The organism is Pseudomonas sp. (genome assembly GCF_040514055.1).
Taxonomy (GTDB): Bacteria; Pseudomonadota; Gammaproteobacteria; order Pseudomonadales; family Pseudomonadaceae; genus Aquipseudomonas.
This window is the reverse complement of record NZ_JBEVDL010000017.1, coordinates 1-53,220: the sequence shown is the minus strand read 5'-3', so window position 1 is coordinate 53,220 and position 53,220 is coordinate 1. Positions and strand designations below refer to the sequence as shown.

At 63.1% G+C, this 53,220-nt stretch carries 44 protein-coding genes and 2 tRNA genes; 25 read left to right on the top strand and 21 right to left on the bottom strand.

The features are described from left to right. Positions 1–44 precede the first annotated feature (44 nt). The 4 genes from minD to ABWY06_RS05515 all read left to right on the top strand — a co-directional run bounded on the left by minD (position 45) and on the right by ABWY06_RS05515 (position 3,245). On the top strand, positions 45–860 hold the full coding sequence (minD, locus tag ABWY06_RS05530) for a septum site-determining protein MinD (RefSeq protein WP_353924569.1): 816 nt from the start codon (positions 45–47) through the stop codon (positions 858–860). Further along, on the top strand, positions 857–1,111 hold the full coding sequence (gene minE, locus ABWY06_RS05525; protein WP_353924568.1) for a cell division topological specificity factor MinE: 255 nt from the start codon (positions 857–859) through the stop codon (positions 1,109–1,111). The genes minD and minE overlap by 4 nt, the downstream gene beginning before the upstream one ends. Positions 1,112–1,196: 85 nt before the next feature. Further along, entirely contained in the window at positions 1,197–1,832 is a 636-nt protein-coding gene (locus ABWY06_RS05520) for an RluA family pseudouridine synthase (RefSeq protein ID WP_353924567.1), read from the top strand. A 123-nt stretch (positions 1,833–1,955) separates the two neighbouring features. Further along, the gene (locus ABWY06_RS05515; RefSeq protein WP_353924566.1) at positions 1,956–3,245 is read left to right on the top strand and encodes a M18 family aminopeptidase; all 1,290 of its coding nucleotides are present in this window, start codon (positions 1,956–1,958) and stop codon (positions 3,243–3,245) included. A 276-nt stretch (positions 3,246–3,521) separates the two neighbouring features. Here the strand turns inward: ABWY06_RS05515 and ABWY06_RS05510 are convergent, their stop codons facing one another. Then, entirely contained in the window at positions 3,522–4,238 is a 717-nt protein-coding gene (locus ABWY06_RS05510; RefSeq protein ID WP_353924565.1) for a UTRA domain-containing protein, read from the bottom strand. A gap of 343 nt (positions 4,239–4,581) precedes the next feature. Here ABWY06_RS05510 and ABWY06_RS05505 point away from each other — a divergent pair, with 343 nt between their 5' ends. The 7 genes from ABWY06_RS05505 to ABWY06_RS05475 all read left to right on the top strand — a co-directional run bounded on the left by ABWY06_RS05505 (position 4,582) and on the right by ABWY06_RS05475 (position 10,372). After that, positions 4,582–5,640 carry an ABC transporter substrate-binding protein gene (locus ABWY06_RS05505; RefSeq protein ID WP_353924564.1) on the top strand — a complete coding sequence of 353 codons (1,059 nt, stop codon included), beginning with the start codon at positions 4,582–4,584 and terminating at the stop codon, positions 5,638–5,640. Positions 5,641–5,815: 175 nt separating this feature from the next. Then, positions 5,816–6,622 (top strand): alkaline phosphatase family protein, encoded by an 807-nt coding sequence (locus tag ABWY06_RS05500; RefSeq protein ID WP_353924563.1) that lies wholly within the window; start codon positions 5,816–5,818, stop codon positions 6,620–6,622. Further along, positions 6,619–7,461 carry an ABC transporter permease gene (locus ABWY06_RS05495; protein ID WP_353924562.1) on the top strand — a complete coding sequence of 281 codons (843 nt, stop codon included), beginning with the start codon at positions 6,619–6,621 and terminating at the stop codon, positions 7,459–7,461. The genes ABWY06_RS05500 and ABWY06_RS05495 overlap by 4 nt, the downstream gene beginning before the upstream one ends. Continuing rightward, on the top strand, positions 7,448–8,245 hold the full coding sequence (locus ABWY06_RS05490; protein ID WP_353924561.1) for an ABC transporter permease: 798 nt from the start codon (positions 7,448–7,450) through the stop codon (positions 8,243–8,245). Before ABWY06_RS05495 ends, ABWY06_RS05490 begins: the two co-directional genes overlap by 14 nt. Continuing rightward, positions 8,242–9,231 (top strand): ABC transporter ATP-binding protein, encoded by a 990-nt coding sequence (locus tag ABWY06_RS05485; protein ID WP_353924560.1) that lies wholly within the window; start codon positions 8,242–8,244, stop codon positions 9,229–9,231. Before ABWY06_RS05490 ends, ABWY06_RS05485 begins: the two co-directional genes overlap by 4 nt. After that, positions 9,231–9,884 (top strand): HAD family hydrolase, encoded by a 654-nt coding sequence (locus ABWY06_RS05480; protein ID WP_353924559.1) that lies wholly within the window; start codon positions 9,231–9,233, stop codon positions 9,882–9,884. Before ABWY06_RS05485 ends, ABWY06_RS05480 begins: the two co-directional genes overlap by 1 nt. A gap of 155 nt (positions 9,885–10,039) precedes the next feature. Beyond that, complete coding sequence (locus ABWY06_RS05475; RefSeq protein WP_353924558.1) at positions 10,040–10,372, top strand: YegP family protein; 333 nt, start codon at positions 10,040–10,042, stop codon at positions 10,370–10,372. Between the two features lie 296 nt (positions 10,373–10,668). Here the strand turns inward: ABWY06_RS05475 and ABWY06_RS05470 are convergent, their stop codons facing one another. After that, positions 10,669–19,722, bottom strand: coding sequence for a putative Ig domain-containing protein (locus ABWY06_RS05470; RefSeq protein WP_353924557.1), 9,054 nt, complete (start codon positions 19,720–19,722; stop codon positions 10,669–10,671). 570 nt (positions 19,723–20,292) lie between these two features. Between ABWY06_RS05470 and ABWY06_RS05465 the strand changes: the two genes are divergently transcribed. Further along, a complete protein-coding gene (locus tag ABWY06_RS05465) occupies positions 20,293–20,889 on the top strand; it encodes a DUF6151 family protein (protein ID WP_353924556.1) in 597 nt (198 codons plus the stop codon). A gap of 126 nt (positions 20,890–21,015) precedes the next feature. Next, complete coding sequence (locus tag ABWY06_RS05460; protein WP_353924555.1) at positions 21,016–21,213, top strand: hypothetical protein; 198 nt, start codon at positions 21,016–21,018, stop codon at positions 21,211–21,213. 105 nt (positions 21,214–21,318) lie between these two features. Here the strand turns inward: ABWY06_RS05460 and ahpF are convergent, their stop codons facing one another. From ahpF to ABWY06_RS05445, 3 genes are all read right to left on the bottom strand, one after another. Beyond that, the gene (ahpF, locus tag ABWY06_RS05455; RefSeq protein WP_353924554.1) at positions 21,319–22,875 is read right to left on the bottom strand and encodes an alkyl hydroperoxide reductase subunit F; all 1,557 of its coding nucleotides are present in this window, start codon (positions 22,873–22,875) and stop codon (positions 21,319–21,321) included. A gap of 254 nt (positions 22,876–23,129) precedes the next feature. Beyond that, positions 23,130–23,693: an alkyl hydroperoxide reductase subunit C gene (gene ahpC, locus ABWY06_RS05450; protein WP_353924553.1), complete on the bottom strand. Its 564-nt coding sequence runs from the start codon at positions 23,691–23,693 to the stop codon at positions 23,130–23,132. Positions 23,694–23,954: 261 nt separating this feature from the next. Next, the gene (locus ABWY06_RS05445) at positions 23,955–24,917 is read right to left on the bottom strand and encodes a zinc-binding dehydrogenase (protein WP_353924552.1); all 963 of its coding nucleotides are present in this window, start codon (positions 24,915–24,917) and stop codon (positions 23,955–23,957) included. Positions 24,918–25,054: 137 nt separating this feature from the next. Here ABWY06_RS05445 and ABWY06_RS05440 point away from each other — a divergent pair, with 137 nt between their 5' ends. Then, positions 25,055–27,133: a carboxy terminal-processing peptidase gene (locus ABWY06_RS05440; protein WP_353924571.1), complete on the top strand. Its 2,079-nt coding sequence runs from the start codon at positions 25,055–25,057 to the stop codon at positions 27,131–27,133. Between the two features lie 89 nt (positions 27,134–27,222). Further along, positions 27,223–28,998: a bifunctional diguanylate cyclase/phosphodiesterase gene (locus ABWY06_RS05435; protein WP_353924551.1), complete on the top strand. Its 1,776-nt coding sequence runs from the start codon at positions 27,223–27,225 to the stop codon at positions 28,996–28,998. 23 nt (positions 28,999–29,021) lie between these two features. On the opposite strand, the gene ABWY06_RS05430 is transcribed toward ABWY06_RS05435, so the two are convergent. From ABWY06_RS05430 to ABWY06_RS05400, 7 genes are all read right to left on the bottom strand, one after another. Next, on the bottom strand, positions 29,022–29,438 hold the full coding sequence (locus ABWY06_RS05430) for an SEL1-like repeat protein (RefSeq protein ID WP_353924550.1): 417 nt from the start codon (positions 29,436–29,438) through the stop codon (positions 29,022–29,024). A gap of 51 nt (positions 29,439–29,489) precedes the next feature. Next, the gene (locus ABWY06_RS05425) at positions 29,490–29,855 is read right to left on the bottom strand and encodes a hypothetical protein (RefSeq protein ID WP_353924549.1); all 366 of its coding nucleotides are present in this window, start codon (positions 29,853–29,855) and stop codon (positions 29,490–29,492) included. Then, on the bottom strand, positions 29,852–30,181 hold the full coding sequence (locus tag ABWY06_RS05420) for a helix-turn-helix domain-containing protein (protein ID WP_353924548.1): 330 nt from the start codon (positions 30,179–30,181) through the stop codon (positions 29,852–29,854). The genes ABWY06_RS05425 and ABWY06_RS05420 overlap by 4 nt, the downstream gene beginning before the upstream one ends. A 312-nt stretch (positions 30,182–30,493) precedes the next feature. Beyond that, positions 30,494–30,943 (bottom strand): YkvA family protein, encoded by a 450-nt coding sequence (locus ABWY06_RS05415; RefSeq protein WP_353924547.1) that lies wholly within the window; start codon positions 30,941–30,943, stop codon positions 30,494–30,496. Between the two features lie 368 nt (positions 30,944–31,311). Further along, complete coding sequence (gene bamJ / locus ABWY06_RS05410; RefSeq protein ID WP_353924546.1) at positions 31,312–32,058, bottom strand: BamJ family beta-barrel-assembly machinery protein; 747 nt, start codon at positions 32,056–32,058, stop codon at positions 31,312–31,314. Positions 32,059–32,280: 222 nt separating this feature from the next. Continuing rightward, positions 32,281–32,357 (bottom strand) — tRNA-Asp (locus tag ABWY06_RS05405). A 19-nt stretch (positions 32,358–32,376) separates the two neighbouring features. After that, positions 32,377–32,452: transfer RNA gene (locus ABWY06_RS05400), tRNA-Val, on the bottom strand. A 160-nt stretch (positions 32,453–32,612) separates the two neighbouring features. Between ABWY06_RS05400 and rdgC the strand changes: the two genes are divergently transcribed. Both rdgC and sugE read left to right on the top strand, forming a co-directional pair. After that, on the top strand, positions 32,613–33,533 hold the full coding sequence (gene rdgC, locus ABWY06_RS05395; protein WP_353924545.1) for a recombination-associated protein RdgC: 921 nt from the start codon (positions 32,613–32,615) through the stop codon (positions 33,531–33,533). Positions 33,534–33,713: 180 nt separating this feature from the next. Then, entirely contained in the window at positions 33,714–34,028 is a 315-nt protein-coding gene (gene sugE, locus ABWY06_RS05390; protein WP_353924544.1) for a quaternary ammonium compound efflux SMR transporter SugE, read from the top strand. A gap of 58 nt (positions 34,029–34,086) precedes the next feature. Here the strand turns inward: sugE and ABWY06_RS05385 are convergent, their stop codons facing one another. The 4 genes from ABWY06_RS05385 to ABWY06_RS05370 all read right to left on the bottom strand — a co-directional run bounded on the left by ABWY06_RS05385 (position 34,087) and on the right by ABWY06_RS05370 (position 37,926). Further along, positions 34,087–35,955, bottom strand: a complete 1,869-nt coding sequence (locus tag ABWY06_RS05385; protein WP_353924543.1) for an MFS transporter — start codon at positions 35,953–35,955, stop codon at positions 34,087–34,089. Positions 35,956–36,200: 245 nt separating this feature from the next. After that, positions 36,201–36,530, bottom strand: a complete 330-nt coding sequence (locus tag ABWY06_RS05380) for an AzlD domain-containing protein (RefSeq protein WP_353924542.1) — start codon at positions 36,528–36,530, stop codon at positions 36,201–36,203. Then, complete coding sequence (locus tag ABWY06_RS05375) at positions 36,530–37,240, bottom strand: AzlC family ABC transporter permease (protein WP_353924541.1); 711 nt, start codon at positions 37,238–37,240, stop codon at positions 36,530–36,532. The genes ABWY06_RS05380 and ABWY06_RS05375 overlap by 1 nt, the downstream gene beginning before the upstream one ends. Before the next feature lie 116 nt (positions 37,241–37,356). Next, a complete protein-coding gene (locus tag ABWY06_RS05370; RefSeq protein WP_353924540.1) occupies positions 37,357–37,926 on the bottom strand; it encodes a GNAT family N-acetyltransferase in 570 nt (189 codons plus the stop codon). Between the two features lie 185 nt (positions 37,927–38,111). Here ABWY06_RS05370 and ABWY06_RS05365 point away from each other — a divergent pair, with 185 nt between their 5' ends. Further along, the gene (locus ABWY06_RS05365; protein ID WP_353924539.1) at positions 38,112–41,588 is read left to right on the top strand and encodes a hybrid sensor histidine kinase/response regulator; all 3,477 of its coding nucleotides are present in this window, start codon (positions 38,112–38,114) and stop codon (positions 41,586–41,588) included. Between the two features lie 6 nt (positions 41,589–41,594). Here ABWY06_RS05365 and ABWY06_RS05360 read toward each other — a convergent pair whose 3' ends face one another. Further along, positions 41,595–42,419 carry a MerR family transcriptional regulator gene (locus ABWY06_RS05360; protein WP_353924538.1) on the bottom strand — a complete coding sequence of 275 codons (825 nt, stop codon included), beginning with the start codon at positions 42,417–42,419 and terminating at the stop codon, positions 41,595–41,597. Between the two features lie 242 nt (positions 42,420–42,661). Here ABWY06_RS05360 and ABWY06_RS05355 point away from each other — a divergent pair, with 242 nt between their 5' ends. After that, positions 42,662–43,579, top strand: coding sequence for an alpha/beta fold hydrolase (locus ABWY06_RS05355; RefSeq protein ID WP_353924537.1), 918 nt, complete (start codon positions 42,662–42,664; stop codon positions 43,577–43,579). Positions 43,580–43,601: 22 nt separating this feature from the next. On the opposite strand, the gene ABWY06_RS05350 is transcribed toward ABWY06_RS05355, so the two are convergent. Together ABWY06_RS05350 and ABWY06_RS05345 are read right to left on the bottom strand one after the other, a co-directional pair. Next, positions 43,602–44,966, bottom strand: a complete 1,365-nt coding sequence (locus ABWY06_RS05350; RefSeq protein ID WP_353924570.1) for a DNA recombination protein RmuC — start codon at positions 44,964–44,966, stop codon at positions 43,602–43,604. Positions 44,967–45,127: 161 nt separating this feature from the next. Beyond that, entirely contained in the window at positions 45,128–45,550 is a 423-nt protein-coding gene (locus tag ABWY06_RS05345) for a tetratricopeptide repeat protein (protein ID WP_353924536.1), read from the bottom strand. Positions 45,551–46,291: 741 nt separating this feature from the next. Here ABWY06_RS05345 and ABWY06_RS05340 point away from each other — a divergent pair. The 6 genes from ABWY06_RS05340 to ABWY06_RS05315 all read left to right on the top strand — a co-directional run bounded on the left by ABWY06_RS05340 (position 46,292) and on the right by ABWY06_RS05315 (position 51,206). After that, a complete protein-coding gene (locus ABWY06_RS05340) occupies positions 46,292–48,859 on the top strand; it encodes an intermembrane phospholipid transport YdbH family protein (protein WP_353924535.1) in 2,568 nt (855 codons plus the stop codon). Positions 48,860–48,957: 98 nt separating this feature from the next. Further along, a complete protein-coding gene (locus tag ABWY06_RS05335; RefSeq protein WP_353924534.1) occupies positions 48,958–49,149 on the top strand; it encodes a YnbE family lipoprotein in 192 nt (63 codons plus the stop codon). Positions 49,150–49,160: 11 nt separating this feature from the next. Further along, positions 49,161–49,505 (top strand): YdbL family probable chaperone protein, encoded by a 345-nt coding sequence (locus tag ABWY06_RS05330; RefSeq protein ID WP_353924533.1) that lies wholly within the window; start codon positions 49,161–49,163, stop codon positions 49,503–49,505. A 470-nt stretch (positions 49,506–49,975) separates the two neighbouring features. Further along, positions 49,976–50,197, top strand: a complete 222-nt coding sequence (locus tag ABWY06_RS05325) for a hypothetical protein (protein ID WP_353924532.1) — start codon at positions 49,976–49,978, stop codon at positions 50,195–50,197. Between the two features lie 50 nt (positions 50,198–50,247). Continuing rightward, entirely contained in the window at positions 50,248–50,535 is a 288-nt protein-coding gene (locus ABWY06_RS05320) for a DUF3509 domain-containing protein (protein WP_353924531.1), read from the top strand. A 458-nt stretch (positions 50,536–50,993) separates the two neighbouring features. After that, positions 50,994–51,206 carry a cold-shock protein gene (locus tag ABWY06_RS05315; RefSeq protein ID WP_353924530.1) on the top strand — a complete coding sequence of 71 codons (213 nt, stop codon included), beginning with the start codon at positions 50,994–50,996 and terminating at the stop codon, positions 51,204–51,206. An 88-nt stretch (positions 51,207–51,294) separates the two neighbouring features. Here the strand turns inward: ABWY06_RS05315 and ABWY06_RS05310 are convergent, their stop codons facing one another. Both ABWY06_RS05310 and ABWY06_RS05305 read right to left on the bottom strand, forming a co-directional pair. Beyond that, positions 51,295–52,470: a glycoside hydrolase 5 family protein gene (locus ABWY06_RS05310; RefSeq protein ID WP_353924529.1), complete on the bottom strand. Its 1,176-nt coding sequence runs from the start codon at positions 52,468–52,470 to the stop codon at positions 51,295–51,297. Positions 52,471–52,753: 283 nt separating this feature from the next. Further along, a partial coding sequence (locus tag ABWY06_RS05305; RefSeq protein ID WP_353924528.1) for a calcium-binding protein occupies positions 52,754–53,220 on the bottom strand: 467 nt, incomplete at its 5' end.

The window sequence follows — 53,220 nt, the reverse complement described above, 5'->3', positions numbered from 1 at the left end:
TTTTTCAGGGGCTAAAAGTCCTTTTTCCTTAGGGGTGAAACACCTTGGCCAAGATTCTCGTGGTTACATCCGGCAAGGGTGGTGTGGGTAAGACCACCACCAGCGCCGCTATCGGTACCGGCCTCGCTCTGCGCGGTCACAAAACAGTTATCGTCGACTTCGACGTCGGTTTGCGTAACCTCGACCTGATCATGGGTTGCGAGCGTCGCGTGGTGTATGACTTCGTCAACGTGGTAAACGGCGAAGCCAACCTGCAACAAGCCCTGATCAAAGACAAACGCCTGGAAAACCTCTACGTACTGGCCGCCAGTCAGACTCGCGATAAAGACGCGCTGACCGTGGAAGGCGTGGAAAAAGTGTTGATGGCGCTGAAAGAAGACTTCGAATACGTCGTCTGCGACTCGCCGGCCGGTATCGAAAAAGGCGCGCACCTGGCCATGTATTTCGCCGACGAGGCGATAGTCGTGACCAATCCCGAAGTCTCCTCGGTGCGTGACTCGGACCGCATGCTCGGCCTGCTGGCGAGCAAGTCGCGCCGCGCCGAAAAAGGCGAAGAGCCGATCAAGGAACACCTGCTGCTGACCCGCTACAACCCGGAGCGCGTGACCCGCGGCGAAATGCTCGGCGTCGAGGACGTCGAGGAGATCCTCGCCATCCGCCTGCTTGGCGTGATCCCCGAATCCCAGGCGGTGCTCAAAGCCTCCAACCAGGGTGTGCCGGTCATTCTCGATGAACAGAGCGACGCGGGCCAGGCCTACAGCGACGCGGTCGATCGCCTGCTGGGCAAGGAAGTGGCCCATCGTTTCCTCGATGTGAAAAAGCAGGGCTTCCTGCAACGCCTGTTCGGAGGCCGTGAATGAACATCTTCGACTTCTTCCGCGAGCGTAAAAAGGAATCCACCGCCTCCATCGCCAAGGAACGCTTGCAGATCATCGTCGCCCACGAGCGCGGTCAACGCAGCAAGCCCGATTACCTGCCCGCCCTGCAGCAGGAATTGGTAGAAGTCATCCGCAAATATGTGAATATCGACTCGGACCAGGTGCACGTCGCCCTGGAAAGCCAGGGCAGCTGTTCGATCCTGGAACTGAATATCACCCTGCCCGATCGTTGAAAACGACTGCGCTCGCTGCGTTTTCACTGCACGGATGTTAAACAATGGCGGCCTCGATGGCCGCCATTTCATTTTGGGTAGTCCCATGCCGCTGTCGAATATCGAAATCGTCCACCAGGACGACGCCCTGCTGGTGATCAACAAACCGACCCTGTTGCTCTCGGTGCCGGGCCGCGCCGACGATAACAAGGACTGCCTGGTGACTCGCCTGCAGGACAACGGCTTCCCCGAGGCACGCATCGTCCATCGCCTGGACTGGGAAACCTCGGGCCTGATCGTGCTGGCGCGCGATGCCGACAGCCACCGCGAGCTGTCGCGGCAGTTCCATGATCGGGAGACGGAAAAAGCCTACACCGCCCTGTGCTGGGGCGAACCGACGCTCGACAGCGGCAGCATCGACCTGCCGCTGCGCTACGACCCGCCAACCAAGCCGCGGCATGTGGTCGACCACGAGCACGGCAAGAACGCCCTGACCTTCTGGCGCGTGCTGCAGCGCTGCGGGCACTACAGCCGGGTCGAGCTGACGCCTATCACGGGCCGCTCGCACCAACTGCGGGTGCATATGCTGTCGATCGGTCATCCGTTGCTGGGCGATCGCCTGTATGCCCATGCCGAGGCCCTGGCCGCCCACGACCGGCTGTGCCTGCACGCCAGCCTGCTGTGCCTGACCCATCCCCTCAGCGGCGAACGCCTGCGCTTCGAGTGCCCGGCACCCTATTAGGTGGAAGGTGGATGAATTAAACATCATCCACCCTGCAGGGCTGCACTGGGGAAACTGCGCCCTGCGCCTGCCCCTGGGCCGCGCAAATCCGCTAGAATCCGGCCACTGCCGCCAGGAGGCCCCATGCGCGAAGAACTGAACCAAGGCCTGATCGACTTTCTCGAGGCCTCGCCCACCCCCTTCCACGCCACTGCCGCCCTCGCCTTGCGCCTGGAAGCGGCCGGCTACCAGCATCTGGACGAACGCGAGGCCTGGAGTGGCCTGGCCGGCGGGCGCTACTACGTGACCCGCAACGATTCCTCGATCATTGCCCTGCAACTGGGCAAACGCGCCCCGCTGGAAGGCGGTATCCGCCTGGTGGGCGCCCACACCGACAGTCCCTGCCTGCGGGTCAAACCCCAGCCGGAACTGCAGCGCCTGGGGTTTCTGCAACTGGGCGTGGAAGTCTATGGCGGTGCGCTGCTGGCGCCCTGGTTCGACCGCGACCTGTCATTGGCCGGACGGGTCACCTTTCGCCGCGACGGCCAGGTGGAAAGCCGCCGGATCGATTTCAAGCGGCCGCTGGCGATCATCCCCAACCTGGCCATCCACCTCAACCGTGAGGCCAACCAGGGCTGGGCGATCAACGCGCAGAACGAGCTGCCGCCGATCCTGGCGCAGCTGGTGGGCGACGAGCCCTATGATTTCCGCGCCCTGTTGGCCGATCAACTGGCCCGTGAACACGAGCTCAACGCCGATGCGGTGCTCGACTACGAACTGAGTTTCTACGACACCCAGCGCGCCGCGGTGATTGGCCTGAACGGCGACTTTATCGCCGGTGCACGCCTGGACAACCTGCTGTCCTGTTATGCCGGGCTGCAGGCGCTGCTGGCGGCAAGCCCTGAAGAAAGCTGCGTGCTGGTCTGCACCGACCACGAGGAAGTCGGTTCGTCCTCGGCCTGTGGCGCCGACGGCCCGATGCTCGAGCAGGTGTTGCGGCGCCTGCTGCCGGGCGACGAAGCCTTTGTCCGGATCATCCAGAAATCCCTGCTGGTCTCGGCCGACAATGCCCACGGCATCCACCCCAACTACGCCGAGCGCCACGACGCCAACCACGGCCCCAAGCTCAATGCCGGGCCGGTGATCAAGGTCAACAGCAACCAGCGTTACGCCACCAGCAGCGAGACCGCGGGCTTCTTCCGCCACCTGTGCCTGGCCGAGGAAGTGCCGGTGCAAAGCTTTGTGGTGCGCAGCGACATGGGCTGTGGCTCGACCATCGGCCCCATCACCGCCAGCCAGCTGGGCGTGCGTACCGTGGATATCGGCCTGCCGACCTTCGCCATGCATTCGATCCGCGAACTGGCCGGCAGCCATGACCTGGCGCACCTGGTCAAGGTGCTCACCGCCTTCTACGACAGCCCGGAACTGGCCTGAGACCTGTAGGCCGCGCTCGCGCCTGGCTGAGCGCGAGACGCGGTATGCGCATTCCCAACGAGCCCACGACGACCTGCCCACCCACGCCCAATGGCCACCGCAGCGCTGAGCAGATTCGTAGGATGGGTTAGCCATCAGGCTGAGGTTCGACAGGGCAGCACGGTCTGGATGGCGTAACCCATCAGGGCGCGGTGCCTGTCGATAGGCAGATGGGTATCGCTACGCTCAACGCCATCCTACGGTCTGCAGAAGCCCTGCCCTTGGGGCGGCTGCGCGCTACTCCGGCACCTCGACACTGACCCGCAGCGCATCGTGACGCCAATACTCGATATCGCAATCGATCAGGCGTCCGTGCTGATCGCGGTTGATCCGGGTGATGCGCAGCGCCGGGCTGCCGACCGCCACCTTGAGCGCCGCCGCCGCCTCCACCGGCAAGGCGGTGGGCAGCATGTCGAAGCGCACCCGCCCATAGCGGATCCCGTACTGGCTGGCATACAGGTCGGTCAGCGACAGGGTCAGGTCGAAGTCCAACAGACCCGGAAAATACTGGGGATTGAGGTAGTGCTCGACATAGAGCACCAGGCGTCCATCGATCCGTCGGGCGCGGCGGATCTGCAGCGCACTGGAGCAAGCCGGCAACTCCAGCAAGGCGCAGATTTCGGCCGAGGCCGGCAGCAGGCGTGCCGCCAGTACTTCGGTGGCCGGCACGCGGCCCTGCTCGCCAACCATGGCGTGAAAATGGCTGCGCACCAGCGGGTTATAGGCCAGCCTGGGCGGCGAGACGAACCAGCCGCGCCGCTCCTCGCGGTAGATCAGCCCTTGCGCCTCCAACTGCCCCAAGGCCTCACGCAGGGTGATGCGGGTGGTGGAGAACAGCTCGCTGAGTTTACGCTCGGCCGGCAACTGACTACCCGGCCCCAGCAAGCCGTGCTCGAGTTGCTCCTGCAACGCCCGGCAGATCGCGGTGACCGCGCGGGGTGCTTCATCTCGCATCGCCCTCTCCTAATTTGGACTAGACCAGCCCCAATCCAGGGCCAATTTTCCCACTGAAGTTTGCCTAACATAGGTCAAACCCACAGCAGACTGTAGTCAGCCTAGATGACCGGCGCATGACAGGCACAGCTCTAGCACGCCCCATGCCAGCCCAAAAAATAAAGATCACATCAATTAAATCAGCGACTTAACTATGGTCTACGCTAGAACGGTGCGCCCTCCGGCAAACCCTTGCCTGCGCTGGAGTGTGGGGAGTCGACATTAAATTGTCATCTAATGGGCCTAGATTGGCCTGGCTCTTGCTGATCTAGACCAAACCCTGTCACCGCGTAAGGAGCTTCGAATGAAACGCTTGCTGCTGGCTTCACTCCTCGGATCGACCATTGCACTGGCCAACGCGGCCTTGGCCAGCGACACCGACCTCAAGGGTCTGGAAGCCGCTGCCCGCGCCGAAGGCGCGGTAAACAGCGTTGGCATGCCCGATACCTGGGCCAACTGGAAGGACACCTGGGTCGACCTGAATAAACTGTACGGCCTCAAGCATCTGGACACTGACATGAGTTCGGCCCAGGAAATCGCGAAATTCGCCGCCGAAAAGGACAACGCCAGCGCCGACATCGGTGACGTCGGTGCGGCCTTTGGCCCCATCGCGGTGAAACAGGGTGTCACCCAAGCCTACAAACCCAGCACCTGGGAACAGATTCCGGTCTGGGCCAAGGACCCGGACGGGCACTGGATGCTTGCCTACACCGGCTCGATCGCCTTTATCGTCAACAAGAAACTGGTCAAGGACATCCCCACCAGCTGGGCCGACCTGAAAAAGGGTACCTACAAGGTCTCCGCCGGTGACGTCAGCACTGCGGCGCAAGCGGTCAACGGTGTGCTCGCCGCGGCCATTGCCAATGGCGGTGACGAAAAGAACATTCAACCGGGCCTCGAGCTGTTCGCCGAACTGGCCAAGCAGGGTCGCCTGTCACTGGCCAACCCGACCATCCAGACCCTGGAAAAGGGCGAAGTGGAAGTCGGTGTGGTCTGGGACTTCAACGGCCTGAGCTACCGCGACCAGATCGATCCGACCCGCTTCGAAGTGCTGATTCCGTCCGATGGTTCGGTGATCTCCGGCTACACCACCCTCATCAACAAATACGCCAAGAACCCCAACGCGGCCAAACTGGCGCGTGAATACATCCTCTCCGATGCCGGGCAAATCAACCTGGCCAAGGGCAACGCCCGGCCCATCCGTGCCGAGCACCTGACGCTGCCCGCCGATGTACAGGCCAAACTGCTGCCCCAGGCCCAATACGCCAAGGTGCAACCGATCAAGGATGCCGCCGCCTGGGAAGCGACGTCCAAGGCCCTGCCGCAACTGTGGCAGGAACAGGTGATCATCAATATGGAATAAACCCGCGCGCCTGCGGCGTCCGGAAGCGTGTAACTACAGTTTGGGCGGGTCGGTTTACCCTGGGTAGGCCGAACCCGCCCCAGCTGTTTTTACGGCCGCAGCCGTCGCCACCGCACCGACCGCGTAGCGTCAGTGCGCTGTTCATTGAAACCCGAAGGCCTTTGGACTCACCACCATGAACCACTCCGTCATCCTGGTCGTACTGGATGGCCTGAATTTCGAGGTCGCCCGCCATGCGCTGGGTCACCTGCAGGCCTACTGCGGCGCCGGCCGCGCCGCGCTCTATCAACTTGAGTGCGAGCTGCCTTCGCTGTCGCGCCCGCTGTATGAATGCATCCTCACCGGTGTGCCGCCCATCGACAGCGGCATCGTGCACAACGACGTGGTGCGTCTGAGCCACCAGCAAAGCGTGTTCCATTACGCCCGTGCCGCCGGCCGTTCCACCGCCGCCGCCGCGTACCACTGGATCAGCGAGCTGTATAACCGCGCGCCGTTCGACGCAGCCCGTGACCGCCACACCGCCGACAGCAGCCTGCCCATCCAGCACGGGCATTTCTACTACGCCGATCACTACCCGGACTCGCACCTGTTCGCCGACGCCGAGCATTTGCGCCTCCAGTACCACCCGGATTTTCTGCTGGTGCACCCGATGAACATCGACGATGCCGGGCATAAACATGGCCTGGATTCGCCGCAATACCGCAACAGCGCCCGGGTCGCCGACCTGCTGCTGGCCGAATACCTGCAACGCTGGCTGGACGCCGGCTACCAAGTCATGGTGACCGCTGACCACGGCATGAACAACGACCGCTCGCACAACGGCCTGCTGCCCGAGGAACGCGAGGTGCCGCTGTTCGTACTGGGCGCGGCCTTCAGCCTGAACCCGGCGGCCCGGCCGAAACAAACCGAACTGTGCGGCACCCTCTGCACGCTGCTCGGCGTGGCCCACGACAAACCCCTGTGCAAGGAACTGCTCTCGTGAATTCCGCCCTGCGCGGCAAGTGGTTGGCGGCCCTCTGCCTGCTGCCCTTTGCCCTGTTTTTTATCGCCTTCCAGATCGCCCCGCTGGTCTGGGTGGCCGTGCACAGCCTGAGCGTCGGCGACGCCTGGGGCCTGGGCAATTTCAGCAAGCTGCTGGACTCCAAGTTCTACCTGCAGGCGATCAAGCACAGCCTGCAGATCGCCTTCTGGTCGAGCCTGATCGGTATCGTCATCGCCGTGCTCGGCAGTTACTCGCTGCGCCAGGTGGACTCCAAACTGCGCGACTTCGTCATGGCCTTTTCCAGCATGACCAGCAATTTCGCCGGCGTGCCGCTGGCCTTCGCCTTTATCATCCTGCTGGGCTTCAACGGCACCCTGACCATCCTGCTCAAGCAGGCGGGCATCATCGAAGACTTCAACCTGTACTCCAAAACCGGGTTGATCGTGCTTTACAGCTACTTCCAGATTCCCCTCGGCGTGCTGCTGCTCTACCCGGCCTTCGATGCCCTGCGCGAGGACTGGCGTGAATCGGCTGAGCTGCTGGGCGCCGGGCATTGGCAATTCTGGCGTCATATCGGCTTGCCGGTCCTGACCCCCGCCCTGCTCGGCACCTTCGTCATCCTGCTGGCCAACGCCCTGGGCGCCTACGCCACGGTCTATGCCCTGACCACCGGCAACTTCAACGTGCTGCCAATCCGCATCGCCGCCCTGGTCTCGGGCGATATCGTGCTCGACCCGAACCTGGCCAGCGCCCTGGCCATGGTGCTGGTGGGGTTGATGGCGATCATTACCCTGGCCCACCAGTGGCTGCTGAGAAGGAGCTACCATGTCGCGCGCTGATCGGGCTCCGGCCAGCCTCTACCATCGGGTGGTGGTCTGGCTGCTGTTCGCCATCCTGCTGCTGCCCCTGGCGGGCACCCTGCTCTATTCACTGTCCACCAGTTGGTCGGCCAGCATCCTGCCCGATGGCCTGACCCTCAAGTGGTACCTGGCGCTGTGGAGCGACAGCCGCTTCCTGATGGCCTTCGGCCAATCGCTGCTGGTGTGTTTCGGCGCCCTGGCGTTGGCGGTGGTCCTGATCCTGCCGCTGCTGTTCGTGGTGCACTACCATTTCCCGCGCCTCGACGGGCTGATGAACATCCTGATCCTGCTGCCCTTCGCCGTGCCGCCGGTGGTCTCCTCGGTGGGCCTGCTGCAGCTGTATTCGTCCGGCCCCTTGCCCCTGACCGGTACGCCCTGGATTTTGATTGGCTGCTACTTCACCGTAGCGTTGCCCTTTATGTACCGCGCCATCACCAACAACCTGCAGGCGATCAACCTGCGCGACCTGATGGACGCCGCCCACCTGCTGGGCGCCAGCACCCCCAAGGCAGCTTTTCTGGTGGTGCTGCCGAACCTGCGCAAAGGCCTGATGGTCTCGCTGTTCCTGTCGTTCTCCTTCCTGTTCGGCGAATTCGTCTTCGCCAACCTGCTGGTGGGTACCCGCTATGAAACCTTGCAGGTGTACCTCAACAACATGAAAAACAGCAGCGGCCACTTCAACAGCGCCCTGGTGATTTCCTACTTCTTTTTCGTACTGCTGTTCACCTGGGCAGCCAACCGTTTGAACAAGGACACCCCATGAGTTTTCTGAGCATCCGGGGGCTGCACAAGAGCTACGGCCCAACCAGCATCTTCAGCGATATCCAGTGCGAGATCGCCCAGGGCGAGTTCGTCACCTTGCTCGGGCCCTCCGGCTGCGGCAAGTCGACCCTGCTGCGCTGCATCGCCGGCCTGACCCCGGTCAATGGTGGCCAGATCCTGCTCAATGGCGAGGACCTGGTGCCGCAGCCGCCGCAGAAACGCGGCATCGGCATGGTCTTCCAAAGCTACGCGCTGTTCCCCAACATGAGCGTGCAACAGAACGTCGCCTTTGGCCTGCGCATGCAGAAAGTCGGAGGCGCCGAGGCGCAGAAACGGGTCGACGAGGCGCTGGCCATGGTCGAGCTGAGCGAGTTCGCCAAGCGTTACCCGCACCAGCTGTCCGGCGGCCAATGCCAGCGGGTGGCCCTGGCCCGTTCGCTGGTGACCCGGCCGCGCCTGCTGCTGCTGGACGAACCGCTGTCGGCGCTGGACGCGCGCATCCGCAAGCACCTGCGCGAACAGATCCGCCAGATCCAGCGCGAGCTGGGCCTGACCACCATTTTCGTTACCCACGACCAGGAGGAAGCCCTGGTGATGTCCGACCGTATCGTGCTGATGAACCAGGGCCGCATCGTCCAGAGCGGCGACGCCGAAACCCTCTACACCGCGCCGGTGGACGCCTTCGCCGCCGGCTTTATCGGTAATTACAACCTGCTCGATGCCACTGCCGCCAGCCTGTTGCTGCAGCGTCCGGTGGCAAGCCGCATCGCCATCCGCCCGGAAGCCATCCAACTGCATGCCGAGGGTGCCATCGCCGCGCAGATCCGCAGCCACAGCCTGCTGGGCAACGTCATTCGCTACCGGGTCGAGGCCCGTGGCGTGGAACTGCTGGTGGACGTGCTGAACCGCAGCGCCGAGGACCTGCACCCCAACGGCCGGCAGCTGGCGCTGTCCATCGACCCTGCCTCGATCTGCGAGGTGGCGTGATGGCGCTGGCGATTTTCGACCTGGACGACACCCTGATCGATGGCGACTGCGCCAGTTTGTGGAGCCAGCAGATGGCCCGGCTGGGCTGGGTCGATGGTGAATCCTTTCTGCGCCGTGACGCCGAACTGATGGCCGCCTATGCCGAAGGCAAACTGGCCATGGAAGACTATATGGCCTTCAGCCTGTCACCCCTGGTCGGGCGCACCGAGGCAGAAGTCGCCTTTGTCGTGGCGCCCTTCGTCGAGGAGGTGATCGAACCCTTGATCCATGGCGATGCCTGCGCCTGCCTGGCCCGCCACCGCGCCGCCGGCGACCGCCTGCTGGTGATCTCCGCCTCGGCGCATTTCCTGGTCAGCGCCATCGCGGAACGGCTGGGGGTCGAGGAGGTTCTGGCGATCGACCTGGAACAGGCCCATGGGCACTACAACGGCCAGACCCGCGGCGTGCTGACCTACCGCGAAGGCAAGGTCACGCGCCTGCGCGCCTGGCTGCAGGCCGAGGGTGAAAGCCTGGGCGACGCGGCGTTCTACTCCGACTCGCGCAACGACCTGCCGCTGCTGTCCCTGGTCGCCAAGCCCCACGCAGTCAACCCCGATCCGGTGCTGCGCGCCCATGCCGAGCAGGCTGGCTGGCCCATTCTGCACTGGCGCTGAGGCTCACCAGCGCACCGATTCGGGCCGTCAGCCCAGGCGCGGCGCCCCGAGTCGCTGATTCGACAGAGTGATGGCCAGCTACTAGCCTCTCGGGGCGCTCCCTGGGAAGCCGGCGACGCACCCGTGTTGTTCTCACCTGCAGTAGGAGAGTGGTCATGGCTGGATGGTACGAATTGAGCAAGAGCAAGGATGAGCAGTACCGTTTTGTGCTCAAGGCGGGCAACGCCGAGACGATCCTGACCAGCGAAGGGTACACGAGCAAAAGCGCCGCCGAGAACGGCATCGCCTCGGTGCAAACCAATAGCGTTCTGGATGAGCGCTACGAGAAAAAAACCTCTGCCAACGGCAAACCCCACTTCACCCTCAAGGCGGCCAACCATCAAGTGATTGGCACCAGTGAGCTGTACAGCTCCGAACAGGCCCGCGCTACCGGCATCGCCTCGGTCAAGAGCAACGGACCGAGCACCACCGTCAAGGACCTGTCCTAAGAGCACTACAGCGTTAGCCGTCGCTCATTGCCGATAGCCAAACATAGCAACTTAAGCCTGGCCTTGCCCCCCTCAGTTGGGGCCGTGGTCAACGGACCAGGCCCGAGGCGATACCCTATGGAGCCGCCGCGAGTGTAAATCAGGCTCGCCGCCTTTCTCTGCAGCGACTGGCGTTACCGTATGCCCGTTTTAGCGCCAGTGAATCCTGGATAGCGGCATTCTCACCCGCATGCCGGGCGGACAGGGCGGACAGCCGAGTTGCCTCGGTCGCTCGGCCGGTCCGCTCATGCGCACGATTATTTTTTGCGATCATAATCGAAGGAGAATCCTGGAAAGAAAGGCAAAGCCAGATTGATAAAAGGATCGCCTTTGCCAATTTTATACCGACGATAGAACTGGCCGAGTGAGCCGCCCTGCGATTTGTTGTCCGACCCTGGAACGCCTCGCAACGAAACGCCACCCAGGTTATACATGGTGTTACCGCCATTGTAAGTGGATGCATAGGGGTACTCGTCGCAGTCATACCCTATGGGTCGATTGCCACACAGCGTCGAGCTGTTTCTGATGCTCGGCCTCACGTCGTTACGGTTTGGGCCTTTGATCAAGATGAAGGGCAGCGGGTAAGGCACTTCAGAGGAGGTACCGCCATTACCCATTAGCGAATCCAGGATATGCGTGGAGGTCTGCGGGCTGGACATCCCATTGACGATGACCGGGATTTTCCTGAGGTAGCACTTGCTTTTTGACAGTTTACACTGGAGGGCCAGGCTGGTGAGGATTTGCGCCATCCCCGCATTGCCAAAGGCTACCGAATCCGGCCCTCCCCTCCAGCGTTCGACTGCGGCGTTTAGCACCGGCGACAACAACGCCTGGGAGAACATACTGGATATTTCCATGCGCACCATGCTCATGGCCGCCATCTGCGCCATGCCACTGATCCCTCCCATGCTATCAGCCAAGCCGAAGTTACCGCTGGGATCGATATGATTGACCGGGTCGGCGTTGCCATAGAGGTACTTGTTCAAGGTCAGCGGAATCTTGCGCGCGCCGGGGTGTTCATCCATGGAGATAAAACGACCCAGGCGCGGGTCATAGTCGCGTGCCCGCAGGTAGTACAACCCGGTCTCGGTATCGAACAACTCGCCGGTGTAACCATGAGCGACTGCAGCGGCCGCGCTGCCCGTCTGCTGGGCGCCGAAGGCGTCGTAGTGGTACACATCGCCCTGGTTGCCCGTCAGCGCCAGCCGCGTTGAGCCCTGGCCATCGGCGAGGTACAGGGTATTCTGCGCACCTTGCCGGTGCTGCAGCAACTCACCCGCGCCGTCCGGCGTGTGCACGTACCAGCGTTCCTGCCACGCACCTGCATTGACCCGGGTGCGCTCAACCAACACTTCGCTGTACGGACGCTGGCTGTCGATCAGGTACTGGGTCTCGGTCTGGCTGCTGCCGTTACTGACCACACGCTTGATCCGGCGACCCTGGGGGTTGTAGCCGTAGGCAATGGTCTTGCTGCCGTCCTCGATTTTGAGCAACAGGTTATCGACACTCCAGGTGTAACGCAGGGTCCTGGCGGGGCTGGTTTTCTGGCTCAGGTTGCCCCGCGCGTCCCAGGCGTAATCGGTCGTGCCCAGCTGGCTGTCGACTTCCTGGATCAGCCGGTCGTTGCCGTCGTAGCGGTACTGGGTGACCGGGCCGCTATTGCTGACACTGCGCTGCAGGCGATTGCCCACCGCGTCGTACTGGTAGCTGACCGTGCGGTCCAGGGCCGTAGGCGAGGTCTGTACAACGCGCTCCTGCAGCAGCTTGCCACTTTCGTCATAGACATAGCTGAGGGTGCGGGCATGGGTCGCGGAGCCCTTGATCAGCTCCACCACCTGTTTGCGCTTGCCATTGGCATCCAGTGTGTAATCGAACTGCGCCAGGATGCTGCCATCGGCCCGCAGGTGTTCGATACCCAGCAGCCGGTTGGCCGCGTCGTAACGGTACTGGCTGCGACTGCCGTCGGCTCGCGCAACCTGGCTGCGATTGCCCGCCGCGTCGTAACTGAAGGTGGTCACTCCGCCATCAGGCGCCGTCAACCGCTGCACACGGTTCAGCGGATCGTAGCTAACCTGGATCCGTTGATTGCCCCAGGCCAGCTCGGCGCGGTTGCCATTCTCATCCCACTGGTAAGCCAGGTCGGCCGCAAGGTCCGAACCGAGCAGCGCACTGGTGTGGGTGGTGCGCTCAGCTGTCACCTGGCCATTGGCGTCCAGGACATAACCCTGGCTGCCATAAGCACTGTCCGTCAGGCCATCCAACCGACCGTGGACGTCATAGCTGCGGCTCAGGCTGGCACCATCGCTGCGAACCGTTTGCGTGGCTTTGCCGCCCGCATCGTACCCGTGGGTGGACCGCAGCCCGTCGAAGTCGATGTACGCCACCAGGCGTCCGACGGCGTCGTATTCCAGGCGCTCCTGTTGAGCATCGGGCAGGGTTCGGCTGACCGGTCGCCCGGCCACATCGTAGCCATAGTGAGTACGCCGACCTTCGGCATCGGTCTGGCTCAGCAACTGGCCCTGTTCGTTCCACTGGTAACTGGTGACTTCACCCAGGGCATCGGTCACCGAAGCAATACGACCCAGTGGATCGTGGGTAAAGGTCACGACCGCACCCAGCGCATCGGTTTCACTGATGCGCTGACCTGCGGCGTTGTAACCGAACACCACTTTGCTGCCGTTGGCCAACTCGGTGCTGATACGCTGATTGATCAAGTTGTAACTGTGCAAGGTCATCTGGTCGTTGCCGTCGATTTCCTTGACCAGATTGCCAGCCAGGTCGTACTCCAGGCGACTCTGGTTACCAGCAGCATCGGTGACGCTGGTTTGACGACCAGAGGCGTCATAGGTAAAGCGGGTCAAAGCGCCGCGGGCGTCGGTACTGGTTTCCAGCTGCCCAGCAGCGTTGTAACTGCTATAAACGACATGCCCCATGGGGTCGGTGACCTGGGTGGGTTGGTCAAGCGCATCGTAAAGGGTTTTCCGACACAGACTGCCGTCGCCGCTGCAACTGTCGGTCTCGTTACCATTATTGTCGTAGGCCCAAGTGTCCACCCGCCCATCCGGATAGCTGGATCGAGTTTGCTCGCCGCGTGCATTATAAGCATGCAGGATTACCCGACCCTGCGGATCAGTTTCCTGTATCCGCTGGCCCAATGGATCGTATTGGTAACGGGTAAGGTTGCCGGATGGATCGCGCAGGCTCAGCAGATTACCTTTGGCGTCGTAAGTTTTGGTCGTGTCTACAGTGACCGCAGGCTGCCCCGGCGCCAGCTTCACCGGTTGACTGGTGGAGATGACGTTACCGGAGGCGTCGTAGCCGAAACGGGTCAAACTGCCATCTGCGAGGGTCTCGCTCTGTTTGAGCGTCGCACCGTTGATTGTCGCGTAGCTGTAGGCGGTGGTATTGCCTGCAGCGTCCTCCAGACTCGCCAAACTGCCCGAGGGCAGATAAGCCAGCTTGGTAGCCTGCCCCGCGGCATTGGTGATCGTACTCAGCTCACCATTCTGGGTGAAACCGTTAACCGTCACCTGCCCCGCCGAGTCAGTGAAAGAGGCGACCTGACCCTGTGGGGAGTAGCTGGTGGCGATGCTGCGACCCGATGCATCGGTTTCGCGTGTCACGTTACCCTGGTTATCGTAGGTCCGCGTAATCTTGTGTCCCAGCGGGTCAACGACTTCGATCTCGTTGTCACTGCTGTCGTACTTGTACTGGGTCAGACCACCCTTGGCATCGGTGACACTGCTGATATTGCCGCGTTCATCATAGGCATAGACTGTGCTATTGCCGTTGCGGTCCTTGATGGTTTGCTTGCGGTTGGCTGGGTCACTTACGATGACCACCGCATGGCCCTCGGCGTCGGTCTGTTTGACCACCCGGCCCTGCTCGTCGTACTCCGTCTTGAGCGCCAGCCGCCCCAGGGGATCGGTGTAGTCGGTCAGACCATGAGGCACTTTTGCGTTGGTATAGCTGTAGCGCGAGGTAATCGACAACGGGTCGGTGGCTGACTGTAAGTTCCCGGCGGTGTCGTAAGCATAGCGATAGCTGCGTCCACCAGGGCCGTCTATGGCGGTGATGCGGCCTTGGCCGTCGCGGGTGAAGGCCAACGACCAGCCACTGGAATGGCTGATGCCGTTTTTACCGAATTGCAGGGTGTTGCCCGCACGGTCCTTGATATGCTCAATGCCGAAATCCTGGCGCAGCTGGTATTCGGTACCGTCCTGCAAGGTCAGCCGGAACTGGCGAGGGTTAAACGTATCGGTGGTGCCCATGTCGAACAGGTCACCGCCATTGACACGGATGTCGCCATAACCCAGGGCTTCCAGTTTGGAGCCGCTTTTATTGCTGGCTTTCGGGGTGAAAGCCAGAGATACGGTGGGGTTGGACGCCCATTGCAGAACCGAGACACATTCCGGGCTCGCGCGCATTTCGAACTGTTCAAGGCCACCGTCGGGCAGCCGCACCGAAGCCACCCTGGAACCGCCCGGGGTCACGCACATCTTGCGGTTGAAACCACTCCCCACCTGTTGCAGAACCCAGCTGCGACCAAGCACACCATTGGTCTGCAACCACAGGTCCTGGTAATCCACGCTCCAGCCATAACCGAAGTCCAGATTTTGCATGCGTTTGAGGGAATCATAGGTACGGCGCACCTTCAGCGGCAGACCTTCCACCTCGAACGACAGGTCTTCGAAGGTCAAGGCCAAGGGAGCGGTCTTGCGCTCGCCCTGCACCGCCAGGGTGATCTTGGCGCTGCTTTCCTTGCCCGACAGGTCGCGTACGATCAGTGCAATGTCATACAAGCCATTGGCGATGGTTTCGGGATCGAAGGCGCCCAGGACGCCGTGGCTGACGCCAGTCTCGGAGCGATTGAGCTCCGTCCAGTCACCTTGACCGGCGGGCGAGATCAAGAGCCTGTAGTCGGCCAACTGGCTATCGGTCGCCGTACCAACAATTACGGTGGGTGCCAGCACGTCAGCGACGCTGATATCGCTGGAGTCGCCCGGTGCGGATATCACCGCGACCGGGTTGTCGCCATCCGCCGGATCGACGACCGAGAACCAATCCACCAGCGTGACGGTTTTACCCTGGCCATCGCGCAGCACCGCCTTGACCGCATGTCGACCGAGCACGGACGACGCGAAGCCATGTTTCAGGCTGGCGTCGAGGGGTACCGCGACCCCGTCGACGGTGAACTGATCGACGCTGTAAGGTGCCTTGCCCCCCGTGGGGAGCAGCTGCAGGACCGCGGTTTGCCCGGCCTGGACAAAACGCGGACTGGCGCTGAACGTCGCGGCAAATTCGGCGACCACGGCGGCCCTGACGGTCAGGGTCCAGCTTTGCTGGGCGCTGAGCTGGCCATCGGAAACCTCAACCTTGAGGCTGTAGCTGCCCTCGCTGACGGCGGTCCCGCTGATCACGCCGCTCGACGATACGGCGAATCCAGCTGGCGCGCCGCTCAGCGCATAACTCAGCGTATCGCCCTGGGCATCGCTGGCCTGCACCGCGTACTGATAGGCCTGCCCCACGCTGCCCTGGGTAACGGGCTGGCTATTGATGGTCGGTGAGGTGTTGGCACCACCGACCTGCAGGGTGAAGCTCTGAGTTGCCGTACCGCCGCGGTTGTCGCTGACGCTCAGCGCCACCGGATGCGCGCCGGACACCGGTGTGCTCCAGGCGAGCAGACCGCTGGCGGACAAGCTCATGCCCGCCGGGGCCGTGTTCAAGTGGTACGTCAGGCTATCGCCATCGGCGTCCTGGGCCACCACCTGGTAGCCATAGGCAGCCCCCGGCGCGGCACGCGATACCACAGCGCTGACGATGGTTGGCGCCCGGTTGGTCGCCAGCGGCACGCTCAGGCTGTAGGTCTGGATCTGCCCTGCGCCCTGGCTATCGAGCACTTTCACGCTGACCGAATGGCTGCCGGTCTGAGCGGCGCTGGGCGTCCAATGCACTTCGCCGCCAGGCATCATCAGCATGCCGGCAGGGCCACTGACCAGGCTAAAGGTCAAGCTGTCACCCTCGGGATCGGTGGCGCTCAACTGATAGCGGTACGGGCTGCCCACCGCGGCGACCAGTCCTGGCGTTGAGTCGATCTGCGGGGGTTGGTTGGTGGGCGCCGCCACGACTTGCACCTGCCAGCGCTGGGTGACCTTATTGTGCGCGGCGTCCATCACTTCGATCGCCAGGGTGTGCAACCCCACATCGGCCGCGGTGGTGGGCCAGCTGAGCTGATTACCGACCATCTGAACAGCAGACGGACCCTCGCTGGAACGGTAGGTCAGCGCCTCGCTGGCCGGATCCTGGGCGATAACCGCATAGCCATAGGTAACGCCAGCGGTGACCTGAGACGACGGTGTACTGCTGATGGTCGGGGGCGGATTGCCAAAGGCCGCCACGCTGATGACAAAGCGTTGCAGGGTACTGCCGCCGCGTCCGTCAGCGACTTCGATCTCCACCGCAAAGGCACCGGCCAGGGTAATGCCCGGCTTCCAGCTGACCTTGCCGGTCGCCGGATCGAGGGTCATCCCCGCAGGTGCCGTGCGCAACGACCAGGTCAGGTTGTCGCCATCGGCATCGGTGGCGGCTGCCTGATAGCCATAGACCGCGGGATACGCCACGGCGGTGGGCGGACTGCTGGTGAACAACGGCGCGTTGTTGGCTGTATCAGTCACCTTGATCCGGTATGCCTGGAGCCCGGTGTTGCCATTTGGGTCGGTCGCCTGCAGGCTGACTTCATAGTCGCCAACGGTACCGGACAGCCACTGCACCTGGCCGGTGGCGGCGTCCACGGTCATGCCCGTCGGGCCCTTGACCAGGGCATAGGTCACGGCGTCGCCATCATCGTCCTTGGCCAACGCCCGGTACTGGTACGGCATGCCGGACGTGCCGTTGAGTACGGGTAAGGAGACAAAATGCGGCTTGCCTTCAACCTCGACAACCAGCTGCTGGCGGTCGCGCAAGCCGCGCACATCGCTGACCAGCAGGGTAATCGGGTAGCGACCGGGCTGCGGGTTGGACCAGTGAACATTGCCGCTGGCATCGATGCTCATTCCCTGTGCCTGGCTGGCCATGCTGTACAGCAGCGCATCGCCATCGGCATCGGTCGCGGTGATCCGGTGGGAGAATGCTCTACCGGCGGGTAGCCGCAATGGCGGTTTGTTGGTGATAACCGGCGCACGATTGCCATCGGTGACGTTGACCGCGAAGGCCTGGCCGGCCACATGCCCGTGGCCGTCCTCGACGCCCAGGTTGACCCGGTAGATACCAGGTGCGGTAGGTTGCCATTCCAGTAAGCCCTGACTGCCCAGGGTCATGCCCAGCGGCGCATGATGCAGGGTGAACGCGAGGGTATCCTGATCCGCGTCCTGAACCAGGGGTTGATAGCGGTAACGGTCGCGCAGGTCGAGCGACAAGGGGGGCTGGCTGGTGAAATACGGCGCGCGATTCAGTGGATCGCCGACCGTCCAGTGCTTCGGCGCAACGCCGGCAATTTCGCCGGAGGCACAGGTCTCGTGACCGTCCACGTCCAGGGCGCGCACGCTGTAGTAATACGGGGTATCGGCCTGCACCGAGCGGTCCAGCCAGGTGGCATGCCGGGAGCTGGTGGTTGCCACCCGCACATAGGGCCCCAGGATCGATTCGGCGCGGTAAATGGCGTACTGCGCAGCACCGTTGTCGCTCCAGGTCAGCTGGATATTGCCCGGCTTGCCGCGCACCTCCAGGTCGTTGATGCAACTGCCCTGAGGTGGGATGGCCAGCGAACCAAAGGCATCGACATAGACGTAGCCGCCGTGACCGCCGGCCGAGCAATCGGCGGCCAGGGTGCGAATCTCCAACTCCTGACCCAGGCTGGTTTCCGGGATCAGGATATCCACGTCGATAAAGGGCGTGGAGCGCCAGGTGCTGCCTTGGTAGATGGTGGTGAAAAACACCCGCCCCGGCTGGTTGGAATAGGCGAAATCGTCGTACAAGGTGACGTTGCTGGCCAGGTCCTTGAGCTGAACGTGAAAGTACGGCTGCTCGTTAGGCCCGTGAGCCGGGTCTTCCAGCACCGCCGCATAACTGAAGCGCAAGTGCAGGCGGCCATCGGCCGGGTCGCGATCGGCCTCGGTCACTCGTGCCCGTTGGCTGACGGCGTTCAGCCGTGCACCGTTGACCTCGTCATTGATTTTCGCCGACAGGTTGCCCTGGCGCGCCAGGATCAGGTGAGGCGCGCGCGGGTCGAGTGTGCCATCGACGATGCTGAACAGCGTGGCATCACCGCCACCGCCAATATTGATGCTGGTGGCTGAGAACGGCGCGTTGCCGCTGAGGCCCGGGTTGCTGCCGGTGATCTTGGTCCAGCCGTCGAAACCCTTGCTCTCGAAATCGCCGTTGTCGAAAATCGCCTGGGCATCGGTCGCCACGCTCGCCGAACCAACCAGCAGGATCATCGCCAAAGGAACAGCAAACGGGGCGCTGCCACGACGGCGAATCCGCGTCAGCAGCGGCAGCAACAGCACCAATGCAAGCAGCCCGTACCCGGACAGGCCGGGTACCGGAACTATGCCGCCACCGTGGGGATTGCCCGGGTTGTTCGGGTCATTGGGGTCGGGCGGACAACCGGGGCCTACGCAGGGTGCCGCGGCCAACTTGGCGTAAAACTGGAAGTGCATCTCCCCCCCACCCTCGACATCGGCGTGCAGCGTCCCCGCGCCGGCCGCGCCCGCATAGCGGGCCGTCAGGGTTACGGTCTGGCCCGCCTTGAGCTCCGGAACCAGCAACGAATGAGCGATGGCTACATCGTCGGGGTCGGCTAGGGAGAAAGCCGACAGATTCTGCAAATTGCCACTGACCGCACGCGCCAGCAGGTCCCCGGAGTAATACCCCAGTTCACTGATCTCCCATTTATCGGCCGCGATATGCTCGGCGGGTGCGGAAAGAAACGACGTTTCGGCCAGCTCATTGAAAAAAGTGTTGTCGGCGGCAGAAAGATCGCTGTCGAGCAACGAGGTAAAACGAAGCCCCGCGAGGCTTTTCCCACTGACATTTTTGATCAGCCAACGCCACTCGAGCTCATTAGGATCGTCCTTGACCCGTACAAAACTGGTTTCCAGTCCCAATACCCTTAAACCAGCAAACTCCTCGGGGATGCGACGGTCTTCGGCAGTGCCCCCGACGGCGGTGGCGAACAGGCTCAAGCGCTCCTGGGTGAACTTCGCCTGCGCCATACCCTGGTTGGCGCTCGTCACCAGCACCAGGGCGAATAGGTACTTGGCCAGGCCCAGGCAGTTGCGCAGATTGCAGCGGAAGTTCATTCGATAACCCATGCTAATTACTTCAAGCTGCCTCAACCGCTTGCACGGGACGCAGGACTTAGTTCGTATGTCGGAAGGATTCAGGCAGGACGGCACCAGGCGATCCGGAGGACCGGTGGTAACGTCATGGGGGACTCGGCGAATGGTCTCGATGGACCTGCAGCCAGGGGTGGCGCCCGCTTCATCCAAGGAGAAGCAGCGCAGCGTAGACCGGCAAGGTCCGCGCAGAAAAAAGAAGCGTTCATCTCAGTTCCCTTGAAAGCGATCCGACATCCCTGCAACAATTATTGAACAACTGACAAAAGCGTACAGGACCCTCACCAGACTGTCCTGAGCCCCATGATGAAAATGCGTGGCCGTACACAGGCCGGCAAGGGTGGCTGAACTTTGCGTGCCGCGAACCTGTACCAACGCACAGTTTTTCGATTCCGGCCTTGAGCTGGTTAAGCGGATCAACGCTAGGTGCGTCGATGCGAAGCAAGCGTTGACGTTAGCACCGGTGACACGCTTCCATGGCGTTGCGTCCAGGATCTCGACAATCTGCCTGGGTTCTACCAAGAACGGCCATAAGGTAATTGCATCATGAACCACCGGATTGAATGCCAGTGCGGCAAGCTAAAGGGTGATCTCGATCAGCATGCCTGGGTCAATCACGCGGTCTGTTTCTGTGCTGATTGCCAGGCGTTCGCGCATTTCCTCGGCCGCGCCGACCAATTGCTGGATGCCCAAGGGGGCTCCTCGGTGCTGCAGACCCAACCCCGGCACCTGCGGTTCAGCGAGGGTGTGGAACACCTGGCGTGTATGCGCCTGACCGACAACGGCATGCTGCGCTGGTACAGCAGCTGCTGCCAGACGCCGATCGGCAATACCTTGGCCACACCTAAAGTGTCGTTTATCGGGCTGATCACCGACTGCCTGAAGCTGACACCGGTCGAGCTGGAACAGGCCTTCGGGCCGGTGCGCATGCAGGTGAACACCGGCTCGGCCAAGGGCGAGCCAAAGCCGCCCCGCCACGGTCTGTTAGCAGGCATGCTGCGCGTCGCTGGGCTGATACTGCGGGCACGCCTGAACGGCAGCTACCGGCAGACCGCCTTTTTCGACGCCACCACCGGACAGCCGATCAAGGCGCCCAAGGTCCTCAGCCCGGTGCAATGGCAGCGCCTGCGGCAGGCGCTTTGAGCGAGGTCACCCGAGGGCGAGACCCGTGGCTGCAGGAGGTCCCTGAGCCTTGTCTTAGAGTGCCCGTGGCGTCGCCTGCAAACCGTTACGAAGCCCCCCCGACCGCTATCAATCAAGGAGCAGCGCTTGGAAACCCTGATCATTGGCCTGTTCGCCGGAGTCTTTGGATTGGCCTACTTCACCTATGGCAAGAAGCAAGGACGGCCGGTTGCGATGGGCTGCGGAGTAGCGCTGTGTGTCTATCCCTACCTGATCGAAAACCCGTGGGGGCTGGCGGCGGTAGGTGGCGCACTGCTGGTTGCGCCCTTTTTATTCGAGCTCTGACTGTAGCCAACAGGCCAGGGGCCGACACTTAACCGACACTGAACCACAGCCTGCTCAACCCAACCTACCCCGTGCGACAGATCCACGGGGTGGTAGCTGCAACGATCAGACCGCCCGGATCAGGTGGTCGAAGGCGCTTAGCGAGGCCTTGGCACCCTCGCCCACGGCGATGACGATCTGCTTGTAAGGCACAGTGGTCACATCGCCGGCAGCGAAGATACCCGGGACCGAGGTCTCCCCACGCGCATCGACGATGATCTCACCGCGCGGCGACAGCTCGATGCTGCCCTTGAGCCAGTCGCTATTGGGCAACAGGCCAATCTGCACGAAAATCCCTTCCAGCTCGACCCGGTGCATCTCCTCGGTGGTGCGGTCTCGGTAAACCAGGCCGTTGACCTTCTGACCATCACCCAGGACTTCGGTGCTCAGGGCGCTTTTGACGACGGTGACATTGGCCAGGCTCGCCAGCTTGCGCTGCAGCACCGCATCGGCACGCAACTGGCTGTCGAACTCGATCAGCGTGACATGGGCCACCAGACCCGCTAGGTCGATGGCTGCCTCCACCCCCGAGTTACCGCCGCCGATCACCGCCACCCGCTTGCCCTTGAACAACGGGCCATCGCAGTGCGGGCAGTAGGCGACGCCACGGCCGCGGTACTGCTGCTCGCCCGGCACATTCATTTCCCGCCAGCGCGCACCGGTCGCCAAGATCAGCGTCTTGGCGCGCAGGGTGGCGCCGTTTTCGAAACGCACCTGGTGCAGCTCGCCAGGCTCAGTGGCCGGAATCAGCGCGGCGGCGCGCTGCAGATTCATGATGTCCACCTCGTACTGGCGGACATGCTCTTCCAGCGCCCGGGCCAGTTTCGGGCCTTCGGTTTCCTGCACCGAGATAAAGTTCTCGATGGCCATGGTGTCGAGCACCTGGCCGCCAAAGCGTTCGGCGGCCACGCCAGTGCGGATGCCCTTGCGCGCGGCATAGATGGCCGCGGCCGCGCCGGCCGGACCGCCGCCGACCACCAGCACGTCGAAGGCAGCCTTGGCCTCGAGTTTCTCGGCGTCACGGGCGCTGGCGCCAGTGTCGAGCTTGGCGAGGATTTCCTCGACACCCATGCGGCCCTGGCCGAACAGTTCGCCGTTCAGGTAGATACTCGGCACCGACATGACCTGGCGTTGCTCGACCTCGTCCTGAAACAGTGCGCCATCGATGGCCACGTGGTGAAAATTCGGGTTGAGCACCGCCATCAGGTTCAGCGCCTGAACCACGTCCGGACAGTTCTGGCAGGACAGCGAGAAATAGCTCTCGAAGTGGAACTGGCCTTCGATCGCGCGAATCTGCTCGAGGGTCGCGGCATCCAGCTTGGACGGATGGCCGCCCACCTGCAGCAGGGCCAGTACCAGGGACGTGAACTCATGCCCCATGGGAATGCCGGCGAAGCGCAGGTCGATAGTGCCATCTGGACGGTTGAGGGCAAAGGACGGCGTGCGGCGGTCGCTGCCGTCGGTTTTCAGGGCGATCTTGTCGCTCAGGCCGACTATTTCCTGCAGCAACGCGAGCAACTCCTCGGATTTCGCCCCGTCATCGAGGGACGCGACGATCTCGAACGGCAGAACGACTTTTTCCAGGTAGGCCTTCAACTGGGTTTTAAGCGTGGCGTCCAACATAACGGGGTTCCTTTTTACTAAATTCGGAGACAACAACGCCCGAGCGGTTCACGCCCGGGCGTTAGGGCACTGGCAGGGCTGGGTTACAGCCCTCAAGCGCATGGTTCGGCTGAGAAAAGGGATTGAAAGCGCCGCGAGCGAAGGCTAGGCAAGGCGAAATCAGACGAGGGCGCGGAGTTTACGAGCTGTAAATGAGCAAGCCCGAGTCTGATTTCAACGCTGCATAGCCGAGCGCAGCAGCTTTCAACCCGTTTTTAGATTTTGCCGACCAGGTCGAGCGACGGCGCCAAAGTGGCTTCGCCTTCTTTCCACTTGGCTGGGCACACTTCACCCGGGTGGCTGGCGGTGTACTGGGCAGCCTTCAGCTTGCGCAGCGTCTCGGAGACGTCGCGGGCGATTTCGTTGGAATGGATTTCCACGGTCTTGATCACGCCTTCCGGGTTGATCAGGAAGGTGCCGCGCAGCGCCAGGCCTTCTTCCTCGATATGCACGCCAAACGCGCGGGTCAGGGCGTGGGTCGGGTCGCCAATCAGCGGGAACTGGGCCTTACCGACGGCTGGGGAAGTTTCGTGCCAGACCTTGTGGGAAAAATGGGTGTCGGTGGTCACGATGTAAATTTCGGTGCCCGCCGCGCTGAAGGCTGCGTAGTTGTTGGCAGCGTCCTCGATTTCAGTCGGGCAGTTGAAGGTGAAGGCGGCTGGCATGAAGATCAAAACAGACCACTTGCCTTTCAGCGATTGCTCGGTGACTTCAATAAACTTGCCGTTGTGAAACGCGTTGGCTTTGAAAGGTTTGACTTCGGTGTTGATCAGAGACATGTGCAAGATCCTCATGGGTTGGAAAACGACAGGAGGAATCTTAAGTCAGATGGCGGTAAAGATCTTATTGATTGAAGGCATCGAGTTGATTGATTTACCTAATCGAACTCTCTGTCACCCTTAACTCGGCAAGATTCTCGTGGCTGCGCGGCCCCGCTCATACACCTCACGCCATTGTTGGGCACCCCGACGCTGATGCATCGACCGCTGCACTCCCACGCGGAGCATGGGAACGATCGATGCATATTCACATGTACAGCATTAACTCAAGCTGTCATCGATCCGCAGCACCAGCTTGCCCGCGACCTGGTTGGTCGCCAGTTCGTCGAACGCGGCATTGGCATCTGCCGCGGCAAAGGTCTTGGCCAACTGGGGATTCAGGCGGCCCTCGGTAAACAAGGGCCAGACCTGCTGCCCCAGGTCCGCCAACAGGTCTGCCTTGAATTGCTCATCACGGCTGCGCAGCGTCGACCCGGTCAGCTGAACCCGCTTGGCCAACATCAACCCCAGGTCGAACGACGCCTCGCGCCCCCCCATCAAACCGATCAACAGCCAACGTCCGTCGAGGGCCAGCAACTGCAAATTCAACGCCGCGTACTCGCCGCCCACCGGATCGAGGATCAGGTCGAAAGGGCCGAAATCACGCAGGCTCTGCAGGGTTTCGCCGCGCATCACGCCGCCCTGGGCACCCAAGGCCTCGCAATAGGCCAGGCGCTCGGCAGAGCCGACGCTGACCCAGCAAGGACTGCCAAAGGCCTTGCACAGCTGGATGGCAGCCGAACCGACGCCGCTGGCACCGGCGTGCAACAGCACCTTCTCGCCGGGTTTCAAGCCACCCAACTGAAACAGGTTAAGCCAGGCCGTGGCGTACACCTCCGGTATCGCCGCGGCTTCGACCAGGCTCAGGCCGTCCGGCACGGGCAGGGCGTGACGGGCATCGACCACCACTTCCTCGGCCATGCCGCCACCGGCCAGCAAGGCGCAGACCCGATCGCCGACCTGCCAGGCGCTGCCCGCTCCCACCTCGCTGACAATGCCGGAACACTCCAGGCCGAGGATGTCACTGGCACCGGGTGGCGGCGGGTACAGGCCGGCGCGCTGCAGCAGGTCGGCGCGGTTGAGGCCTGCGGCCGCCACCCGAATGCGAATCTGCCCCACGTCGCAGACCGGACTTGGCCGCTGCGCCCACTCCACACGCCCTTCAACGCCTTGCAATGCCTTCACGCTGCCTCCATAGTGAGATCGGACTGAGCCCGGTGCCAAGCGCCGGGTTTTTGCATCATGCGGCCAGGTTCACATGGAACCGGCGCCCCTCAAGACGGCCTAATATGCGTTATCAATTGCCTCCGCGTCGACTCAGCATGCAGCGCTTCATTCCCCGTACCGCCCTCGCCCTGGTCCTGGCCGCCAGCGCCTCGTCATTGTGGGCCACTGTCAGTCCAGGCAATTGGGACTACCTGCAACCCGATCGCGAGCAGGTGACGGCCAGTATCAACGTCGTAGAGTTGCTCAAGCGCCACCATTACAACAAGCCACCGCTCAACGACGAGCGCTCGGTGAAGATCTACGACAGCTATCTGAAGCTGCTTGACCCGGCGCGTAGCTACTTCAGCGCCGCCGATATCGCCGAATTCGACCAGTGGCGCACGCAGTTCGACGACCTGCTGAAAAGCGGCGACCTCAACCCAGGGTTCACCATCTACAAACGCCATCTGCAACGTTTCAGGGAACGGCTCAACTTTGCCCTGTCCGAACTGGACAAAGGCGTCGAAAACTTCGACTTCACGGCTAACGACAGCCTGTTGATCGATCGCGAGAATGCGCCCTGGGCCAAGGACAGTGCCGAGCTGGACGACCTCTGGCGCAAACGTGTCAAGGACGAGGTGCTGCGGCTGAAGATCGCCGGCAAGGACCCCAAGGCCATCCAGGAGTTGTTGGTCAAGCGCTACAAGAACCAGCTGGCGCGCCTGGACCAGACCCGGGGCGAGGACGTGTTCCAGGCCTACATCAACGCCTTCGCGCAGACCTACGACCCCCATACCAACTACCTGTCGCCGGACAGCGCGGAAAACTTCGACATCAACATGAGTTTGTCGCTCGAAGGCATTGGCGCGGTGCTGCAGAGCGACAATGACAACGTCAAGGTTGTCAGCCTGGTGCCCGCCGGGCCGGCGGAAAAGAGCAAGCAGATCGCCCCTGCCGACAAGATCATCGGCGTCGCCCAAGGCAGCAGCGAGATGGTCGATGTGATCGGTTGGCGCCTGGACGAGGTGGTCAAACTGATTCGTGGCCCCAAAGGCTCTCTGGTGCGCCTGGAGGTCATTCCGGCCAGCAATGCCCCCAACGACATGACCAGCAAGGTGGTGGCCATTACCCGCGAAGCGGTCAAGCTGGAGGAGCAGGCGGCCAAGAAATCCATCTTGCACCTGCAGCACGAAGGGCGCGCCTATACGCTTGGCGTGATCGAACTGCCCGCCTTCTATCTGGACTTCAAGGCGTTCCGCGCCGGCGATCCGAATTACAAGAGCACCACCCGCGACGTCAAACGCCTGCTGGTTGAATTGCAGAAAGAAAAAGTCGACGGCGTGGTCATCGACCTGCGCAACAACGGCGGCGGCTCGCTGCAGGAAGCCACCGAACTCACCGGCCTGTTTATCGACCAAGGCCCGACCGTGCTGGTGCGCAACAGCGATGGCGCGGTGGACGTGCTGGCCGATGAAAACGCCGGGATCTTCTACAAGGGCCCGATGGCTGTGCTGGTCAATCGGTTGTCAGCCTCGGCCTCGGAGATTTTTGCCGGTGCCATGCAGGACTACCACCGGGCACTCATTCTCGGTGGCCAGACCTTCGGCAAGGGCACGGTGCAAACCATCCAGGAACTCAACCATGGCGAACTCAAGCTGACCCTGGCCAAGTTCTACCGGGTGTCGGGACAAAGTACCCAACACCAGGGCGTGATTCCGGACATCGAGTACCCGGCGGTGGTGGACACCAAGGAGATTGGCGAAAGCTCGTTGCCCGAAGCCATGCCATGGGACAGCATCCGGCCGGCGATCAAGCCTGAGCTGGATCCGTTCAAACCTTTCCTCGCCGAGCTGAAAAAACGTCACGACAGTCGTACCGAAAACAACCCGGAATTCGTCTTTATCCGTGAACGCCTGGCACTCGCCCAGAAGTTGATGCTGGAAACCAGCGTAAGCCTGAACGAAGCGCAACGTCGGGCTCAGCACGCCAGCATCGAAAGCCAGCAACTGGCCATGGAAAACAGCCGGCGCAAGGGCAAGGGCGAGGACCCGCTCAAAGAGCTGAAAAAGGAAGACGAGGACGCACTGCCGGTCAAACCCGAGAAAATCAAACCCGAGGACGACGCCGAGCTGGCGGAGACCGGCCGCATCCTGATCGATTATCTGGGTCTGAGTCCGGCAGTGGCCAAACACTGACCGAGCGTCATCAAAGGGTCATCGTTCTGTCGTGAAATGCAGGGGCCGGTAGCGATACCGGGGCCCCTTCGTTTTCAGGACCCACGCCCATGACCGTCAATGAGCAGTTGCACGCACTCGGCCAAATACTTGCCAGCGGTGACCTGCACAGCCTCTTCCAACCCATAGTCTCCTTGGCTGAACGACGCATCCTCGGTTACGAGGCCCTTACTCGCGGCCCCTCCAACAGCTCATTGCACTCGCCGATTCCGCTGTTCGCCATTGCCCGCAGTGCCGGACGCTTGAGCGAGCTGGAACTGGCCTGTCGCCAAAGCGCTTGTCGGCGCTTTGGCGAGCTGCAGCTGGAAGGCAAGCTGTTCCTCAATGTCTCACCAGAATCCCTGCTCGAGCCGGCACACCAGCCAGGGCGCACCTTGAAACTGCTGCGCCAGTTCGCTATCGAACCGAGCCGGGTAGTGATCGAGCTGACCGAGCAAACGCCGATCGAGGACTTCGACCTGCTGGATACCGCCCTGCACCACTATCGCGCCATGGGCTTCTCGATCGCGCTGGACGACCTGGGGGCGGGCTACTCGAGCCTGCGTCTGTGGTCGGAACTGCGACCCGACTACGTCAAGATCGACCGGCATTTCATCGAAGGCATCCACCAGGATGCGGTCAAGCGCGAATTCGTCGGTTCCATCCTGCAAATGGCCAAGGCCTCGCGCGCCCAGGTGATTGCCGAAGGCATCGAACAACTCGAGGAATTGCAGCTGCTGAGTGAAATGGGCGTCGACCTGGTGCAGGGCTACCTGCTCAGCCGCCCCCTGGAACAGCCCCCTCGGGAGGCCCAGAGCCTGCTGCCGGTGCCCCAGCGGCTGCCAGTCCTGACACCCCCCGGCGAGGACTTGCAGGCGCTCTTGCTGGCATGCCCGGTCGTCGAACAGAACTGCTGCATCGCCGAGGTACTCGAGCTGTTCCGAACCCAGGCCAACCTTAACTCCCTGGCCGTGCTGAACAGCAGCGGCCAACCAGTGGGTATCGTTCACCACCACGCCCTCTCGGCCGCCCTGCTCAAGCCCTTCGCCACCGATCTGTTCGCCCGCAAGCCCATCAGCCGCCTGATGTCCAGGGACTTCCTGGCGGTCGAGTGCGGGCAATCGCTGCAACAGGTGAGTCGACTGTTGACCAGCCGCGCCCGCCAGCGCATCGAGGAGGACTTTATTATCACGCGGGACGGCGGCTATCAGGGCCTGGGTCGAGTGATCGATGTGCTCAAGTTGATAACCGAGCAGAAGATCCAGCAGGCCCGCCACGCCAATCCACTGACCGCGCTGCCAGGTAACGTGCCGATCCAGCAGTGCCTGGAGCGGCTACTGGAGCAACGCCTGGACGCCGTCATCTGCTATGTGGACATCGACAACTTCAAGCCCTTCAACGACCTCTACGGCTATGCCAAGGGTGATGAGGTGTTGCTCTGCCTGGCGCAGTGCTTGAACGAGCGGATCGATTCCAACCGGGACTTTGTCGGTCATATTGGCGGCGACGATTTCATGTTGGTACTGGCCAGTCCGGACTGGCGTGGACGCCTGCATTTCCTGCTGGAAAACTTTCAGAGCCAATGCCGGCGCTTCTACCGCACCGAGCACCTCGAAGCCGGCTATTTCACCGAGTACAACCGCCAGGGCCAGCGCCAGGAGTTCGCGCTGCTGTCGCTGTCGCTGGGCGTGGTGAAACTCGACAGCGGCACCGGCGCACGGTTCGATGCCGCGCAGCTGGCGGCCTTGGCTTCCGAGGCCAAACGCCAGGCCAAACGGGTACCCGGCTACAGCCTGCACCTGATCGACAGCGCCGAGCATAGCCCCGACGGGCAACTCGCGGGGTAGAACAGGACGCAGCGCGAGAAACCCTAAAGCCCCAGCTGGGCGGCACGGGCCCGAAAATGCGCAGCCTGCTCGGGATCGGCCGCCAAGCCGGGACCGCCTTGCGCCAGCAGCGTCGCCAGACGCGAAGCGGCCAGTGGATGCCCCACCTGCGCTGCCTGCTCCCAGAAGCGCGCGGCCAGCGCTGCATCCGGCGCTTGACGGGGGTTACCGGTCAAGCTGCACAGACCCAGCTGGTACGCGGACTTGCCATCCCCCGCCGCCGCGGCCAGGCGCAGCAGCCGCAAGCCCTCGTCACGCGCACCGAGGCCCTGGCCGCGAAACAGCAGCAGATGCCCATAAAAACTCTGGGCAGGGACATCACCCAAGGCGGCCTGACGGGCGAACTGGCCTTCCATCCAACGCCAGGCCCAGGGTTGACGCACCAACCAGCGCCAGCCCATGGCGCGTCGGGCAACCCTGTAGCCCAACCAGGCCCGCCAGCGCCCTGTCACTTACGCATGCTCGGCGTAGTCGTACTCGAACACCCGCGCCACTTCAGAGGCATGCCAGGACGCGGCGGCAATACCATCTGGCGCGCCACTGAAGCGCCCGAGACGGCCCACGCATTCGAAAAAGCCGGTGCGCGGCAAACGGCTGGCACCTTGGCTGATCACCAAGGAGCTGCGCAGCGGCCGTTCGGAGCGCGCATCCAGGGCGGCGAGATGCTCCAGCGCAGCCGCCAGGGTTTGCATGGCCGGTGTCGGCAATTCCAGTCGCTCGATCAGGGCGCGATAGGTCAATAAATGACGTTGACGGCGGGCATCTTCCAGCTCGCCCAGCAACGCCTGCCAATGTTGACGACTGATGCTGACGCTCACGATGGTGTCTCCCAACCGCTGATACCCAGGTTCCAGGCCAGGGCCCGGCGAATGGCGGCGTCGGGTGCTCGCTCGCCACGCTCGATCAGTGCCAGGTAATGGGCACTGATGCCCACGCTGCGAGCCAATTGCTCCGGGGCCAAACCTCGCGCCTCGCGCAACGCCTGCAGTTGGTCCAGACCGACTGCATCGGCCGCGGCCTTGCCGAGCGGCCCTGCCAGCTCTTGGGCAACTGCGCCGGCGGCTTTCAGCAACGCCTGATAGTCGGCCCAAGGTAATACCGCGTACTCAGCTTCACCATCCCGTGTGATCACTTGCACAGTCATCGAAAATCTCCCTATGGAACGCAGGACCGAGCGTCTCGACCCTTTCCTTATAAGCTACATCTTAACAGGCCGATCGCGACTGGGGAGTCTGCGTCGCCCCATTCCATGCGCCCAGCTTTACGGAGATGGCGTGCACGGCGCAGCGCCTGGCGCAGACGCGACAGGGGCATTCAGGCGGCGATCGGGGTTATTGGCTAAGCACGCTCCTCGCAGGTACAGGACAACAGGCAGTGCCCATGCACACGACGCGGAAACAACCAGGAAAAAGCCTGAACAGGCAGGGCCACGCCAGCGCTCGGCCCAGGCGTGAGCTCAGGGTTGACGGTGTTCCTGCTGCAATTGTTTCAGCGCGGGCAAGTGCTCGAGGGCGGCCTGCTGGTCAGGGCTCTGCTGCGCGCGCCAGAGACGAAAGGCATCGAGCTCAGTGGACCAGGTTTTCATCAGCCAGGCCAAGACTGCGATGTCGTCAAAAAAACCCAAACCCAGCAACCAATCGGGTATCGCGTCCAGTGGCGAGAGGAAATACAACAAGGCGGCCACCACCGCCACCAGCGCTTTAGGCGTAATGCCCCGGTATTCGCCCCGCCACCACGCCAAGCACAAGGCCTGGAGTAGGCGCAGGTCTTCCTTCAACGCGCCCAGCCGCCCTCCCTGTCGGTCGCTTTTGCGCGCTACTGCCAGCAGTAATGCGGGCAGGCGGCCCGCAGCCAGAAATCGCTGCGCCAGGGGGAGGTAACGCAGGAAACTCCAGGGTGCCTTCATCGTGAATCCTCGAAAACCCGTGTGCGGTATGGCGTACCGGGGTTATCCACCGAAGCTGTGGATAACCTTGTGAACAACCCGTAGACCAAGCGGCCAAAAGCCCGGCCCACGTGGCCTGGCTACAGATCGGGCACTTTTTGCGCATCAAAATATATCTATATAAATCAATAGCTTATATTTGATTGCCAGGGTGATGGGAAGATACTTGTGGGCCAGGCCCCCATTGCCCTGCCAATGTGCATAAGCGTAACACCGATGGACGCTCTTGCCCCTTTCAGACCCCTGGCTCAGCATCCGGTTCGCTCTCTAAAAGCCAAAAACAACAACGCCCCGTCGAGACGGGGCGTTGGTTTACCGCAGCCGAGCGCTTATTTCTTCGGCTCAGCCTCAGCTGCCGGTGCGGCCTCAGGCGCGGCCTGGGCTGCCGGATCCTTGATCGCCAGCAACTCAAGCTCGAACACCAGCACTGAGTTGGCCGGAATCGCCGGACTCGGGCTCTGGGCACCGTAGGCCAGCTCGCTCGGGATCACCAGCTTGTACTTCTCGCCGACATGCATCAGCTGCAGGCCTTCGACCCAACCCGGGATCACACCGTTGACCGGCAGATCAATCGGGCTGCCGCGCTCGACGGAACTGTCGAACACTTTGCCGTCGGTCAGCTTGCCTTCATAGTGCACGGTCACGACATCGGTTGCCTTCGGCTGTGCGCCTTCGGCTTTCTTCAGGACTTCGAACTGCAGACCCGACGCCGTGGTGGTGACACCGGCACGCTTGCCGTTTTCGGTCAGGAACGCTTTACCGGCCTTGGCCGACTCTTCGTTGAGCTTGACCATGCGCTCTTCAGCACGTTTTTGCAGATAGGCGAAAGCTTCGGACAGCTCTTCGTCTTTCAGTTTCTGGTCTTTCTTACCGATGGCGTCTTCGATGCCCTGGGCAACAGCCTTGGAGTCCAGGTCGTCCATGCCTTCCTGAGCCAGGCTCTTGCCCATGTTCAGGCCAATGCCGTAGGAGGCTTTCTGCGCCGGGGTTTTCAGTTCCACGCTGGTCTGCGAGTCGCAGCCTGCGAGTACCAGGCCCACCAGGGCCACCGCCGCCGCTAAACGATGTTGTCTCATGCTATTTCCTTGTTCGTGCGCCAAAGGGGCCATCCAGTTAAACCGCGAGCTTAGCAGGCTGCCACGATCACTGGCTACCGCCATACGAACCGAGAAAGCTCGATAAGTTCGGGTATTTGCTAGGTTTTTTTCTTTTTTTAACAAGGATGGTAAAAGATTGCCGGCAATTTGCGGCGGGCAGTGCGAAGAGATGTAGCGAGGATGTCACAGGAGGATAAAAAATGGCGCAGCGGACGGGACTCGAACCCGCGACCCCCGGCGTGACAGGCCGGTATTCTAACCGACTGAACTACCGCTGCGCGTAACACTGAGAAGGATTGGTGGGTGATGACGGGATCGAACCGCCGACCCTCTGCTTGTAAGGCAGATGCTCTCCCAGCTGAGCTAATCACCCTTCACTCTCGGTGTGGCGCGCATTCTACGGAGCGTCCCCCACCCTGGCAAGCCCTTTCTGAAATAATTTTTACAAGCCTTCCAAAGGCTTAGCGCAGGCTTGGCCAATGACCCGGAGGGGAGAATAATGCGCGCTTTGCGTTGATAAGGATTCGCCCCTCATGTGGTTCCGTAACCTGCTCGTCTACCGCCTCACCCAGGATCTGCCGTTCGATGCCCAAGCCCTGGAAACGGCGTTGGCTGCCAAACCGGCCCGCCCCTGCGCCAGCCAGGAACTGACCACCTATGGGTTCGTCGCGCCATTCGGCAAGGGTGAGGATGCCCCGCTGGTCCATGTCAGCCAGGATTTCATGCTGATCGCCGCCCGCAAGGAGGATCGGATCCTGCCCGGCAGCGTGGTCCGTGATGCCCTGAAGGAAAAGGTCGAGGAGATCGAAGCCGAGCAAATGCGCAAGGTCTATAAGAAGGAGCGTGACCAGCTCAAGGATGAAATCATCCAGGCCTTTCTGCCGCGTGCCTTTATTCGTCGTTCCTCGACCTTCGCCGCCATCGCCCCCAAACAAGGGCTGATCCTGGTCAATGCCGCCAGCCCGAAACGCGCCGAGGATCTGCTGTCCACCCTGCGCGAAGCCATCGGCTCGCTGCCGGTGCGTCCGCTCTCGGTGAAAATCGCACCGACCGCCACCCTGACCGGCTGGGTCAAGACCCAGCAGGCCGCCGAGCATTTCACCGTGCTGGACGAGTGCGAACTGCGCGATACCCAGGAAGACGGCGGCATCGTGCGCTGCAAACGCCAGGACCTGACCGGCGACGAAATCCAGCTGCACCTGGATTCCGGGAAGATGGTCACCCAACTGTCCCTGGCCTGGCAGGACAAGCTGTCCTTCGTCCTGGACGACAAGATGATCGTCAAACGCCTGCGCTTCGAGGACCTGCTGCAGGACCAGGCAGAGCAGGATGGCGGCGACGAGGCGGCCGGGCAGTTCGATGCCAGCTTCACCTTGATGATGCTGACGCTCGGTGAATTCCTGCCGCAACTGTTCGAGGCGCTCGGCGGCGAGGAAATCCCCCAGGGAATTTAACCGTTCCCCGGCGCGCGGTTCCCGCCAGGCGATCGAACCGCGGATTTGCAGCGGCAGCCGGCCTGTGCACAATGTCAGGCAGGCAGGGACGACCCTGCCGCGGATCGACCCACCGCTCGGCAGGTCGATCGGCCTGCCATCCGGCACCTACCCGGGGACGACCCCACTCTGGAGGTCGACATGTCCTGGATTATCCTGTTTTTGGCCGGTCTGTTCGAAATCGGCTGGGCCGTGGGCCTGAAATACACCGAGGGGTTCAGCCGGCCCCTGCCCAGTGCCCTGACCATCGGCGCGATGTTGATCAGCTTGGGTCTGCTCGGGTGGGCGATGAAGGAACTGCCACTGGGCACCGCATACGCGGTCTGGACCGGCGTCGGCGCGGTCGGCACGGTAATCGCCGGCATCCTGCTGTTCGGGGAATCGATGGCGCCCATGCGCCTGCTCAGCGTTGCACTGATCGTTGGCGGCCTGCTCGGCCTGAAACTCAGTCACTGAGAACGGCGGGGACGCCGCCCATAGGCGGCGCCCCTACCTTGGCAGAAAACCGCGAGAGTTAACGCAGCGTCCCGCGCAGGGCGCCGACCTGCACCTGCAAATGGGCCGGGGCCGCGGCGTCCGGGCTCAAGGGCTCGCCAGCGACCAGGGTGATGCGCGACCACAGGCGGCGGAACACGCCCTTGGCCGGATCACGGCTGAAAAAGCTGCCCCACAAGCCTTGCAAGGCCAAGGGGATCACCGGAACCGGATTTTCTTCGAGGATCCGCGTGATGCCGCTCTTGAACTCGTTGAGTTCGCCATCGGTGGTCAACTTGCCTTCCGGAAAAATACACACCAACTCACCGTCGCGCAGGTAGGCGCTGATGGTCTTGAATGCCTGCTCGTAGATCAGCAGGTCCTCGTTGCGCCCGGCGATCGGCACCGTACCCGCTGTACGGAAGATAAAGTTGAGCACCGGCAGGTTGTAGATCTTGTAGTACATGACAAAGCGGATCGGGCGGCGCACGGCGCCGCCGATCAGCAACGCATCGACGAAGGACACATGGTTGCATACCAGCACCGCGGGGCCTTCGTCGGGAATGCGTTCCAGATCGCGGTGCTCCACCCGGTACAGCGAATGACCCAGCAGCCAGATCAGGAACCGCATGCTGAACTCGGGGACGATCTTGAAGATATAGGTGTTGACCGCGATGTTCATCAGCGACACCACCAGGAACAGCTGGGGAATCGAGAGTTTGGCCAGGCTGAGAAAGGCGATCGAGACCAACGCCGACACCACCATAAACAAGGCATTGAGGATGTTGTTCGCGGCGATCACCCGAGCCCGCTCATGCTCCTCGGTGCGCGACTGAATCAAGGCGTACAAGGGCACGATATAGAACCCGCCGAACAGGCCGATACCGAGTATGTCCGCCAGGATCCACCAGGCCTGCCCCTGGGCCAGCACCCCGAGCCAGTCGTGCGGACCGGCGGGAAAACCACCGGAGTGCCACCAGAGCAGGATGCCAAACAGGGTCAGGCCCATGGAGCCAAAGGGCACCAGGCCGATCTCCACCTTGCGCCCCGACAGCCGCTCGCACAGCATCGAGCCCAGGGCGATGCCCACCGAGAACACCGTGAGGATCAGGGTCACCACGGTTTCATCGCCGTTTAACCATTCCTTGGCGTAGGCCGGGATCTGCGTCAGGTAGATCGCACCGAGAAACCAGAACCAGGAGTTACCCACCATTGACCGCGATACGGCCGGGCGCTGGCCCAGCCCCAGGCGCATGGTGGCCCAGGATTGGCGCAGGATATTCCAGTCCAGCTGCAAACTCGGCAGCGCCGCGGCAGCCCGTGGAATGCCCCGACTGGCCAGGTAACCGGCACAGGCGACGAGCACCACGGCAGTGGCGACCATGGGCGCGTAGGCCTGGCTGGACATCATCATCCCGGCACCGATGGTGCCGGCCAGAATGGCCAGGAAAGTGCCCATTTCCACCAGGGCGTTGCCGCCGATCAACTCCTCTTCCGTCAGGTGCTGCGGCAGGATCGAATACTTGACCGGACCGAACAACGCCGAGTGGGTGCCCATGGCAAACAGCGTGATAAACAGCATCGGCAGGTTATTCAGCAAGAACCCGGCCGCACCGAGGATCATGATGCCGATCTCAGCCAGCTTGATCAGCCGGATCAGCGCATCCTTGGCGAATTTTTCCCCGAACTGCCCACCCAGGGCCGAGAAGAGGAAAAACGGCAGGATAAAAAGCAAGGCGCAGAGGTTGACCAGAATGGCCCGATCACCCGACAGGCTGAGCTTGAACAGGATCGCCAGAATCAGCGACTGCTTGAAGATATTGTCGTTGAACGCCCCGAGCAACTGGGTCAGAAAGAACGGCAAAAAACGCTTTTTGCCGAGCAAAGCGAACTGCGAGGGATGGCTCATCTTCCTGACTACCTGCTTGGTCTGGGAACGGACAGAACATTGACAGTATGTCAGGTGCAAAAGCCACACACACGCATGACGCGAACAGCGGCTAATGGCGAGAGACCCTGTTCTGCCAGGCTGGCTGGAGTTTGGCCAATCCGCACCGGCGTTTGCGGCCTACCCGCGAAGTGTCACAGGCGGCATTCCCACGCAACGATTTGACGTGGGAACGATCAGACCACCCAGCGGATGACAACTTGCGATCAGAGCGGCAACTGCCCCAGCTGCCAGCGGCAGATAAAAAACACCAGCAGCCCGCCGCCGATAGTTGCCAACAGGTGACGGCTGACCGCCGCGATCAGGATGGTCGCCAGCCCGGCGACCAGGTAGGCATTGTCCAGCCGCAGCGCCAGGTGTTGCCCATCGGGCATCGCCATACCCGGCACCACGATCGCGCTGAGCACGGCAATCGGCACGTAGGGCAGGCCCTGTTGCACGATCGGCGGAAAGCGCAAATGCGGCCAGGCGAACAGGCTGTAGCGGATGGCGAAAGTGATCAGCGCCATGGCCAGGATCAGGCTCCAGGTTTCCATCACGCCACCTCCTGCGCGGCCATTTGGGCCTGGCGTTCCAACCTCACCCCGACGGCGATGCCGGCCAGTGCGGCGACCAACAACCCCAGCTGGTAGGGCAGATCGTGGGCCGCTAAGGCGACACCGGACGCCACCAGCGCCGCGGCCAGTTGCGGACGGTTGCGCAGCGCCGGCACGACGATGCCGATAAAGGTGGCCAACATGGCAAAGTCCAGGCCCCAGGCCGCCAGGTTCGGCACCTGCTGGCCGAACAGCACCCCGACCAGCGAACTGCCGACCCAGCTCAGGTATAGCGTCAGCGCCACCCCCGCGTGGTACCACTGGCCATGTCCCGCCAAGCCCTGAGCCTGGTAACGGCGCTGCACCACGGCAAAGGTTTCATCGGTCAGGCCAAAGGCCAACAGCAGTCGCCAGCACAGCGGCAAGTGCCCGACATAAGGCTGCAGCGCCGCGCTGTACAGCAAATGGCGCAGGTTGACGATCAGGGTGGTGAACAGGATGACCGCGATACCACTGCCCGCGGCGAGCAGGCTGAGGGCGATAAACTGCGCCGAGCCCGCATAAACCAGCATCGACATGCCCAGCGCCTGCCAGGTCCCGAGGCCGGCCAACCCGGCCAGCGCGCCGTAGATCAACCCGAAGGGCAGGATTCCAACCATCATCGGTACGCTGTCGCGTACCCCTTGCAGCATTACATACGATCGATTCATGGCGACTCCTCTTGGCCGCCAGTCTGCCGGCTTAGCCCAACGGAATCTTGCACGATCTTGCGCAGGCGTCACGGCGCATCGGGGAAGCGTTCGAGCGGCTCGGTCGGATAACGTGCTCAGGTGCCGAAGCGCTGCTCCAGCGCCTGCTTGACCGAGGGCCAGTCCTGGTCGGTGAGGCTGTAGACCAGACTGTCATCCAGGCGCCCGTCCGCCAGGCGCCGATGATTGCGCAACTGGCCTTCACGCAGGGCACCCAGTTTTTCGATGGAGCGCTGGGCCCGCAGGTTGCTGCTGGCGGTGTTGAACTCCACCCGCACCATCTGCCAGACCTCGAAGGCATGGCGCAGCATCAGGTACTTGATCATGCCGTTCAGGCCGGTCCCGTGCTGACCACGCTCCAGCCAGGTCCAGCCGATCTCAGTGGCCGGCAGCGCCGGCAGGAAATGACCGAAGCGGGTGGTGCCGACCAAGGTGTCACCGAGCCGAATGACAAAGGGCAACGCCTGGGAATTACGCTGTTCGTTCAGGCCCGCGCGGTACCAATCCAGTCGCAGCGGACCGTTCATCTGGGCCAGCTCACCGCGATTGACCTCCGCCAGCGCCACCAGGGCCGGCAGGTCACCGTCGAGCATGGGCTCCAGGCGTAAGGCACCGCGCTGCAGGGTCACCAGTTGTGGCTTGAACATGCTTTAGAATCCTCGACATCGGCGCCACGCGCGCCACGCTAGCAGAGCCTGGAGCGGTCCTTCAGGGGCGACCATGGTCGCCCTGACGCCGCTCCACTTTGATGCGACACTGCCGCACGCGACACGTTTCATTCTACCTGGCGGCAACGCTGCCGCCGCGCCGTTCGACCGTCCTTGGAGTCCTCATGTCGTTGTCCAGTGGGCTGATCGCCGCCGTCGCCCTGCTGTATATGGCGGTGCTTTTTGCCATCGCCTTTTATGGCGACCGCCGCCGCACGCCACTGTCACCCCGGGTGCGGGCCTGGGTCTACAGCCTGTCGCTGGCGGTGTACTGCACCAGTTGGACTTTCTTCGGCGCCGTCGGCCAGGCGGCCGGGCAACTCTGGGCGTTTTTGCCGATCTACCTGGGCCCGGTGCTGCTGATGCTGTTCGCCCCCTGGGTACAACAGAAAATGGTGCTGATCAGCAAGCAGGAGAACATCACCTCCATCGCCGACTTTATCGCCGCACGCTACGGCAAATCGCAGACCCTGGCGGTGGTGGTCGCGCTGATTTGCCTGGTCGGCGTGTTGCCCTATATCGCGCTGCAGCTCAAGGCCATTGTGCTGGGCGTTAACCTGCTGATCGGTGCGGGCGCCGAATCGGCCAGCGTGCGCGCCCAGGATACTGCACTGATCGTCTCGCTGGTGCTGGCGCTGTTCACCATCCTGTTCGGCACCCGCAACCTGGACGTCACCGAGCACCACCGTGGCATGGTACTGGCCATCGCCTTCGAAGCGCTGGTCAAACTGCTGGCCTTCCTCGCGGTCGGCGCCTTCGTCACCTTCGGCCTTTACGACGGTTTCCACGACCTGCTCGAGCAGGCACGCCGCGCCCCACGGCTCGAGGCTTTCTGGGCTGAAGCGGTGAACTGGCCGGCCATGCTGGTGCAGACCGGCATGGCGATGATCGCCATCATCTGCCTGCCGCGGCAGTTCCACGTGACCGTGGTGGAAAACATCGAACCCCGCGACCTGCGCCTGGCGCGCTGGGTGTTCCCGGCCTACCTGGTGCTGGCCGCACTGTTCGTCGTGCCCATCGCCCTGGCCGGCCAGCTCTTGCTGCCGGCCGGGGTGATGCCGGACTCCTTCGTCATCAGCCTGCCACTGGCCCAGGCCCACCCCGCGCTGGCGCTGCTGGCCTTTATCGGCGGCGCATCGGCGGCGACCGGCATGGTGATTGTCGCCTCGGTGGCGCTGTCGACCATGATTTCCAACGACATGCTGCTGCCCTGGCTGCTGCGTCGCCAGACCGCGGAGCGACCGTTCGAAGCCTTCCGCCACTGGATGCTCAGCGCACGGCGGATCAGCATCGTGCTGATCCTGCTGCTGGCCTATGTGTGCTATCGGCTGCTGGGCAATACCGCCAGCCTGGCGACCATCGGGCAGATTTCCTTCGCCGCGGTGGGGCAGTTGGCCCCGGCGATGTTCGGTGCCCTGCTATGGAAGCAAGCTAATCGCCGCGGCGTTTTCGCCGGGCTGGCCGCCGGTGCGCTGATCTGGCTCTATACCCTGGTGCTACCGGTCGTGGCGCACAGCCTGGGCTGGTCGCTGAGCAGTTTTCCGGGGCTGCGGGCACTGCTCTACCAGCCCCTGGGCTGGGCGGTCGACCCCCTGACCCGCGGCGTGGTGCTGTCATTGAGCGGCAATTTCCTGCTGTTCGCCTGGGTCTCGTTCCTGTCGCGCACCCGGGTCTCCGAACATTGGCAAGCGGGTCGCTTTATCGGCCTGCCGTTCGACAGCAAACCCAGCGCCCGCAGCCTGCTGGCGGTGCAACTGCAGGACCTGCTGGCCCTGGCCGCCCGCTTTGTCGGCGAGGATCGCGCGCAGCAGAGCTTTGCCCATTTCGCCACACGCCAAGGCCGGGAGTTCCACCCAGAGCAACCGGCCAACAGCGCCTGGATCGCCCACACCGAACGCCTGCTGGCTGGTGTGCTGGGCGCCTCCTCGACCCGCGCTGTGGTCAAGGCCGCGATCGAAGGACGCGAAATGCAGGTCGAGGATGTGGTGCGCATCGTCGGGGAAGCCAGCGAAGTGTTGCAATTCAATCGGGCGCTGCTGCAGGGGGCCATCGAAAACATCACCCAAGGCATCAGCGTGGTCGACCAGGCGCTGAACCTGGTGGCCTGGAATCACCGGTACCTGCAGCTGTTCGACTACCCCGAAGGCTTGATCCGGGTCGGCCGACCGATCGCCGATATCATCCACTACAACGCCCAGCGCGGGCTCTGTGGCCCCGGCGACGCGGACGCTCATGTGGAACGTCGCCTGCACTGGATGCGCCAGGGCCGTGCGCACACCTCCGAGCGGTTGTTTCCCAACGGCCGGGTCATCGAACTGATCGGCAACCCGATGCCCGGTGGCGGCTTTGTCATGAGCTTCACCGACATCACCCCCTTTCGCCGGGCCGAGCAGGCACTCAAGGATGCCAACGAGGGCCTGGAGCAACGGGTCGGTGAGCGCACCCTGGAACTGTCGCAACTCAATCAGGCGTTGCTCGACGCCAAGGGCGTCGCCGAATCGGCCAACCAGTCCAAGACGCGTTTTCTCGCCGCGGTCAGCCATGACCTGATGCAGCCATTAAACGCCGCGCGACTGTTCTCCGCCGCGCTCTCCCACCAGCCACAGGCGTTGCCCCAGGACGCCCGGCAACTGGTGCAACACCTGGACAGCTCGCTGCGCTCGGCCGAGGACCTGATCAGCGACCTGCTGGACATCTCGCGCCTGGAAAACGACCGCTTTACGCCACAGCGCACGGTGTTCGCCCTGGACAGCCTGTTCGATGCCCTGGGCGCCGAGTTCAAGGCCCTGGCGCAGGAGCAGGCAATGGATTTCCGCCTGCGGGGCAGCCGTCTATGGGTGGACAGCGACAGCAAGCTACTGCGACGGGTGCTGCAGAACTTCCTCACCAACGCCTTCCGCTATGCCAAAGGCCGGGTGCTGCTGGGCGTACGCCGAGACGGCGCGCAACTGCGCCTGGAAGTCTGGGACCAGGGACCCGGTATCGCCGAGGACAAACGGCAGGTCATCTTTCAGGAATTTCAGCGCCTGGACAGCCACCAGACCCGCGCCGAAAAAGGACTGGGGCTGGGCCTGGCGATTGCCGATGGCTTCTGCCGGGTGCTGGCCCACCGCCTGGAAGTGCGCTCCTGGCCCGGCCACGGCAGCGTCTTCAGTGTCAGCGTGCCCATGGCCCCGGCACCGATGGCCGCGCCCGCCGCCTACACCCCGGCGGCGGAGAATCCCTTGCTGCAGGGCAGCCAGGTGCTCTGCGTGGACAATGAAGACAGTATCCTCAGCGGCATGCACAGCCTGCTGTCACGCTGGGGCTGCCAGGTCTGGACCGCCCGCAACCGCCTGGAATGCGAGCACCTGCTGAGTGAAAACGTGCGGCCCCAGCTCGCCCTGCTCGACTATCACTTGGACGAAGGCGAGACCGGTACCCAGCTGATGGCCTGGCTGCGCACCCGTCTGGGCGAGCCGTTGCCGGGTGTGGTGATCAGTGCCGACGGGCGTCCCGAACTGATTGCCGAGGTGCACGCCGCCGGCCTGGACTACCTGGCCAAACCGGTCAAGCCGGCGGCGTTGCGGGCATTGCTGAGCCGCCACCTGGATCTGCCCTGACAGGCTTCAGGGCGCTGGCGGCCGCTCGAGAAACCCCTGCAACAGTTCGCCGACCCGCTCGCCCAGCGCCTGCTCGGCGGCCTGTTGCAGGCCGCGGGCCAGCTCGGCTTCCACCACGATCTCGACCAGCGGGCGCAGCTTCAACAGCAACTGGTTGATGCGCTGCATTTCATCGGCGTGGGGCAAGCTGCCGTGCATGGACGGCGCGATCAGGTGTTCGACGATCATCTGCACGATGCCACTCGACACCCCTTCCAGGCTCGAGCGAATCGCCGCCAGCTGATCGAGCAAGGCCGGCAAAGCAATTCCAGCCTGGAACAGCGCGACCCCGGCGGCGAACACCGGCGGGCTGGGTACGCGCAGGTGATCGCCGGCGAACTCCAGCAAGCCCATCTCCCGAGCCTGGTCGATACGCGCCTCGTCGAGCGCCTGACCGAATAACCCCTGCAATTCAGCGAACTCCAGGCGACCCACCGGCTCAGGCGGGTGCGGCCCGCTGATCGCCTGGTCGAGCCCCAGCACCTGGGCCAACCCCTGCCCCGCCGCGTGGGCCTCGAACAACTCGCGGATACTGGCGATGCCGTAACCGCGTTCGAGCAGCTTGGCAATCAGGTTGAGCCGCGCCAGATGGTCCGCGCCATAGATGCCGACCCGACCACGCCGCTGCGGCGGCGGCAACAAGCCACGGTCCTGGTAGGCCCGTACATTGCGCACCGTGGTGCCAGCCTCGCGTGCCAGTTCATCGACGGTGAATTCGCGCACCGCTGCGGCCGTCGGTACGCCCGGGGACGAAGCCAGCAAGCGTGCCAGCAGGGAGGGAGTGGTTTTCATGGCCGCGATCATAACGGCCAGGCGCGCCGCACAACAACCTGTCGCGGCGGCCCAACCAAGGACTGGTAAAGCCGACCAGGCCGCCACCTGCCTGCCTCGCGGTAACCGCTCAAGGGCGCGGCGCGCAGACCGGTACAGTAGCTACGGCAGCCATGACCCCGGGGCGAACCGCCCTGGCGCTGTGCGCCAGCGTTGGTGAGACTGCGCTGGCGTCGCTCGACGCCATTGAACGAGGACGCCCCATGTCACCGAGCCCCCTCACCTGCGCCTGCCCGGCGGCACAGATCCAGTACATCCAGGGCGACGGCCTGCAGCTGGCCACCTACCGCTGGGGCAACCCCGGGGGAGCGACCTTGCTGCTGGTCCACGGCTATCCGGACAGTCACCAGGTCTGGCTACCGCTGGTGGCCGAACTGGCCGCCGACTTCCAGCTGATCGCCTACGACGTGCGCGGCTTTGGCGCCTCGGACAAACCCGACGCGGTTCACGCCTATCGCCTGGAGCACCTGGCCAATGACCTGGAGGCCGTGATTCGCACCCTGTGCCCCGACCAAGCCGTGCACCTGATCGCCCATGACTGGGGCTCGATCCAGGCCTGGGAAGCGCTGACCGAGCCCCGCATCCAGCCGTTGCTGCGCTCCTTTACCAGCCTCTCCGGACCTTGCCTGGATCATGTCGGCACCTGGCTGCGCGAGCGCCTGGGGCAACCGAGCTGGCGCGCCTGGGGACAGGTCGGGCGGCAATTGCGGCGTTCCTGGTACATCGGCCTGTTTCACCTGCCGCTGCTGCCCCGGCTGCTCTGGGGTGCGGGGTCGGCAAGACGCTGGTCGGCCCTGCTGACCAGGATGGAGGGCATCCAGCCGCCACCGACCGGCACCAGCCTGGCCAGCGACGGTCGTCACGGGGTCAAACTGTACCGCGCCAATATGCTGCGTTGCCTGTTGCGACCGCGACGGCGCAGTACCCCAGTGCCGGTGCAGTTGATCGTGGCCAACCGTGATCGCTTCGTCGACCCGGCGCTGTTCGACTCCCTGGCGCAGTGGGCACCGCAGCTGTGCCGATACGAAGCGGCGGCCGGGCACTGGCAATTGCTGGCTGAACCGGTGGCGCTGGCAAACTGGCTACGGGGCTTTGTCGCCCTGCACGAGCCCCAAGGCTAGCGATACTCGCCACACGCGGCGATCAGGGCTCGCTGGTTTCGTCGAACTGCGGCAAACCGGCGGCCCGTTCCAGCAGGTCGGTCGCCAGACTCTTGCTGGCCCGCGCGCCCAACAGCTTGAGGTTTTCCACCCGACCGATGATATTACCGCGCCCGTCGGTAAGCTTGTTGCGCGCCGCGGCATAGGCCTTGTCCAACTGCTGGAGGCGGCTGCCCACCTCGTCCAGATCCTGGATAAAGGCGACGAACTTGTCGTACAGCGCCCCCGCGCGTTCGGCGATTTCCCGGGCGTTCTGGTTCTGCCGCTCCTGGCGCCAGAGGCTCTCGATGACCCGCAGGGTGGCCAGCAAGGTGGTGGGGCTGACGATCACGATATGTTGCTCGAAGGCCTCCTGGAACAACCCGGGATCGGCCTGCAGTGCCGCGGCGAACGCCGCCTCGATAGGCACGAACAGCAGCACGAAATCCAGGCTGTGCAGGCCTTCGAGTCGCTGGTAATCCTTCAGCGACAAGCCCTTGAGGTGGCTGCGCAGGGACAGCACATGCTGCTTCAACGCCAGTTGGCGGATCGGCTCGTCGTCCGCGGCAACGTATTGTTGATAGGCCGTCAGGCTGACCTTGGCGTCGACCACGATCTGCCGCGCACCGGGCAACTGGATCAGCACATCCGGCTGGAAGCGTTCGCCGTCGGCGCTCTTCAGGCTGACCTGGGTATGGTACTCGCGGCCTTTTTCCAGCCCGGCGTTTTCCAGCACCCGCTCCAGCACCAGCTCGCCCCAGTTGCCCTGGATCTTCTGCCCTTTCAACGCCCGGGTCAGGTTGGTCGCCTCGTCGCTCAGTCGCTGGTTCAGCAGTTGCAGACGCTCGAGCTCCTTGCTCAGGGAAAACCGTTCGCGCGCTTCCTGCTGGTAACTGTCCTCGACGCGTTTCTCAAAGGACTGAATGCGCTCCTTGAGTGGCTCGAGCAACTGACCGATACGCTGCTGGCTGGTCTCGGCGAAACGTTGCTCGCGTTCCTCGAAGATCTTGCCGGCCAATTCGGCGAACTGGCTGCGCAGCTCGTCGCGCGCGCCCTGCAGATCGTCCAAGCGCTGTTGGTGATGTGCCTGCTGGTCACGCAACTCCGCCGCCAAGGCGGCGCGTTCGGCATCCAGGCGCCGAAGTTCGGCTTCCTTGTTCCCGCGCTCGGCGGCCCAAGCCTGCGCCCTTTGGGCAGAATCGCCGCGTTCGACCTGCAGCCACTGCGCCTCGCGGCGCAACGCGGCCAGTTCGGCCCGTTGCTCGCCCAACAGGGCAATCGAGGCGGCGGCTTCTGCACGGTAGGTAGCCACTTGCTCAGCCAGCCCATTCTGCGCCAGGAGCGCGGTACCCAGGCGCTCGTCCAGCAGCGCGCACTCGGCCTGGCTGCTGCTCCACTGGCGATGCAGATGCCAGACCCAAGCCAACAGGGGCAAGGCGCCGGCGGTCAGGCCCAGCAGCAAGGAGGGGAGATCGAGGGGCATATGCGGCTCCGTGCGGGATAGCCGCTCAGTATACCCAGACGCCAGGCTCAGGGCTGGACGGCGAGGGTCTCGAGCAACCGGCGGGCGTCCTGGGAGCCCTGCGCCGCGGCCAGCTCCAGCCAATGCCGGGCTTGCTGCGGCTCGTTGATCCGCGATAGGCCGCACAACCGCCCCAACTCCAGCTGGGCGTGACCGTTGCCGGCCCGCGCCGCCTGGCGCAACAATTCCAGGCCAATGCGCCGGTCGCGGGCGTTGCCGCAGTCGCGACACAACAATTGCCCGAGGCGACTTTGTGCCACCACCACTCCTTGGCGAGCGGGTTGCTTGAGCAGACGCCCGGCAAATTGCTTGACGCTGGCCGTGTGCCCCAGGCGCGGACTGTCCAGTAACCAGAGGGCAATCTGCAGCGGCACACGCTGGCGAACGGGAACGGGCGGCAGGGGTAAGGCAGTCAGCGAGAAAGGTTTCATACAGTCTGGGGGTAGTCGCGAGGCGCGCCACTGTACTCCTTTTTTTCGCCCGGTAAAGGCTTGCAAAACACGCCGAGCCGCGATCTAGAGCAAGCGCTACGGACAATCCACAAAAGCTGTGGATAACTCAGTGGACAACTTGGGAGCAAGGCCCGCCATCGCCTATGCCGTGGGGCCTGAAGTTAAACTGACGCTTTTTTCACCAGCAAAAAAACTTCATATTTTTCATTGACTTAAAAAATCACCTACAAGATTCAAAGACTTACCCATGATAGTGATTGCTGCTTGACAAGAGATGCGGCCTTTGTGCACAAGTTTTTCCACCAGCCTCCTCGGCCCGCCCGTTTTCGAGGCATTGTCAACGCTTTTCGGGGCATAAGAATGCTACAAAAGGGCGCATGCACGCGGCCGCCAGGCCCTGCCTGGCTCGGGGCATTTTGAGAGTACCGCCGCCCGCTGCAATGGACCTGCTTTCACCGCCGTTTCCGTCTAGGCGGAAACCCCAACGCGCTGAAGTCTCTGGATACCCGCCTACGCGGGTATGACGGGGACTGGGTCATTTCACCGTCGTTCCCGCGACGGCGGGAAACCAGGCGCGCTGAGTTCATTGGGCCCCGCCTGCGCGGGTATGACGATCTGGGCGCAGGCTCCATAAAGTCAGAAATCCATCCCAGGTTGATCTTGCGCGCGCGGCACGCCACCCTGGAGCATGCATAAATTCTGTCGCCGTGGAAATTCCCCTTGACCCCCACCCGTCGTCGCTGGCGCCTCGCAGGCTTCCTTAGCCTGCTGGGGCTGGCCGCCCTCGGCTACGCCCTATCCAGTCTGCAGCGCGTACTCGATCGCCATGGCCTGGACGTCCGCTGGCAGGGCTTGGCACTGTCGCGGGAGTCCGTTCGCCTGGAGCGTCTCGACCTGGTTCAGCAGGGCGTCGACGGGCAGCTGCAGATTCACGGCCAGGGGCTGTCCTGGAACTGGCGCGGCGAGGATACCCGGCACTTGGCGATCCAGATCCTGCAGGTGCAATGGTACCCCTCCGGCTCTTCCCAGCCGACGACGGCTGCGCCGCCGCGCCTTGACCCCGCCACCCTGCTCGCCGAGCTGACTGACCTGCCACGTCGCAGCCACATCGACCAGCTGACGCTCGAACTGCCCTGCCCGGCCGGTCGCTGCACCTTGTCGGGCAGCCTGGATCTCGAACAAGTCCTTGAGACGGGCGGCCCCCTGGACCTGCGACTGGCCTTGCGCCGTGACGCCCAGTTGCTGCAGCTCGACGCGCAGTTGCGCGGCCAGCCGGATGCCCTGAATGCCGAGCTGCGCCTGACCGTCGACAACCAAATGCGCCTGACACTGCTCAGTAGCCTGACCCGCGACCCGCAGGGTACGGAGTGGAAGGGGCAATTGGCCGTACCCCGCCAACTGACCGCCGCCTGGCCAACCGCCTGGGCGGGCGATTGGCTGAGCAGCCTCCCGGCACTCTTGGCCTCGGCGCCAGCGGACCTGCAGATCACCGCCGATTGGCAGTTGCGCTTGCCGGCCGGACCTTTGGGCCTGGCCGACTTGATGACGGCCAGCGGCCAACTCAACTTCGCCGCGCAGCTGCCCAGCGCCTGGCAGGTGCCCCAGGTCGGACGGCTCCAGGGAACGCTGGAGCTTGGGCTGCTGGGCGAGACCAACGCCTGGCGCCTGCAGCGGGTTCAGGCGGACTTGCAGCTCGCCCAGCCGGAGGGCAACTGGCTGCAGCCCCTACCCATGCAGTTCAGGCCAGATACCCTGTCGTTGCGCATCCAGGACACTGGCGCCGTGGCGGACACAGGCACGGCGCTGCCGCTGCGCGTCGCCTTGAAAAGCCGAGGACGCCTGAACCTCGATGCCCAAGCCGACCTGGCGCTGGCCAACGCCGCGCCCCTGGCGCTGACCCTGAACAAGGGCCAACTGGAGGTCCAGGCCGCACAACTGGACTTGGGTGCCACGCAGTTGCAGCAGTTGCGCATCCAGCTGCCCTTGAGCGGCACCCTGGGACGCGACGGACTCAACCTGGCCCTGGGCCAGGGCGCGCAGGTCACGCTGACTCGCGCCAGCGCCGGTTCGCTGATGGCCGAAGGACTGCAAGCGCAGCTGGACGGGCTGAAACTCACCGCCGCGCTCAACCCGATGGGCCTTTCGACCGCGAGCCTGCAGGGCACCCTTGACCTGCGCATAAAAAAGCTCAGTCACCCGCGGCTCAAACCCCAGGACTGGCAATGGCAGGGACAGTTGCTCAGCGACCTTCAGCGCACGGAAGTAAAAGGCCAACTCAGTGGCGGCAGCGGACTGAAGCTCGACCTCGAATTGCTGGCCGAGGCCAGCGGCGCCGTGCAGCTGAAAACGGCTCTACATGAGGTGTTTCTGCGTGCCGGCAACTCCCTGGCGGCCACCTTCAGCGATTGGCCAGCCCTGTTGCAACTCGACGCAGGACGCCTGCGGGGTAACGCCCAACTGCACGTGCCAGGACCCGGTGGCGTGCCCCAAGCCGAGCTGTCAGTGGAGCTGCAGGGTGTAGCCGGACTCTACGACAGTACCGCGCTGCAGGGCCTCAGTGGCCAGCTGCAGGTGGCGCTTAGCGCAGGCCGGCTGCAGGTAAAAGTCCCCACGCTGACGCTGCAACAGGCCGATCCCGGTTTTGCCCTGGGCCCCTTGCAGCTGCAAGGCGAATACGCTGCCGCCCAGGACGCCCTCGGCAAAGGCCAACTCAAACTGCAGCAGGCGCACCTGCAAGTGCTTGGCGGCATCCTGAGCCTGCCACCGACGGTCGCCGACCTGGCACAACAGGACCTGCAGTTGCCGTTGCAGGTCCAGGGGCTGGAGTTGCAGCGCCTGCTGGAGGCCTACCCGACCGAAGGGCTGGCCGGCCACGGCACGCTGGACGGTCAGTTGCCGCTGGTCGTGGGTCCGGCGGGTGTGACCGTCCGCCAGGGCCATTTACTGGCCCGTGCGCCCGGGGGCGTTCTGCAGTTCAACTCTCCCCGCATCCGCGCCCTGGGCCAGGCCAATCCCGGAATGAAACTGGTGGCCGATGCCCTCGCGGATTTTCACTACCAGCGGCTGTCCAGCGACGTCGACTATGATCAGCAGGGCAAATTGCGCCTGGCGTTGCGCGTGGAGGGCAGCAATCCCGCCCTTGAAAACGGCCGGCCGATCAACCTGTCGATCAACCTGGAGGAGGATATTCCGATGCTGCTGGCCAGCCTGCAGCTGACCGGCAAGGTCAGCGAACGGATCCGTCAACGGGTGCAGGAACGCCTTGGCCAACCCAAGGCGACACCCTGAACGGCCGCCCTGCGCCGCTCGCCGCCGAGCAGGCACGCGCCCCCCTTTGTGTGCGACCATCGGTTAACCTGCCATCCGCCCCACAGGGAGCTATCGCCATGTTCTTGCGTAACCGGCTTGCGCCGCTGTTGCTGTGCCTGCTGTGCAGCGCCTGCACCCCTACGGTCCAACTGGCGATGCCCAATGAGCCGATCAATATCAACCTGAACGTCAAGATCGAGCACGAAATCTATATCAAGGTGGACAAAGCGCTGGACACCTTGATCGACCCGTCCAGCGGCCTGTTTTAAGGAGATCCATCATGCGCCTGCACACCCGACTGCTGAGCCTGCTATTGGCGCTGTTTATCAGCCTGCCGGCCTGGGCACTGAACCTCAACGATGCAATGTCGGCGTTGGGCGACGCCAAGGCCAGTGGGCAACTCGGCGAACTGCCCAGCGGCTATCTGGGCGTGGTTCAGGACGGCGGTCAGGCAGCGGAAATCGCCCGCCTGATCAACCAGGCGCGACTTGCGGAATACCAGCGACTGGCCCAGGAGAACGGCATTCAACTGAGCGATGTGGAAAAAATAGCCGGTAAAAAAGCCCTGGAAAAAACCCCGGCGGGGCAATACATCCAGCTCAATGGCGCCTGGCAACGCAAATAACGGCCTGGTGGGACGGGCCTGCACGAGTCTTGCGCCGGAGCGCCGACGCTCCCAGCCGATGCCGCTAGCGGCATCGGCCTGCGGGCTGGCAAGCTTGCCCAGTGCGGTGAAATGTGCGGCAGGTCCTCGACAACGCCCGCATAAAGGCGCAGAGTGCGCCCCTTAGGAAACCGGTTGCCTCCAGGGTTACCAGGTAAAAGCCTTCCGATCTGCCTACCTTGCCAAGCCAAGCGGCCATCACGAAGTCCCCGCCCGACCAGCAGCGCGATCCGCCCTTCAGACACAGACTGTCTCGATTCGGCCGATACCTGCCCTCCCAGCCCCTAAATGCCAGCCAAAGTCCCGCGAAGCGGAACTTATGCTTGCCAGCCGACTCTGATCCCCTGCGCCCAGCCATTTGGCTACCCCGCAGCGCACCTAGTCATTTTTCGCGGTCTACACCGTAATACGCAGGAAATCCCTAACAACACATGTCCACTCAATACCAAATCCAGGCCGCTATGCGCACCCTGGCTACCGCTTTTGCCCCGCTGCATTGCCAGATCCAGGCCGCGCGCAAAGGTTGCTTCAGTTTCACCCTGGTCAATGAACAGGGCATCGCCCGTCACAGCCAGCGTCTGTACCCCGGCCAATATTCCTCGGAACCGCTGCAGGCAGTGATCGAGCGAACCCGTCAGGCACTGGCCGCCTAACCCATCGAGCGCCGACACGCTCATCGAGTCGCCTCACTTGGAGCGTTGTCATGGAAGCCACCCACCTCGACCTGATCGTCAAAACCTTTCATCCGCTGCGCGCGTCCTTCGGCCAGCGTCGCCCCGATGGCGGCACCGTGCTGACCCTCGCCGACGAGGCGGATGTCACCGCCTACAGCCGTGTTATCACCTCGGCCGAACGCAGCGATCCGCTGCTGTTCGGCGCAGTGGTGGAAGATGTACGGCGCGAGCTGTCGGTCCGCTCAGGCACCCTGACCGCGGAAATGCGCAAGGTGCTCAAGGAGCAGGACGGGGTGCTGCCCTACCAGCCGGCGTAATCCCCGGCCCGCAAAAAAGCCCTGTCCTGCAGGGCTTTTTTTGGTCCGCCGATTTTTCCAAGGGGCTGCTCAGCCTTCGTCAAAAGAGTCGCGGAAGGCGCGACGCAGCCTGGCGTCTATCCGGTCGAAACGCGCCAACCCGCGACAGACGCGGGCTCGCGCCGATCGTCTGGACGCCGTCGAAAGTCGACCCGACAAGCGAGGCGCAAAGGCTCGGCAAGTGCAAGAGCTGTTTCATCAAAAAAACCCCTCGCCGAACGCTATAAAATGCAACTGGCAGTCGCACTTAGCCGCGACAACACGTATAGTGAGTCGACTGTGCTGCATGTGTCACTGAGAATCGCAACCTGATGTTAGATCTCGATCCAACCATCTACACGACTCCTCTTACTCTTTGCACTCAGTCTCGGCTTGGGCTCTTCCAATGCTGGTGTTAACTTTGTTCAAGGAGACAATCCATGGCTAATCGCGAAACTGGTACCGTTAAGTGGTTCAACGATGAAAAAGGCTTCGGCTTCATCACCCCACAATCCGGCGGTGCTGATCTGTTCGTGCACTTCAAGGCGATTCAGAGCGACGGCTTCAAGAGCCTGAAAGAAGGTCAGACTGTGTCTTTCGTGGCTGCTAAAGGCCAGAAAGGTATGCAAGCTGAAGAAGTTCAGGTGGTCTAAACCCCCCTGTTCTGATCAAAGAAGCCCCGCATCGCCGGGGCTTTTTTGTGCCCGTAGGTTTTTCCGGGCCCGCCACGCGCACCTGCCCTCAGGGTCCGTTCAAGCGTCGCGCCTGGCCGCGAAATGACTCCACCGCCGGTCTCGGGCTGCCGTCGGCGCGGTACAAGCCAAAGCTGCCCATGCCATCCGGCGACGGATAATCCTCCAGGGCGAACCAGTAGACGCGCTGTACATTGGCGCTCAGCTCGCCACGCACACCTTGTCCATAGGGCTTATCGGTCAGGCGCGCCTGGATAAAGGCGAGGGTTTCGCCGAGGCGATCCTGCAGTTCGCGGTCACTGACCCCGAGCCGGCGCTCGGCGACAAAATAGCCCATCTCGGTGATCCAGATCGGCTTGCCGGGAAACCCCTTGAGCGTCATCAGCAGCTGCAAGTTGAACACCTTGCCCAGATACCCCGGGTCGTCATGGCTGCCGACTACACCCAGCGCCGCATACCGGGGCTCGTCCTTATCCATATCATTCGGCGCGCGAATACCTTGCCACCAATGAAACAAATAAGGGTGCACAGCCATGATGTCGAAGGTCTCGCCATAACGACTGTCCTGCTCCCACAGTTGCCAGAAGTAGATCAGATCGGACTTGGACAAACCGGCGTGCACCAACTTGATCCGCCCCCTTAGATCCTGGGTCTGGCGCTGTACCGCCCGCATCAACTTGACGAAGGCTGCCGCGTCCGGTGCCGGTCCCCAGAACTGCTTGATATTCGGTTCGTTCCACACTTGCCACGCGACAATCGGGGTAAAGGGCTGGGGCGCATCGCCCTGGGGCCCATAACGCTGGATCGAGGCTCGCAGAAAATCCGCGTACTCGTCGAATGCGCCTTCCTGGGGCGCCAGTTCGTAGATATCCGCCGCCTTGCGCTCCTGGCGCAATGCCCAGTCCGGGGCATAGTGAACGATGGGCAACAACTGGACGCCCTCCTCATGGGCCACCCGCACCAGCGTATCGAAGGCGTCCCACCGGTAGTCGCCGCGCCTGGGCTGCGCCTCGCGCCACTCCCAGTCCAACCGCACCTGGGTGACCCCCAGGGACCGGGCTTTCTGGAACCGGGTGCGCAAAACGGCCTCCTTGCCCGGCCCCCACATCGTATTGATGCCCAACACCAAACCCTCGGCCTGCGCCAGCGGCAGGCATAACAGCAGCCCCAACAACAATCCCCACCCGCCGCCGCCCGGACGGCCAACCTCCATTCGCCTTTTCATCCGCTGCCCAGCCTCCTTGCTTGACCCCAGTGAATAAACCGCTCCAAGGTCCAAGTCCATCCACCCGGGAGCGGACCCAGCAGTGCCAGTTAAGACCGACTTGGCCCCCCACAGTGCCGCGGCCGCGCTTTTTTGCTCGAAAGACAGCCGTCGGAGAAGCGGGCATCGACGGCACCGTCGACCGAAGTCGTTCCGCCCCTTCCACGGCTCGCCAAGCACTCACAAGCAACGCAATAAACACAAAAAACCCGCCAACGGGCGGGTTGTTTGTCGAACGTGGCGGCTACTGCCAGTTGGCCGCGATCACCGTATTGAGCTGCTCGCGCTGGCTGGTGCTGAGCGTCAGCTCACCCCCCGCCGGCGCGCCAAAGGCGGCCATGGCATTGACCAGTACATCCACCTGGCTGGCGTACAAGGCAGACGTCCCAGCCTGGACTTTGTCCAGCTGCTGCGCCGGGCTGGCGTACCAGTCCTGCACGGTGATGCGGTCCTCCGATCCGCGCACGTCCAGCACCAGGTCGTTGCCCTGGCGCGACAGCCAGAGGTTCTCCCGGGTGAGGCCCTCCAGGCTCAGCACATCGGTGTCAGCCGGCGTGTTGGACAGGTTGTTCAGCACATCCTGGCCATCGCCCGCGGCGAACAGGTAGGTGTCGGCACCGTCGCCGCCCAGCAGGTAGTCGTTGCCCTTATTGCCGCGCAGCCGGTCGTTGCCCAAGCCGCCGTCGAGCAGCTCGGCGTCCGAGGAGCCGA

Excerpts from the sequence above, each read along its gene's own strand:
- minE (WP_353924568.1), top strand. The coding sequence starts at position 857 with ATGAACATCTTCGACTTCTTCCGCGAGCGTAAAAAGGAATCCACCGCC.
- ABWY06_RS05520 (WP_353924567.1), top strand. The coding sequence starts at position 1,197 with ATGCCGCTGTCGAATATCGAAATCGTCCACCAGGACGACGCCCTGCTG.
- ABWY06_RS05515 (WP_353924566.1), top strand. The coding sequence starts at position 1,956 with ATGCGCGAAGAACTGAACCAAGGCCTGATCGACTTTCTCGAGGCCTCG.
- ABWY06_RS05510 (WP_353924565.1), bottom strand. The coding sequence starts at position 4,238 with ATGCGAGATGAAGCACCCCGCGCGGTCACCGCGATCTGCCGGGCGTTG.
- ABWY06_RS05505 (WP_353924564.1), top strand. The coding sequence starts at position 4,582 with ATGAAACGCTTGCTGCTGGCTTCACTCCTCGGATCGACCATTGCACTG.
- ABWY06_RS05500 (WP_353924563.1), top strand. The coding sequence starts at position 5,816 with ATGAACCACTCCGTCATCCTGGTCGTACTGGATGGCCTGAATTTCGAG.
- ABWY06_RS05490 (WP_353924561.1), top strand. The coding sequence starts at position 7,448 with ATGTCGCGCGCTGATCGGGCTCCGGCCAGCCTCTACCATCGGGTGGTG.
- ABWY06_RS05485 (WP_353924560.1), top strand. The coding sequence starts at position 8,242 with ATGAGTTTTCTGAGCATCCGGGGGCTGCACAAGAGCTACGGCCCAACC.
- ABWY06_RS05480 (WP_353924559.1), top strand. The coding sequence starts at position 9,231 with ATGGCGCTGGCGATTTTCGACCTGGACGACACCCTGATCGATGGCGAC.
- ABWY06_RS05475 (WP_353924558.1), top strand. The coding sequence starts at position 10,040 with ATGGCTGGATGGTACGAATTGAGCAAGAGCAAGGATGAGCAGTACCGT.
- ABWY06_RS05470 (WP_353924557.1), bottom strand. The coding sequence starts at position 19,722 with ATGGGTTATCGAATGAACTTCCGCTGCAATCTGCGCAACTGCCTGGGC.
- ABWY06_RS05465 (WP_353924556.1), top strand. The coding sequence starts at position 20,293 with ATGAACCACCGGATTGAATGCCAGTGCGGCAAGCTAAAGGGTGATCTC.
- ahpF (WP_353924554.1), bottom strand. The coding sequence starts at position 22,875 with ATGTTGGACGCCACGCTTAAAACCCAGTTGAAGGCCTACCTGGAAAAA.
- ahpC (WP_353924553.1), bottom strand. The coding sequence starts at position 23,693 with ATGTCTCTGATCAACACCGAAGTCAAACCTTTCAAAGCCAACGCGTTT.
- ABWY06_RS05440 (WP_353924571.1), top strand. The coding sequence starts at position 25,055 with ATGCAGCGCTTCATTCCCCGTACCGCCCTCGCCCTGGTCCTGGCCGCC.
- ABWY06_RS05435 (WP_353924551.1), top strand. The coding sequence starts at position 27,223 with ATGACCGTCAATGAGCAGTTGCACGCACTCGGCCAAATACTTGCCAGC.
- ABWY06_RS05430 (WP_353924550.1), bottom strand. The coding sequence starts at position 29,438 with ATGGGCTGGCGCTGGTTGGTGCGTCAACCCTGGGCCTGGCGTTGGATG.
- ABWY06_RS05420 (WP_353924548.1), bottom strand. The coding sequence starts at position 30,181 with ATGACTGTGCAAGTGATCACACGGGATGGTGAAGCTGAGTACGCGGTA.
- ABWY06_RS05415 (WP_353924547.1), bottom strand. The coding sequence starts at position 30,943 with ATGAAGGCACCCTGGAGTTTCCTGCGTTACCTCCCCCTGGCGCAGCGA.
- bamJ (WP_353924546.1), bottom strand. The coding sequence starts at position 32,058 with ATGAGACAACATCGTTTAGCGGCGGCGGTGGCCCTGGTGGGCCTGGTA.
- rdgC (WP_353924545.1), top strand. The coding sequence starts at position 32,613 with ATGTGGTTCCGTAACCTGCTCGTCTACCGCCTCACCCAGGATCTGCCG.
- sugE (WP_353924544.1), top strand. The coding sequence starts at position 33,714 with ATGTCCTGGATTATCCTGTTTTTGGCCGGTCTGTTCGAAATCGGCTGG.
- ABWY06_RS05385 (WP_353924543.1), bottom strand. The coding sequence starts at position 35,955 with ATGAGCCATCCCTCGCAGTTCGCTTTGCTCGGCAAAAAGCGTTTTTTG.
- ABWY06_RS05380 (WP_353924542.1), bottom strand. The coding sequence starts at position 36,530 with ATGGAAACCTGGAGCCTGATCCTGGCCATGGCGCTGATCACTTTCGCC.
- ABWY06_RS05375 (WP_353924541.1), bottom strand. The coding sequence starts at position 37,240 with ATGAATCGATCGTATGTAATGCTGCAAGGGGTACGCGACAGCGTACCG.
- ABWY06_RS05370 (WP_353924540.1), bottom strand. The coding sequence starts at position 37,926 with ATGTTCAAGCCACAACTGGTGACCCTGCAGCGCGGTGCCTTACGCCTG.
- ABWY06_RS05365 (WP_353924539.1), top strand. The coding sequence starts at position 38,112 with ATGTCGTTGTCCAGTGGGCTGATCGCCGCCGTCGCCCTGCTGTATATG.
- ABWY06_RS05360 (WP_353924538.1), bottom strand. The coding sequence starts at position 42,419 with ATGAAAACCACTCCCTCCCTGCTGGCACGCTTGCTGGCTTCGTCCCCG.
- ABWY06_RS05355 (WP_353924537.1), top strand. The coding sequence starts at position 42,662 with ATGTCACCGAGCCCCCTCACCTGCGCCTGCCCGGCGGCACAGATCCAG.
- ABWY06_RS05345 (WP_353924536.1), bottom strand. The coding sequence starts at position 45,550 with ATGAAACCTTTCTCGCTGACTGCCTTACCCCTGCCGCCCGTTCCCGTT.
- ABWY06_RS05335 (WP_353924534.1), top strand. The coding sequence starts at position 48,958 with ATGTTCTTGCGTAACCGGCTTGCGCCGCTGTTGCTGTGCCTGCTGTGC.
- ABWY06_RS05330 (WP_353924533.1), top strand. The coding sequence starts at position 49,161 with ATGCGCCTGCACACCCGACTGCTGAGCCTGCTATTGGCGCTGTTTATC.
- ABWY06_RS05325 (WP_353924532.1), top strand. The coding sequence starts at position 49,976 with ATGTCCACTCAATACCAAATCCAGGCCGCTATGCGCACCCTGGCTACC.
- ABWY06_RS05320 (WP_353924531.1), top strand. The coding sequence starts at position 50,248 with ATGGAAGCCACCCACCTCGACCTGATCGTCAAAACCTTTCATCCGCTG.
- ABWY06_RS05315 (WP_353924530.1), top strand. The coding sequence starts at position 50,994 with ATGGCTAATCGCGAAACTGGTACCGTTAAGTGGTTCAACGATGAAAAA.
- ABWY06_RS05310 (WP_353924529.1), bottom strand. The coding sequence starts at position 52,470 with ATGAAAAGGCGAATGGAGGTTGGCCGTCCGGGCGGCGGCGGGTGGGGA.